Here is a 56,775-nt window from a genome sequence, read left to right as displayed (position 1 = left end):
TTTCCGGTCTCGCGCACTGAGCGGTACAGCTACTGAACAGAAGACCGGCACGCCCCAAACGGTTCAACACGACCCGCTGAAGCCATTTCGTGTCGGTTTGGGAGGACTGATCATGAATATACGGTCATCGGTGGATGACGTTTTGTCTCGCACGAGTGCGATCATCGAAGCGCACAAGCGCTCGGAAGGGCCATTGCTTCCGATCCTGCATGCGATCCAGGAAGCGTTCGGCTTCATTCCGGAAGATGCAAAGCCCCTCATTGCGCATGCCCTCAATCTTTCTCGCGCCGAGGTGCATGGCGTCGTTTCTTTCTATCACGATTTCCGTTCGGAACCTTCCGGTCGGCACGTGCTCAAGCTCTGTCGCGGAGAGGCGTGTCAGTCGATGGGAGCGGACCGTCTCGCAGACGAATTGAAAAGGGCGCTCGATGTGGAGTGGGGCGGTACGACGGCCGACGGTGCCGTAACCGTGGAACCGGTTTTCTGTCTGGGCTTATGCGCCTGTGCGCCGTCGGCAATGCTCGACGGCGAGGTATACGCTCGGTTGGACAGCGAAGGCTGCGAGGCGCTGGTCGCGGAGGTGCGTCGATGACCATAACCGTATTCGTCCCCTGCGATGCTGCCGCCCTTGCCGTGGGTGCGGACAAGGTCGCCGCGGCGATCTCCCGCGAAATCGAGATGCGTGGTGTCGACGCCCGTGTCGTCCGCAACGGTTCGCGCGGCCTTCTCTGGCTTGAGCCCATGGTGGAAGTGAGGACCGAACACGGACGCATCGCCTATGGTCCCGTCCGTCCCGGCGACGTGCCGGGACTGTTTGCTGCCGGTTTCCTGGAGGGCGGTGCCCACCCGCTTTGCCAGGGGCGGACCAGAGACATCCCCTTCCTGCGCAACCAGACGCGTCTCACGTTCGCTCGTTGCGGTGTCACCGATCCCTTGTCGCTCGAGGACTTCCGCGGCTATAGCGGCCTCAAGGGGCTCGAAAAGGCGCTGACGATGTCTCCTGGCGAGATCGTCGCCGCTGTCACCGAGAGTGGCTTGCGCGGCCGCGGTGGTGCGGGGTTCCCGACCGGCATCAAGTGGAAGACGGTTCTGGATGCCCCGGGCACGACGAAATACATCGTCTGCAATGCCGACGAAGGTGATTCCGGGACGTTTTCGGACCGCATGGTGATGGAAGGCGATCCGTTCATGCTGATCGAAGGCATGATTATTGCCGGAATGGCGACGGGTGCGACCAAGGGATACGTCTATACCCGGTCGGAGTATCCTCACGCCATCGCGACGATGCGGCAGGCGATCACGATCGCTCGAGAGGCAAATCTGCTCGGTCTCTCCATCCTCGGTTCCGGCCGCGCTTTCGACATGGAAGTCCGTGAAGGCGCGGGCGCCTATGTCTGCGGCGAGGAGACGTCCCTGCTGAACAGTCTCGAAGGCAAGCGCGGGATCGTCAGGGCGAAGCCGCCGCTGCCGGCTCTACAGGGGCTCTTCGGCTGTCCGACGGTGGTGAACAACGTGATTTCGCTCGCGTCCGTTCCCGTCATTCTCGATCGTGGCCCGACCTTCTATCGGGATTTCGGGGTCGGCCGTTCCCATGGCACGATTCCGATCCAGCTTGCCGGCAACGTCAAGCACAGTGGTCTTTACGAGACGGCTTTTGGTCTCTCACTGGGGGAGATCGTCAACGATATCGGCGGTGGCACCCTGAGCGGACGTCCGGTCAAGGCTGTGCAGGTCGGCGGCCCGCTGGGGGCCTATTTCCCGCCCTCGCTCTTCGATACGATCTTCGACTACGAGGCGTTCGCCGCCCGCGACGGCCTCATCGGTCATGCTGGGATCGTCGTTTTCGACGACACCGCCGACATGCTGAAGCAGGCGCGTTTTGCGATGGAATTCTGCGCGATCGAGAGCTGCGGCAAGTGCACGCCTTGCCGGATCGGTTCGATCCGCGGCGTCGAAACCGTTGACAGGATCGCGCATGGTATAGAACCGGAGCAGAACAAGGCGCTGCTGGCCGATCTCTGCAACACAATGAAGTTCGGCTCGCTCTGCGCGCTCGGCGGCTTCACACCCTACCCGGTAATGAGTGCGCTCAAGCACTTCCCGGAGGATTTCGTGCCGGCGCCCGTCAAGGAGGCAGCGGAATGACAAGGATGATCGTCGCTCTCTGCCGGACCTTTTCTTTTGTTTTCAACCAGGAGGCTCGCCATGCCCCTCGTTCCTGAAATCGATTACGGCACTCCGGCTTCCAGGTCGGAGAACACCGTCACGCTGACCGTCGATGGGAAGCGCGTCACTGTTCCCGCAGGCACCTCAATCATGCGGGCTTCGATGGAAGCCGGTATCGAGGTGCCGAAACTCTGCGCGACGGACATGATGGACGCTTTCGGCTCCTGCCGTCTCTGTCTCGTGGAGATCGACGGACGCGCCGGCACGCCGGCTTCCTGCACGACGCCGGCGGTCGAGGGCATGGTGGTCCACACCCAGACCGACCGGTTGAAGCAGATCCGCAAGGGGGTGATGGAGCTCTACATCTCCGACCACCCGCTCGACTGTCTCACCTGCGCGGCCAATGGCGACTGCGAGTTGCAAGACATGGCGGGTGCCGTCGGTCTGCGGGATGTCCGCTATGGTTATGAGGGCGATAATCACGTCAGGGCACGCAACGACGGCGACATCAACGCGAAATGGATGCCGAAGGACGAGTCCAACCCTTACTTCACCTATGATCCGGCGAAGTGCATCGTCTGCTCGCGCTGTGTGCGGGCCTGCGAGGAAGTGCAGGGCACGTTCGCGCTGACGATCGAGGGGCGCGGATTCGACAGCCGGGTCTCGTCCGGCATGCACGAGGATTTCCTCTCCTCGGAATGCGTCTCCTGCGGCGCCTGCGTGCAGGCCTGTCCGACGGCGACTCTCATCGAGAAGTCCGTCATCGAGATCGGCCAGCCGGAGCACTCCGTTGTTACCACCTGTGCCTATTGCGGCGTCGGCTGTTCCTTCAAGGCGGAGATGCGTGGCGAGGAGCTTGTCCGCATGGTGCCGTGGAAGGACGGCAAGGCGAACCGTGGCCATTCCTGCGTCAAAGGGCGTTTCGCCTGGGGATATGCGACGCATCAGGATCGTATTCTGAATCCGATGATCCGTGAAAAGATCACAGACCCCTGGCGCGAAGTGACCTGGGAGGAAGCACTCGCACATGTCGCCTCCGAGTTCCGCCGCATACAATACCAATACGGTCGTGATTCGATCGGCGGCATCACCTCGTCCCGTTGCACCAACGAGGAGACCTTCCTCGTGCAGAAGCTGGTGCGTGCCGGGTTCGGCAACAACAATGTCGATACGTGCGCCCGCGTCTGCCACTCGCCAACCGGCTACGGTCTCGGCCAGGCCTTCGGCACGTCGGCCGGCACGCAGGACTTCGATTCGATCGACCACTCCGATGTCATCATGGTGATCGGCGCCAACCCGTCGGCGGCGCATCCGGTCTTCGCCTCGCGCATGAAGAAGCGGATCCGCCAGGGCGCGAAGCTGATCGTGCTAGATCCCCGCGAGACCGAGACCGTGAATTCGGTCCATGCCAAGGCGGACTTCCACCTGCCGCTCAAGCCCGGCACCAATGTCGCGGTCGTCACAGCGCTCGCCCATGTGATCGTAACCGAAGGCCTGTTCAATGAGGCCTTCATCCGCGAGCGCTGCGACTGGTCCGAGTTCGAGGACTGGGCCGCCTTCGTTTCCGAGCCGCGGCATTCGCCGGAGGAGACCGAAAAATTCACTGGCGTATCGGCAGATCTCGTGCGCGGTGCGGCCCGGCTCTATGCCCGGGGCGGCAATGGCGCGATCTATTACGGCCTCGGCGTCACCGAGCACAGCCAGGGTTCGACGACCGTCATGGCGATCGCCAACCTTGCCATGGCGACCGGCAATATCGGTCGCCCGGGCGTCGGCGTGAATCCGCTGCGCGGGCAGAACAACGTGCAGGGTTCCTGCGACATGGGCTCCTTCCCGCACGAACTGCCGGGCTATCGGCATATATCGGACGATGCCACGCGTGACACCTTCGAGAAGCTCTGGGGCGTCAAGCTCGACAGCGAGCCGGGCCTGCGCATCCCGAACATGCTCGATGCCGCCGTCGACGGCTCGTTCAAGGGCATCTATATCCAGGGCGAGGACATCCTGCAGTCCGATCCCGACACCAGGCATGTCTCGGCCGGCCTTGCCGCCATGGAATGCGTTGTGGTGCACGACCTGTTCCTCAACGAGACGGCCAACTACGCCCATGTCTTCCTGCCGGGCTCAACTTTCCTGGAAAAGGACGGCACGTTCACCAATGCCGAGCGACGCATCAACCGCGTGCGCAAGGTCATGTCGCCGAAGAACGGTTATGCCGACTGGGAAGTGACGCAGATGCTCGCCCAGGCCATGGGCTTGCCGTGGAATTACAGCCATCCGTCGGAGATCATGGACGAGATCGCCGCAACGACGCCGAGTTTCGCCAGCGTGACCTACGATCTCCTGGAGAAGATGGGTTCGGTGCAGTGGCCGTGCAACGAGAAGTTCCCCGAAGGGTCGCCGATCATGCACGTCAACGGCTTCGTTCGTGGCAAGGGCAAGTTCATTCGTACGGAATATGTTGCGACGGACGAACGCACCGGCCCGCGTTTCCCTCTGCTTCTGACCACCGGCCGTATCCTGTCACAGTACAATGTCGGCGCGCAGACCCGCCGCACGGAGAACGTCGTTTGGCACGAAGAGGACCGACTTGAAATCCACCCGCACGATGCCGAACAGCGTGGCATCAAGGACGGCGACTGGGTGCGGCTCGCCAGCCGTGCAGGTGAAACGACGCTTCGGGCGCTGATCACCGAACGCGTCTCGCCGGGCGTCGTCTATACCACCTTCCACCATCCCGAAACGCAAGCGAATGTCATCACCACCGATTACTCGGACTGGGCGACCAACTGCCCGGAATACAAGGTGACCGCAGTACAGGTTTCACCTTCCAATGGTCCATCGGACTGGCAGCGTGACTACGAAGACCTGTCGCGGAAGTCGCGCCGTATCGCCGGGAAGCTGGAGGCTGCGGAATGAACCCAAAACGCCTCGCCGCTGTGCCTGTACCGGAGTTTGTCCTCCGGGCAGGCAGTGTGCGGAGCGGCGAGCGCGTGGTTTCCGACGAGGTTCCGATTGCTTTCAGCTATGGCGGCACCACCCATGCCGTCATGATGGCGACGCCGGCGGACCTTAAGGATTTTGCCGTCGGGTTCAGCCTCACCGAGGGTATCATCGCCGATCCGGCGGAGATCGTCGGTATAGATATCGTTGACGAGGGGCGCGGTATTGACGTGCAGGTGACGCTCGCCGAACCGGTCGCCGACGCCCTTCACGCACGTCGCCGACACATGGCGGGACCCGTCGGCTGCGGTCTGTGTGGAATCGAATCGATCGAACAGGCGCTGAGGCCAGTGCGGTTCGTCGGTGATGGCGAGCTGCGCCTGCGCTCGGAGGAGATCGTGGAGGCGGTCCGGGCGCTGGGTGCGGCGCAACACCTCAACCGGCAGACGCACGCCGTCCATGGCGCCGGCTTCTACGTGCCGGGAAAAGGGGTGGTCGCAATCCGTGAAGACGTCGGGCGTCACAACGCCCTCGACAAGCTCTGCGGAGCCGTCGCCGGGGCTGGCCTTCGCGGCGGGGACGGTGCAGTCGTTGTCACCAGCCGCCTCTCGGTCGAGATGGTCCAGAAGGCGGCGGTCCTCGGAAGTCGGTTCCTGCTTGCTGTCTCAGCCCCGACACTTCTTGCGATCGAGACGGCCGAGCAGGCTGGCGTGACGCTCGTCGCCGTCGTTCGCGGCGAAGATTTCGAAGTTTTCACCTACGCTGACCGCATATCGTTTCCAGGAGCCGTTGCCGATGTCGCATGAGCATACCGCTGAAAAGCTGGTTCGGATGGCAAACCAGATCGCGTCTTTCTTCGCCTCCCAGCCGGAGGCGACGCGGATCGATGGTGTTGCCACGCACATCAACAAGTTCTGGGAGCCGCGCATGCGTCGGCAACTGTTCGAGATCATCGACGCAGGCGGAGCCGGCCTCGATCCGCTGGTTCTCGATGCCGCGAAACTGATCAAGCGACCCCAACCGGCATAGTGTTGTCGATCGTTCACAAACCTGTCCCGTGGCTTTTGTGACTTCACCTTCTCTGCTATTCATGACGGTAATCTGATCGACGGGATGGGAGAGGCGCGTGCGGGCAGAGACGGTACGGAAGTCGGCCGCCGCCGAACGTGCGCCCGAATTCGGGCCATGGCTTGCGCAAGCGTCGATTCTCGTGGTCGACGATGAGCCGGGAATGCGTAATTTTCTCGTTCGTACCCTCGGGCCGCGCTGCAAGCGGATCGAGGAGGCGGCCGATACGGACGAAGCGTCCCGCAAGCTCGACCGGAACCACTTCGACGTCGTCATCCTCGACAACATCATGCCGGGCAGGAACGGCGTCGATTGGCTGGTCGAGCAAAGGTCGATCGGCTTTTATGCCGACGCGATCCTCATGACGGCCTATGCAGATCTCGAGACGGCGATCCAGGCGCTACGTGCCGGTGCGGTCGACTTTGTGCTGAAGCCCTTCCGCTCCAACCAGATCCTCAACGCCGTCGCCCGTTGTCTCGACCGCATGCGGCTGCAGCGCGAGAATTTCGTTCTGCGCTACGAACTGCGTGCGACCTCCGATCATATTCTCCTTCGCGACAAGCTAATCGGTGAATCCCCGGCCATCCGCCGTGTTCGTGAGACGATTGCAAAGGTGGCGCCTCTGCCGACCACCGTGCTGCTCAGCGGTGAATCGGGAACCGGCAAGGAGGTCGCAGCGCGATCGATCCACGCGTTGTCGGATCGCGCGGAGAAGCCCTTCGTGCCTGTCAATTGTGCCGCGATCCCGCCTGACATGATCGAGTCCGAGCTCTTCGGTCATCTCAAGGGAGCTTTCACGGGAGCGGAGATGAACCGCGAGGGGCTGTTCATGCATGCCCAGGGCGGGACGCTCTTCCTCGACGAGATCGGCGAGATGCCGCTCGCGACCCAGAGCAAATTGCTGCGGGCGATCGAAGACAGACGCATACGTCCGGTCGGGGCCGAGCGTGAAGTTCCGGTCGATCTCCGTCTCATATTCGCGACGAATGCTGACCTCGAAGCGCAGGTCAAACAGGGTAACTTCCGCGCCGATCTGTTCTACCGGATCAATGTGATGCAGCTCTTTCTCCCACCTCTCCGCGAGAGGGATGGTGATGTGCTCGAGCTCGCTCGACTGTTCATGGACAAGCTGTCCCAGCAACTCGGCATGCCACCGGTGGCCATTGAAGCCGACGTGACGGCCGCGCTCCTGCGCTATCGCTGGCCCGGAAATGTTCGCGAATTGCGGAATCTCATCGAGCGGTCGTTGATCCTAGGTGCCTTCCCCGAAGACTTCCGAGGTCATCGTTCCCCCGCCGCGTTCGGTGCTTCGACACTCGAAGATGTCGAACGGCGACACATCCTAGCGGTTCTCCAGGAGGTTGGTGGCAATCGCGACGAGGCAGCACGGCGGTTGGGAATCTCGCGCAAGACGATCGATCGCAAATGCGCGGCTTGGAATGTCTAAGCCCACGGCATCTGTCACGCCTAGTGTGGGCGGCTCATCGATCCGCTTTCGTTTGCTTGCCATCGCACTGCTGCCGACGCTCGTCATACTGCCCGTGCTGCTTGCGATCACCATGGCGCGATGGGAAGCCAAGTTCGACGCGCTCCTGACCTCCAAGGTGAACGGTGATCTCACGATCGCGCACCAATATCTGTCCCGGATTCTCGAAAACACCGGCGAACACCTGAAGGCGCTCACGGACTCGGCCGGTTTCCGCGACATCGTCGTCCGGGACGGGACCAGCACACTGCCGGCGTTTCTCGAAGAAAACCGCAAGCGGCTCGGGCTGGATTTCCTGATGGTCATTGGCAGCGGAGGCCCGTTTTCTGCCTCTCCACCCTTGGGAGCCGCTGCACCGATCCGCAGCGACTGGCCGGTCGTGCAGGCTGCGCTCTCCGGCCGTGCGAGTACCGCCATCGACATCTTCACCAACGAAGAACTGGCCGCGATCTCGTCTAACCTAGCGTCTCAAGCGCGGCTGGAGCTTGTGCCGACGCCGAACGCGCTTCCGACCGACCGAACCATCGAGAACCGCGGCATGGTCGTCCATTCCGCGAGCCCCGCCTTCGTGCCGGGTCGCGGAACCGTCGCGCTGGTCGGTGGAATCCTGCTCAACCAGAATCTCGTCTTCATCGACACGATCAATGATCTCGTCTACCGCGAAGCCAGCCTTCCGGCCGGCAGCCGCGGAACCGCGACGCTTTTTCTCGATGACGTGCGAATCAGCACGAATGTCCGGCTCTTCGAGAACAAGCGGGCACTCGGCACGCGGGTGTCGAAAGCGGTCCGCGAGGCGGTACTCGACCAGGGTCGGGTCTGGCTCGATAGCGCCTTCGTCGTCAACGACTGGTATGTCTCCGCCTACGAGCCGATCAGCGACAGCTACGGCAAGCGGGTCGGCATGCTCTATGTCGGCTTCCTGGAAGCGCCGTTTGCACGCGCCAAAATGGAGACCCTGATCGGTATCGGTCTTGCATTCCTTGCCGTGACCGGTGCGAGTGTTCCGATCTTTCTGCGCTGGGCACGAGGAATCTTCAAGCCGCTCGAGCGCATGACCGCAACCATCGGCAGGGTGGAGGAGGGCGATCTTGGTGCACGCACCGGCCTTGCGCGCGCCGATGACGAAATCGGCCGCGTTGCGCACCATCTCGATACGCTGCTGGATCAGGTCCAGCAGCGTGATCGCGAACTCCGGGCCTGGAACGACGAACTCAATGCCCGGGTGGCGGCTAGGACACATGAACTCGAAGTCGCCAACAGGCAGCTCGAGGCGACCACGAAGCAACTGATCATGTCCGAGAAGCTGGCGGCCATCGGTGAAATCACGGCCGGTGTCGCCCACGAGATCAACAATCCGATAGCGGTCATGCAGGGCAATCTCGATGTGGTTCGCAGCGTTCTCGCCGCCGAGAGCAAGGGCGTCGCGACCGAGTTTCGTCTGATCGACGAGCAGATTCACCGGATCAGTCAGATCGTGACGAGACTCCTGCAATTCGCGAAGCCTGAGGAATATGCCGGCTATGTCGAGCGGCACGCGGTGGCCGACGTCGTTTCCGACTGCCTGCCGCTCGTGCAGCACTTGCTGAACAAGGGCGCGATCGCGGTCTCGCGGAAGGATGCTGCCACGCGCCGCATATTGATGAACCGCACGGAGCTGCAGCAAGTGTTGGTGAACCTCATCGTCAACGCCATCCACGCCATGCCGGACGGTGGGACGCTGACACTGAAGAGTCGAGACGAGGATCGCGAGCGGCGGCGAGGTGTCGCGATCGAGGTGACGGACACCGGCGTCGGGATGGCACCCGACGTGCTGCACCGCATTTTCGATCCCTTCTTTACCACCAAGCGACAGGACGGAACGGGTCTCGGCCTGTCGATCAGTCAAACGCTGGTTACGCGACAGGGCGGCAGCTTGACCGCCGAGAGCCATCTGGGAGAGGGAACCACTTTCACGATCTGGCTTCCCGAAGCGGATTGACGCAGTCTTTCCCGGACAAAATGTCGCACCCTACCCGGACAAAATGTCCGAATTTCTGAGCGGGCGCGATCTAACGCACTGAAAAATCTAGGACCGTTTTCTGGCACGCGGGTTGCTCCGTAACTCCCGCATCTGGCGCATCGTCCGACATTCGGTCGCCGGATGCGGGAGAGCGAGTCGTTTGCGCGACATCGCTGGGGAGGCAGAGCGCAGCGTTTTCGTAGACGGAGACGAGTGCCGGTCTGCCTGCAAGCAGATGGACCCGCCGGCTTCGACCGGCGGAAGGGAGGAGAACAGGAATGACTGCCACAACGGAAACACTAACCGACGGTTACGGTGCGGGCTTGCTCGATCGCGAACGCATCATCGCAAAACCGGGCTTCAATCGCTGGCTCGTGCCGCCGGCGGCGCTCGCCATTCATCTCTGCATCGGCATGGCTTACGGCTTCTCGGTTTTCTGGCTACCGCTGACCAAGTCGATCGGAATCAACCAGTCGGTTGCCTGTGCCGATCTCACGCTTTTCTCGGCCCTCTTCACCACGACATGCGACTGGCGGGTGAGTGACCTCGGCTGGATCTATACGCTCTTCTTCGTCCTGCTCGGTTCGTCCGCCGCGATCTGGGGCGGCTGGCTGGAGCGGGTCGGCCCCCGCCGCGCCGGCTTCGTCTCGGCCTGCTGCTGGTGCGGAGGCATTCTGATTGCCGCACTCGGCGTCATCTTCCATCAACTCTGGTTGATGTGGATCGGTGCAGGCGTGATCGGCGGTATCGGCCTGGGTCTCGGCTATATCTCACCCGTCTCGACGCTGATTAAGTGGTTTCCCGACCGTCGTGGGATGGCGACAGGGATGGCCATCATGGGCTTCGGCGGCGGCGCGATGATCGGTGCACCGCTTGCCGACATGCTGATGAACGTCTTCAGGAGCGAGACCTCCGTCGGCGTCTGGCAGACGTTCGTCGTCATGGCTGGCGTCTACTTCGTGTTCATGATGGGTGGTGCCTTCGGCTACCGCATTCCGCCCGCCGGGTGGCGCCCGGACGGCTGGCAGCCGAAGGTCACCGGAAACGCCATGATTACACACGGCCACGTCCATTTGCGCGATGCGCACAAGACGCCGCAATTCTGGCTGATCTGGGCCGTGCTCTGCCTCAACGTATCGGCGGGGATCGGCGTGATCGGCATGGCCTCGCCGATGCTGCAGGAGATTTTCGCCGGCTCGCTGATCGGCGTTCCGGACGTGAAATTCGCCGACCTTAACAAGGAACAGCTTGCGGCTGTTGCGGCGATCGCCGCCGGCTTCACCGGCCTGCTCTCGCTTTTCAATATCGGCGGACGGTTCTTCTGGGCGTCACTTTCCGACAGACTCGGGCGCAAGAACACCTACTATGTCTTCTTCCTGCTCGGCATTTTGCTCTATGCCTCCGCTCCCTGGGCGGCCGGCATCGGCAGCAAGGTGTTCTTCGTCGCTGCCCTGTGCGTCATCCTGTCCATGTATGGTGGTGGGTTTTCGACCGTTCCCGCCTATCTCGCGGACATTTTCGGCACGCAGTTCGTCGGCGCGATCCACGGTCGTCTCCTGACAGCCTGGGCGACGGCCGGCATAATCGGGCCGGTGGTTGTGAACTACATACGTGAAGCGCAGATCGCCGCCGGCATTCCTCGCGCGCAGGTCTATGACTTCACCATGTACATCCTCGCCGGGCTGCTGGCGCTCGGGCTCATTGCCAACACGCTGGTCAGACCACTCTCGGAAAAATGGTTCATGTCGGACGACGAGGTCGCCGCGTTGCAGGCGAAGAGCCAGTCGAGCAACGTCGGCCCGACTGGCTCCTTCGGGATCGGCAAGGGCGGATTCGACGGTAAGACGCTGGCCGCCTGGGCCGTCGTCGGGTTCCCGATCCTCTGGGGTGTCTGGATCACGCTGCAGAAGACATTCGTGCTCTTCAGCTGAGTCGGCTGGGAAGATCATCCAATTCGAGGGGGCGGACCAAGAATCCGCCCTCTGTCATTCACTTCAATTGAGCCAGAGGCGTATGAGTGCTGCTTCCGGCGTTTCCAGTCCACCGTTCTCGACGCCGGTCGCCCAGAGACCCGCCCCCGCGGCGTAGGCTCCGGGCGTCAGCCCGCCCGCTTCGCACTGGCTGACCGCGCGGATTCGCTTGCCCGCGGCAACGGCCTCGGCAAGAACCTTCAGTATCCACCGGTCCGACGGTGCCGTGCCTGCGCCGAAAACGCGGAGGACAGCGCCGTCCAGCGTCGCGAGGATCGCTTCCAGCGCCTCAGCCGGCAGACCCGGCGAAAGCGTCAGGATGGCGAGACGACGGGCGTCGAAGCTGCGTCTTGACGGTGTCGGTTGTGGCAGCTGCGGCTGCGAGCGAAAGGAGAGGGCCTCGTGGCTATGGTGTTTCACAAGACCCTCTGCCGGCAGCAGCGAACCGGCAAAAGCCAGATGCACGCCTTCACCCGTCTTCATGGTCGCCTCGATCGCCAGCGCGAGGTTACCTTCGGCATCGCCGCCCATCCCGAGTGGCGTCATAGAGCCGCAAAGGACGATCCTTCGGCCCTCTCCGGCAAGCGCCTGCGAAAGCGCGGCACCGGTGAAGGCCATGGTGTCGGTACCATGGGTCACAATAGCCGGTATGTCGGGGTGGGCGCGGATGGCCGAAAGCATCGCATTCCATCCGTCCGGCCCCATGTCGGCGCTGTCGATCAGTGGATCGAAGACATGGCTGGGGAGGAAAACACCTGCCGGCAGGCGTTCTGCCACTGCTGCTTCGACGAGGCCTTTGACTGGAGTGAGGCCATCGGGCCCTGGCGCCATGCCGATCGTGCCGCCGGTGTGGATGAGAAGCAGTTGCATGACGTTGAAACCTCAGACGATTCTGTCCGCCTGTCGTACGTCAGGCCCCGTCCGCGATCAACTCACCTGACGAAGGACGATGCGCACGCAATGAAGCCCGGTGCTACCCGATAGCGCCGGGCTCCTTAAATCAAGATATCGCGGGCTGCGATCAGGCGGCGAGGTCGTCGGCTTCGGTGCCCTTGAACATCTTCGAAAGGTTCAGGAAACAGATCATGCCGTTCTCGGTGGCGATGATGCCTTCCGAGAAGGACTTGTCGAACGAAGCCGAAATCTCCGGCACCGGCTGCACCTGGGAGCTCGGGATCGTCAGGATGTCGGAGACGCGATCGACGAGCATGCCTATGACCATGTTGTGAACTTCGGCGACCACAATGGCGCTGCGCTCGTTGGCGACCGTGCTCTTCATGCCGAGCTTGTAGGCAAGATCAATGATCGGGATGACGGAGCCGCGCAAGTTCATGACACCGATCACGTCGGCCGGCGCATGCGGAATGGGGGTCGAAGGTGCCCAGCCGCGGATTTCGCGAATGGTCGTCGTCTTCACGCAGAACTCCTGATCGTGAAGACGGAAGGCGATGATCTCGAGAGTATCGCCGCCGAAGGTCGTAGAGTTGATCGTCGTTGCCATCAGTGTGTTCCCAGTCCTTTTGTCTTTCGCAGAGCACCGGCGCCGAAACGTCCTTGCTCACGCCATGAAAACGCGTACCGGCGATGCGACGGACCGGGCTGCGGCAGTGACATCTCGTCTCGCTCTGTGCACCGTAGCGTAAGAGTGTTGCTCAAATCTAAATCCGAGACGGCACAGGGGAACTGCAGCCGGCAGCGGCCAAAGGCCCGCCGCCTTCACACGCCTTTCGACAGTACGGCGTCGATGTTTTCGATTGCCCAATCCACCTGGTCCCTGGTGATGACCAGCGGTGGCGCGAGGCGAATCGTATTCACGTGGGTATCCTTGGCGAGAATGCCGCGATCCTTCATGGCGTAGCAGTACTTGCGGGCGCCGCCTGCCTCGGGCAAGAGCTCAACCGCCATCATCAGGCCGCGTCCGCGGACTTCCCGGATCATGTTGGAACGGATCGACCGGAGACCGTCCATGAAGTATGCGCCCATCCTCTCGGCGTTTTCGATCATGCCTTCCTCCACCAGTACCTTCAGCGCTTCTCGGGCGATCGCGCAGGCGAGTGGATTGCCGCCGAAAGTCGAGCCGTGCTGGCCAGGCTGAAGGACTCCGAGCACTTCGGAGTTCGAAAGCACCGCGGAGACCGGATAGAAGCCGCCGGAGAGGGCCTTGCCGATCAGGGTCACGTCCGCCTCGATGCCTTCGTGCTCTTCCGCCAGCAACTTGCCGGTTCGACCGAGCCCGGTTTGGATCTCGTCGAGGATCAGCGTGACGTTGTGCTGGGTGCAGAGTTCACGCACCCGCCGGAAATAGCCGGCCGGAGGAATGATGACGCCGGCCTCGCCCTGGATCGGTTCGATGAGGGCACCGACCGTGTTCGCGTTGATCGCGGCCTCGAACGCGGCGGCATCACCGAAAGGAACGATGGTGAAGCCCGGGGTGTAAGGACCGAAACCTTCGCGGGCGTCCGGGTCGGTCGAGAAGCTGATGATACTCAGCGTGCGGCCGTGGAAGTTTTCCGAACAGACGATAATCTCGGCCTTGTTCTTCTCGACACCCTTTACCTCGTACCCCCATTTGCGGACCGCCTTGATCGCCGTCTCGACGGCTTCCGCGCCGGAGTTCATCGGCAGGATCTTGTGCGAGCCGGTAAGCGCGGCAAGCTCCTCGTAGAAGAGAGCGAGCTGGTCGTTGCGGAACGCGCGCGACGTCAGCGTCAGCTTGGAGGCCTGTTCCGTCATGGCCGCCAGGATGCGCGGGTGGCAGTGCCCCTGGTTGACGGCCGAATAAGCCGACAGGCAATCGAGATAACGGTTTCCGTCGCTGTCCCAGACGTGCACGCCCTGGCCTCGCGTCAGGACAACGTCGAGAGGCTTATAGTTATGGGCGCCGAGGCGGTGTTCGGTGGCGATGAGTTCGGCTGTCTGCGACATGACGGCGTTCCTTGTGGCTCAGGCGGAGCGGGTGGGGCGATCGAGGACGCGGCGGCCGAAAAGGCTCGCCGCAAGATCGACGAGGACGCGGGCACTCTTGCCGCGATCGTCCAGAAAGGGATTCAGTTCGACGAGGTCGAGCGAGGAGACGAGCCCGCTGTCGTGCAACATCTCCATGATGAGATGCGCCTCGCGGAATGTCGCACCGCCCGGTACCGTGGTACCGACACCTGGAGCGACATCCGGGTCGAGGAAATCGACGTCGAGGCTTACATGCAGGAGGCCGTCGCTGCCCTCGACCTCGGCGAGAATCCTGCGCATGATTGCGCCGACACCCTCTTCGTCCACGGCCCGCATGTCGAACACGTTGACCTCGTGTCTGGCGATCGCGACGCGCTCCTCCTCGTCCACAGAGCGGATACCGACCTGATAGACCCTCTTGGGATCGACGAACGGCCGCTCGGACGGAAGGATGGGAGCGAACTCCGCCTGACCACAGAAGAAGGCGACCGGCATGCCATGCATGTTACCGGAAGGGGAGGTTTCCGGCGTGTTGAAGTCGGCATGGGCATCCAGCCAGAGGACGAAAAGCGGGCGGCCGACCCGTCCGGCATAGCGTGCCATGCCGGAAACGCTGCCCATCGACAGGCTGTGATCGCCGCCGAGCGCTACCGGCAAGCTGCCGGCGGTGGCAGCATCGAACGTGGCCTTCTCGAGGGCGCGGGTGAACGCGGCGACAGCAGGAAGATTGCGAGCCCTTGGGCTTGTGGCGAGATCGTCCGCCGGTTCCGGCCGGAGATCGCCCGCATCGCTGACGCGATAGCCGAGTTCCTGCAGGACATGCCCGATCCCGGCAATCCTGAGGGCCGCCGGTCCCATCGCGCAACCGCCGCGGCCGGAGCCTTCCTCGACCGGCACTCCGATCAGTGTCACTGCCTTTTGCTGCGCCTGCATTCGCTGCTCCCTGTCTTCTCCGGGGATTATCTCTGTGCACCGCGTCGGCAAAAAGATGGAAAAGTGTCGAAAAGAAAGTTAGATATCGCAAAGTGATAAGCCATTCTGACGGAATGTGACCCTTGGACGATCTCGATCACGCCATACTCGGCGCATTGCGCCACAATGCCAGGATCTCCGTGTCATCGCTTGCGGCGATGACCGGCGCGTCGCGCGCCACCATCTCCGCACGGATCGACCGGCTGGTTACAGATGGTACCATCGCAGGCTTCACCATCAAAACCGGAAGTGAGCTGCGCGCGGCCGGTGTCCGCGCGATCGTGATGATCGAGGTCGTCGGCAAGTTCGCGGACAAAGTTGCCCATCAGCTACGGGGCTTGCCCGAGGTGCGCGCACTCCACAGCACCAACGGCCGATGGGACTTTGTCGCCGAACTCGAGGATCGCGACCTCGCGTCCTTCGACGAGACGCTGCGGCGCATCCGTCTCATCGAAGGCATCAATACCACCGAGAGCAACATTCTCCTGAAGACCAGCAAAGTGAGCTACTGAGCCGCTTTGCCGCAACGGCGAGGCGGGACGACGTCCGTGGCTCAGTATTCCTTTTCGTAGAAAATGCCGGCGCCGCCGGAGCCGTCACCGCCTGCTTCGCCCTTCAGTTTGACACCGCGGCCGACATCGAGATTGATGATCGCCCGACCCGTGCCGTTGGCACCTTGCTCGAGTTCGATATAGGTGCGTTCGTTCAGGTATTTGCCGGCCCGGAATTGGGCCTGACCGCGCTCATCGGTCGTGATGTCGAGATTGTCGATGCCGATTGCGCCGCGCAGGCTGTTGAAGAGTGACGTCTGCCCACCGGCGAGCTGGCCCACCGCATCCGCAAGCTGCGCGATCTGGAGCGCCGAAAGCCGGGTCATCGACTGACCGAAAATGAGCTGTGCCAGGATCTCGTCTTGCGGCAGGGCCGGCGAGGATGAGAAGGCGACCTGCGGATTGTTGGCGAGGCCCGAGAGCGTCACCGTGATCGTCGTGCTGCCGGACGTCGTGGTGGCTTCCATATCGAGAATGGGGATCAAGCCGCCGCCGAAGGTGATCGTGCCTCGCGTGATGTCCAGCCGCTTGGTCAGGATAGCCAGGCGGCCACGTCGCAGCGTGAAGGCGCCACTGACCTCGGGATTGGCGGCCGTTCCCCTCAGAACGAGCGAGCCGCCGAGTTCGGCATCGATGCCGCGCCCGCGCACGAACACGCGTGAGGGCGAGGAAACGGCAAGATCAAGCTGGACGCTGGAACTGCTGCCACGCGCCTGCGCCGGTCGCAGTGCGGCGGTCTGGGCGCGCACGGCTGGCGGCGGATTCCTGTGCTTGATGTCGAGTTCGGCGAGGCTGGCGGGTAGCCGTTCGGGCACCGTGATCGCCGTATCGGAGAGCGCAAGCGATCCGGAGAGCACGGGTCCCGAGAGGAGCGGGCCGCGCAAAGCGAGCGTGCCGTCGACCGTCGAGTGGAAGAGCGTTCCATCGACATAGACGGCCTGGACGAGCTTGACCTCGATATTGCCCGGTAATCCGGGAGAACGAATGTCGATGGTGCCCGCGCCTGACACGGTGCCTCCGCCCGCCAGACGCCCGGTGAGATTAGAAATCGTCGCCCGGTTCCCGGCAAGTGCGACCGTGGCGGCGAGGCCATCTACGGTGAGATTTCTCCGCACGTCGATGAGCCGCGCGCCATTCGTCGTCAGTCTGCCACCGATAACGGGACTGCGGAGATTGCCGGATACGGTGAGCTGGACATTTGCAGTTCCCTCCAGCACGAGGCCCTGTTGTGACAGCAGGCCGGACAGCGTCGCAAAGGGCAGGTCGCCGACGAAGCGCATGTCTACTGCCTGCCTGCCGGATACCATAAGCGATCCTCCGCCGGTCAGGACCGCGCCTCCGGCGCCGCTCGTGCGCGTGTCGATCGTCAGCCTGTTGCCTTCGAAGCGCCCCCGCGCGCTGATGTTCAGGTCGCCGAGTGCGGCCGAGCGTGTCTGGGCGACGGCCGCGTTCCGCCAGTCGAGCGCGTAGCCCACAACGGGCGATGTCGCCTGCCCGGTGACGGTCACCGTTCCTGAAATGCTGCCTCCAGCGCCGAGACTTGGTGACAGGCTGTTGGCCAACGCGGCGGGGATGTTGTTCAATGCCGCGTTCAGAGCAAGTGCGCTGCCAGCCTTTCCATTGAGTGTGACAGTGCCGTTGCCTGCGGAGACGACGACGGAACGCAGATTCGCATTGCCATCCACGACGTCTACCGAGGCAGGAGCGGAGAGCCGCAGCGGGAGCCCGCGCGGCGCGGCCGAAAGCCGGTTGATGCCGATGGTCAACCCGCTCGGCGTTTCCGCGATGTCACCTTCGAAGAGAGTGGGTGCGTTGTCGTAGCGAGCTTCGAGCTTGACCCCGGTCGATGAGCCGCGGCGGGTGAAGGAGAGAACGGGGGCGTCCAGCGTTTGGCCGCCGAGTTTGACCGACCGCGCACGAACAGACCCACTGGCGGCAAACGTCTGGATGTCGGCTATCGCGACGTTCACATCGGGTCTGGTCACCACGACGCCGTCACGACTTGCAGCCGAACCGCTCGCCACGACGTTCAGGCTCGTTCGCCCTTTGTCGTCTCCAATCGTCACCTTGCCGTTGAGATCGCCGGTGACCTGCTGACCGGCCAGCGCGGCAAGGAGGCCAAGGTCCGGAAAATCGAAGGTCAGTTCGCCGCTCGGTGTGAATTCCGGCGAGAACGACATCGAGCCAGACGCACGGTTCGGACCCACGACGACCGAAAGCGCCGGGATGTTCGTCCCTCCATTTGCGGGGACAAGATCGGCACTGCCGCTGATGATCTGCCCGTCCAATTGTCCGGAAATCCTGAGTTGGCCTGTCGGGGCTGTCGGACTTGCGATCCCTTCCAGCTCGACAGTCAGGTCTTCCAGCGTCCGTCCGGCTGCTGTCGCCTTGGCGGTGCTTAGCGTCACTTGCGCTTTCGGATTGCCGGCGGGGCCGGCAGCGGAAACGGCGAACTCAGCCGCACCTTCCGTATTGGCGATGAAATGGCCGATGTCGGCGATCTTGCCCTGCAGGTCGGCCGCAATCTGATTGTCGGATGTGAGCGCGCCCTTGCCCGAGAGTTCCAGGACATCGGAGGTCACCTTCAGGTTTTCGAGGCTTACGGTGCGTGGTGGCGCGAATTGAAGATCGCCGGCCAGGCCGATCGTTCCGCTGAACTTTGACGCAACGCTCGCAGGCAGAACATCCGGCAGGAGGAAGAGGGCGAGGCGGGATGACAAAGTGCCGCTCTCCAGCGAGTAGCGCCCGTCGAGCTTGCCGCCGATCGAGGCGCTTTCGATGGTCGACCCGTCCAAGCCGATGCTTCCAGCCGTGATTGCAAGCGGCGCATGGACGGTCAGCGGCGGACGAATGATGCGGTCGAGAGGCGCGATCGAAAATGTTCCCGCCGTGACCGATAGCGTCGTGTCGATAAGGCCTTCCCGCTTCGAGAGGTCGAAGGCCGCACTTTTCGCCGAGAGCGCGACGTCGTTCAGGCGTCCCTCCGTCGTGGCGAGGGACTGCAACTGTGCCTTGACGTCGAGCGCGGCCGCCGATGCCGGTCCGTTGACGGACAAGGTCGCGCTTTCGACTTCCGTTTCGATGGCGCGCTTGTCGTCGGTCCAGCGAAAGGTGACGGGTCCGGACACGCCGGAGAGGCTGGCCCGTAGGTCGTTCTGGCCCGCGGGATCGAAGGTTCCCGAGGTGGTGAGCTGGAAGCGAGCAGTCGTGACCTTTCCGCTTTCGATCTCGATTGCGCCGGAGGGCGCGATCGCCGCGGAGACATCGATCTTGGTTTCGCCCGCAAAGAGTTCGCGAAGGGCAGGTGGAAGGATCCGATCGAATTGGCCGTCGCCCTTGAGCGTCACGTGCCGGCGGTTCTCCGCCACGATGCGGTGCGTGGCTGTGACCGACACCGTAGGCTGACCGTCGACATCGGCTGAAACTTTGCCGCGCCAGTCGGACAGCGGGCCGTCGCCGTCCACGGCGATCCTGAGCGCCGGTTCTCCCGGCAGGCGCAGCAAGCCGGCCACAAGCCCGCCGGTCGGCTCCGTAACGGTCGCCTTCAGGCGCAGCCGATCATCCGCCGGAGCGTAGAGCAGGTCCGCAACGAGTGCCGAACCCGGATCATTCTCGCGTCGTGCCTCGACGGTCGCCGCGATCTGATCAGCATCAGCGAGCCCGGATCCGGCAAGGGAGAAGGTCATCGGCTTGCCCGTCAGGTCGCTGCCAAGCGCAATTTCGGCTACTTCGACCGAGGCTATGTCGATGGCCACCGGCAACCGGAATGGGCCGTCTGACGGTGTCGGAGGTTGCGTCACGATCGGTTGTCTGTCGATTTCGATCGCCGTTGCTGCGATGCGATCGGCGCGGAAACGTCCGGCAAGCAGTGTCGACGGCGTCCAGTCGACGGCGAGGTCCCGGATCGTGGCGTAGGTTCCCTTCGTGTCGGCAATCGTGACCGTACCAATGTGGAGCCGTCCGGACAGCAACGGTCCCGGATCGGAAATCGCAATCCGGCGATCCGGCGTCGAGGCGAGTTCCGCGATCCAGCCCGACAACAGCCTCCCGCCGAAAGAGGTGAACCCGCCGAGCACGATTGCGACGATCAACAGTGCCAGGGTTGTTCCCACGACGTAGGCCGCGAGGCGAAGGATCCATTTCGTCAGGCGGGTCAGGAATTGCATCGCGGTTCTTCGTCTTCCCTTTCGGTGTGGCGGTAGGCGGCGTCAGAAGCTCTGTCCGATCCCGGCGTAAATTCCGTAACGGCTGCCGCCGTCGTAGCGATCGAGCGGCATGGCGACGTCGAGCCGGATCGGCCCGAAGGGCGTATTATAACGCAGGCCGATGCCCGCTCCGAGGCGGACATCGGAGAAATCGGGATAGATCTCCGACGATACGGTTCCGAAATCGAGGAACGGCACGACACCGATCGCATCGGTCACGTTGAGGCGCGCCTCAACGGAACCTGTGACGTAGGATCGCCCGCCGGTTGCGTCGCCGCTGCCGTTGTAAGGCGATATCTCCTGGTAGGCGTAGCCGCGGACCGAGCCGCCGCCCCCGGCATAGAAGCGGCGCGTCGCAGGCATGCTCGCAAGTCCATCGCCGCCGATCAGTGTTCCGGCCGCGAGCTTGCCGGCAAGGACGAGGCGGTCGTCTTCGCCGAAGCCGCGATAACCGGAAATCGAACCCTCAAAGGACGAGAAGATCGTACCCTCGAGAATCTCGTAGCTCGGTGCCGCGGAGAGCGTGGCGCGATATCCCTCTGTCGGATTAAGGGTGTTATCACGAGTATCACGGACGTAGTCGATCGGCACGGCAAACGTGACATAGCGATTGTTGCCGAACGCGTCGTCGATGTCGTCGAAGCTCAGCGTCGCCGCGGCGGAGAGCGTATCCTTATCTGTGAGTTCGTAGGAGTAGCCGAGGCGTGCGACAACCGACGCAGCGTCATAGGACTCCGTCGTGATCGTCGAACCCTTGATGCTGGTATCCAGCGTCCCCGAAGGAACGAAAGCGCCGGGTTTCACGAAAGAGATGCCGGCGGTGTAGTCGAGATTCTCGATCCCGTTCCAGTTTCCGAGACCGCCGACGGAACCCTCGATCCTCAAGGATTCCGCCTGCCCGAACAGGTTGCGATGACCCCAGTAGCCCTGCAGTCCGGCACCATCGATCGTCGAGATCGATGCGCCGAAACCGAAATAGCGGTGCTTGCCTTCGGAGATGGTGATGCCGATCGGCAGCGACCCATCCGGGGCAAGCGCTTCCGACTCCCTGATCGTCACGCTTGAAAAGACGCCGAGTTTGCGCAGCCGCTCCGAAGCCTTCCGTATGTCCTCGGGGGTGTAGGGCTTTCCTTGGTTGAGCCGGGAATACCGGCGGATGAAATCGGGGTCGACGGCCTTCTCTCCCGAAATTGAGACGGGTCCGATCGGGGCGATGGGGCCGCTTTCCGCACCGAGGACCACGTCGACCGTCTGCGACTTGTGATCTGCGACGACCTGCTGTTCCGTCAGATGCGCAAGCGGGCGCCCCTCCGTCTTGAGGTCATCGACGATCTGCCGGGCCGCCTTGATGATCACGAGCGAACCTGCATCCCCGCCGGGGCGTAGGCCGTAGCGGCCGGGATCAAGACGGGCCGCATCCCCTTCGAAACGGATGTCGCCGAGTGTGAAGACCGGACCGGGCTCGATGCGGAGGGTGACCGGCACCGGACCGGACCGGTCGAACTTCGGGTTGGGAGGAAGATCGTCGATGTTGCGGCCGTTGATCGTGACGGTGACCACGCCTCCGTAATGGGCGCGCTCATAAAGCGCCGCAATCAGCCTATCGCGATCGTCGCGTGCCTTGATGACCAGCCCAAGATCGCCAGAGACCGGGTTCTCAGCCTGATTGACGAGGAGCGAGCTTCGTTCGATGGCCCGCGCGAGCTCGCGGTCGGAGCCATCGGCATCCAGACTAACGCTGTAGTTAAGTGGATCGACGACGTCTACGTCAGCCTTGTCGTCCCCGAACAGTGTGATGCCGAAGATCTTGAAGGCGTGGGCGTCACCGGCAAAGCCGAGGCAAAACAAAGCCGTCGCTGCGACCGTCAAGGCGCTCCCGGCCTCCCGAAACGCAGAACTCAAATTCGGCAATGTCGATCCGATCGGTATACGCAACGTTGGTATTTCGGGTCATCCTATCCGACAGGCGTTTCCGTTTCGCTAAACGGCAACTTCAGATGCAGACTGCGGAAGGGATACCGCTTTAGGACGTCCCAGAAAAGAAAAAAGTCCCGGTTTGTCACCGGGACTTGTCGGATTTGGCAAGAGGCGATCAGTAGCCGCGCGGGCAGTAGTCGACGTAGCGGCGACCGTAGCGATCGCGGTAGTAGCACTTGCCGGGCTCACTGGCGGCGCCAATGACGGCGCCGGATACACCGCCGATTGCGGCGCCGACGGCAGCGCCGCGGACGTCACCCGTAATCGCACCGCCGATGATTGCGCCCGAGGCGGCGCCGATGGTGGCACCCTTCTCGGTCTGTGTGCAACCAGCGACCGAAAGGCCGATCAGTACAAGCACAAGAGCCTTTTTCATGACTTTTCTCCAATGGTTTTACGCATTCCGGATGACCGGTCACTGCATCACTCGCGTATCCGCCGGCAGATCTCAATCCGTCCTTGCGATCGCCGCACAAGAATATCCTTCAAAATCGGAAAGTCCATTGAAATCAAATGTCCGTGATCACGTGCCGCGACGGCAGTGTTCGCAGCGACACAGTAGAGTCCTGCAGTTGCTGCAATGCGGCAAATAAAAATGCCGTTCCCCCTCGAAGTACCAGTTGATCCGCTCTGGAAAAAGACAAATGATGACTCGGGTGTCCTGGAGAGACACGAGGAGGAACAATATGGCTAAAGTAACGCTGTCGGTGAACGGCCGTACAGTCAGCGGCGATTGCGACGATCGCACGCTTCTCGTTCAATTCATCAGGGAAAAGCTGGGGCTGACCGGCACCCATGTCGGATGCGACACGACGCAATGTGGCGCATGTGTGGTGCATATGGACGGCAAGTCCATCAAGAGCTGCTCCATCCTCGCCGTCCAGGCGTCGGGGTCCAGCATCACGACGATCGAGGGGCTCTCCACCAACGGCGAACTGCATCCGGTGCAGGCGGCGTTCAAGGAGCACCATGGGCTTCAATGCGGTTTCTGTACGCCGGGCATGGTGATGACTGCGGTCGACATGATCAACCGCCATGGCGGCGCGCTTGATGAGGCGACCGTTCGCCACGAGCTCGACGGCAACATCTGTCGCTGCACCGGATACCACAACATCGTCAAAGCCGTTCTTGCCGCCAATGCCGAGATGCATGCCGGCCGCCAGGCTGCAGAGTAGAAACGTCGATTTGCCGGCCGCTTGCCGCTGATCGTCGTCTGCAGCTGTCGGGCCGCCGAAATGCCATCGGGAGGATATGATGGGCGTTGAAGGAATTGGGGCGCGTGTCGCGCGCAAGGAAGACAAGCGATTTCTCACAGGCAAGGGTCGTTACACGGACGATATGATCGTCCCGGGCATGAAGTATGCCTATTTCGTGCGCTCGCCCTACGCACATGCCCGTGTCACGGGCGTGGACGCGAGCGCGGCCAAGGCAATGCCGGGGGTGATCGACGTTCTCGACGGCAAGCAACTGCTGGCCGACGGGATCGGTAACCTGATTTGTGGCTGGATGATCCATTCCAAGGACGGCTCGCCCATGAAGATGGGGGCTTGGCGTCCGCTCGCCCACGACGCGGTGCGCTATGTTGGCGACGCGGTCGCGGTGGTCATTGCCGACTCGGTAGCGGAGGCGCGCGATGCCGCCGAGGCAGTGGTCGTCGACTACGAGGAACTACCGGTTGTCACGGACGCCGTCAGTGCGCTCGGCGAAGGGGCGCCGCAGATTCACCCGGAAGCACCCGGCAACCTGATCTTCGACTGGGAGATCGGAGACAGCTCGGCGGCCGACAAGGCGATTGCGGAGGCGGCCCACGTCACCGAGATCGATATCCGCAACAACCGCCTGTCACCCAATGCGATGGAGCCGCGCGCGGCACTCGGCATCTATGATGCGGCCGAGGATCATTACACCTGCTATACGACGAGCCAGAACCCGCACGTGGCCCGCCTGGTGATGAGCGCCTTCTACAACGTCGCGCCGGAGAACAAGCTGCGGGTCATCGCGCCGGATGTCGGCGGTGGCTTCGGATCGAAGATCTACATCTACCCGGAGGAAATCGTCTGTCTCTGGGCGTCCAAGAAGACGGGCGTTCCGGTCAAGTGGACGGCGGACCGGTCGGAAGCCTTCATGACCGATGCCCACGGCCGTGACCATGTGTCGAAGGTCAAGATGGCCTTCGACAAGGACAACCGTATCACCGGTCTGAAGGTGGACACGATCGCCAATCTCGGCGCCTATATGTCGCTCTTTTCGTCCTCCGTGCCGACCTACCTCTATGCGACGCTGCTTTCCGGCCAGTACGACATTCCTGCGATCCACTGCAACGTTCGGACCGTCTATACCAACACCGTGCCGGTCGACGCCTACCGCGGAGCCGGACGCCCTGAAGCGACCTACCTGCTTGAGCGGACGGTGGAAACCGCGGCGAGGGAACTCGGGCTTTCCCCGGCGGAACTTCGCCGGAAGAACTTCATCCGCAGCTTCCCTCATCAGACGCCGGTGATCATGACCTATGACGCCGGCGACTATGAGGCCTCACTCGAGGCGGCGATGGCCGCCGCCGACTGGAACGGCTTTCCGGCCCGCCGGGCCGAGGCCGAGCGCCGGGGCATGAAGCGCGGGATCGGCATGAGCTGCTACATCGAGGCCTGCGGTATCGCTCCGTCGCAGGCCGTCGGGTCGCTCGGCGCCGGCGTCGGTCTCTGGGAGTCGGCGGAAGTCAGGGTGAACGCGGTCGGCACGATCGAGGTGCTGACGGGTTCGCATAGCCATGGCCAGGGTCATGAAACGACCTTCGCCCAGCTCGTTGCGGATCGTCTCGGCGTGTCGATCGACAGCATATCGATTGTCCACGGCGACACCGACAAGGTGCAGATGGGCATGGGTACCTACGGATCCCGCTCGGGCGCGGTCGGCATGTCGGCGATCGTTAAGGCGCTCGACAAGGTCGAAGCGAAGGCCAAGAAGATCGCCGCACATCTGATGGAGGCGGACGAGAGTGACATCGTCGTGGAGAATGGCGAGTTGAAGGTGGCCGGTACCGACAAGGCGCTGCCGTGGTTCCAGGTGGCGTTAGCCGCTTATACCGCGCACAATCTGCCGGCCGGTATGGAACCGGGCCTGAAGGAAAGCGCCTTCTACGACCCGTCGAACTTCACCTTCCCGGCGGGCTGCTACATCTGTGAGGTGGAGGTCGATCCGGAGACCGGCAAGACGACCATTATCCAGTTCGTCGCAGCCGACGATTTCGGGAACATTATCAATCCCATGATCGTCGAGGGGCAGGTACATGGCGGCATTGCGCAGGGTATTGGCCAGGCGATGCTGGAAAATGTCGAATACGATCCTGCAACGGGTCAACTGCTGACGGCAAGCTTCATGGACTATGCCATGCCGCGAGCGGACGACCTCCCGTCCTTCGATGTCTCGCATCAGTGCACGCCCTGTCCGGGCAACCCGCTCGGCATCAAGGGGTGCGGGGAGGCCGGGGCGATCGGGTCGCCGCCGGCGCTCATCAACGCCATCACCGATGCGATCGGAAACAATCGCCTGAACATGCCGGCCACGCCGCAAGCCGTCTGGCGGGCCATGCAGGCTCAGATCTAAAAGGGGGACGGAGATCATGTACGCAACGAATTATCATCGTGCCTCCTCGGTCGAAGAAGCGGGCAGGCTTATCGCCGCAACGGAGGACGGCAAGTATGTGGCAGGTGGCCAGACCCTGGTCGCGACCATGAAGCAGAGGCTTGCACAACCGAGCGACCTCATCGACCTTCGCCACATTCCCTCGCTGAAAGGCATCCGCGTCGATGGCCGCGATGTGGCGATCGGGGCGGGCGTCACGCATGCGGAGGTCGCCTCGTCGGACCTCCTTCGATCAGTCTGTCCGGCGATCTGCAATCTCGCCGCGATGATCGGTGACCCGCATGTGCGACACCTCGGCACCATTGGCGGTTCGATCGCCAACAACGACCCGGCGGCGGACTATCCGGCCGCCATGCTGGGCCTCGGCGCGACCATCGTGACGGACCGTCGCGAAATCGCCGCAGACGACTTCTTCCGGGGGCTTTTCGAAACCGCCCTCGAAAACGGCGAGGTCATCACCGCAGTGCGTTTCCGCGCGCCGGAAAAGGCGGCTTACGTGAAATTTGCCAACCCGGCGTCTCGCTTTGCGATGACTGGCGTCTTCGTCTCCAGGGGAGACGGTGGCGTTCGCGTCGCGGTGACGGGCGCTGGCTCGAACGGCGTCTTCCGTCACGAGGGAATGGAGGCTGCCTTGTCGGCCAACTGGGCTCCGGAGGCTGTCTCCAAAGTGGCGGTCGATACGGATGATCTCATGTCGGACATGCACTGTAGCGCAGAGTACCGGGCGAACCTCATTCGCGTGATGGCCAGGCGCGCGGTCGCCGCGTGTTGAGGCGGCTATAGATCGATGAAGGGGCGGCTGCGGCCGCCCTTTCCCTTTTCTGCTTGACGTAGATCAAGTCTGGGGGCGCCGCGATCGGGTAGCAGTGTGTTCCGAAGAGACGGAAAGGCCGGCGCCTTTTGTCGCAGTTTAGAACGAATTTACAATGCCGGGGTTGACCGCATGCCCCGACGATCCCAAAAGGGATGAGGACATACTGGAGCTTGGCGATGGACTTCGAAGCGTTTTTCAAGAGCGAATTGGCGGGCCTGCATGAAGAAGGCCGGTACCGCATCTTTGCCGATCTTGAAAGACAAAGGGGCAATTTCCCGCGAGCCACCCGCTACACCGAGCAGGGTGAGCAGGATGTGACCGTCTGGTGTTCGAACGATTACCTTGGCATGGGTCAGAACCCGCAGGTGATCGAAGCGATGAAAGAGGCCATCGACCACTGTGGCGCCGGTGCGGGAGGCACCCGGAACATTTCCGGCACCAACCATTACCATGTTCTCCTCGAGCGCGAGCTTGCCGACCTGCACGGCAAGGAATCTGCGCTGATCTTCACCTCCGGCTATATATCGAACTGGGCGACGCTCGGCACCCTCGGCCAGAAAATCCCGGGCCTCATCATTTTCTCCGACGCGCTCAACCACGCCTCCATGATCGAAGGCATTCGTTATGCAAAATGCGAGCGCGTCATCTGGAAGCACAACGATGTGAAGGACCTCGAGGCGAAGCTCGCGGCGGCTGACCCGAACGCCCCCAAGCTCATCGCCTTCGAATCCGTCTATTCGATGGACGGCGATATCGCGCCCATCAAGGAGATCTGCGACATTGCCGACAAGTACGGCGCGATGACCTATCTGGACGAGGTTCATGCCGTCGGCATGTACGGCGCGCGTGGCGGTGGCATCGCTGAGCGGGAAGGCCTCATGCACCGTCTGACGGTCATCGAAGGTACGCTTGGCAAGGCTTTTGGCGTCATGGGTGGTTACATTGCTGCGTCTGCCGCACTTTGCGACTTCGTCCGCTCCTTCGCCTCCGGTTTCATTTTCACCACGGCACTGCCGCCGGCACTCGCGGCCGGCGCGGTCGCATCGATCCGCCATCTGAAGACCAGCCAGATCGAGCGCTTCGCCCATCAGGAGCGTGTCCGGCGCCTGCGTTCCATGCTCGATGCCCGCGGCATCCCGCACATGGCCAATCCGAGCCATATCGTGCCGGTCATGGTGGGCGACGCGGCCAAGTGCAAGTGGATCTCCGACCTGCTGCTCGACAACTTCGGCATCTATGTGCAGCCGATCAACTACCCCACGGTGCCCAAGAAGACCGAACGGCTGCGCATCACCCCGACGCCGCTGCATTCCGACGACGATCTCGAAAAGCTCGTCGGTGCGCTGCATCAGCTCTGGTCGCGCTGCGCCCTCGCCCGCGCCGTCGCCTGATCAGCAAGCCGCCTGTTTCGATTTGGATGCGGATCATGTCACATGATCCGCATTTTTCGTTTGGAGACTACAGGTCATGGGCATTGCCGAGCGTGTCAACCGGGCGGTCGATGAAGCGGTAAGCGAAGAGCAAGTCGTTGGCGCCGTCGTCCTCGTCTATCAGGATGGGGAGCCTCTTCTCTGCAAGACGGCGGGATATGCCGACCGCGAAGCGCAACTCCCAGTCCGTCTCGACACCATCTTCCGCTATGCCTCGGTGACCAAGCCGATCGTCGCGGCGACGGCCCTGGCGATGATCGAGGCGGGGCTGTTTCGCACGGACGATGCCGTTTCGGATTTTCTTCCATGGTTTCGTCCGAGGACGCCCGACGGGCGCGAGCCGCGCATCACGGTCCACCATCTGCTGACCCACACCTCGGGGCTCGTCTACGATCCCGCGCTGGAAGCGCTTCCGCCGGAACGGGCGGTGAGCCTCGGCCTCTCCAATACGGACCTGACGCTTAAGGAGAACTTCAGCCGCTGCAACGCCGTGCCGCTTGCCTTCGAGCCCGGCGGCCGCTGGGCCTATTCCCATGCCACCGACATTCTCGGTGCCCTTATAGCGACCATATACGGCGATTTCCTCGAAGCAGCGGTCATCCGCTACGTCACCGGTCCGCTGCGGATGGGCGACGCTCGTTTTCGGGTGACCGATCTGAAGCGTCTGTCTGTCGCCTATGCCGACGGGACCGAGCGACCCACCAGAATGCCTGACCCCTGGATACCCGCGGAAGGGGCGGAGTGGCGAGCGCCTTTCTCCCCTAGCCGGATATTCAATCCGAAGGCGTTCCAGTCCGGGGGTGCCGGGATGGCCGGCACGGCGGGCGACATTCTGAAGCTGCTCGAGGTGTTTCGCCAGGGAGGCAGTCCGATCGTGTCCCCGGAGACTGCGGCGGCGGCTCTTTCAAACCAGATTGGCGATGTCCCGGGCGATCCGGGAATGCGTTTCGGATACCTGGGCGGGATCATTACCGACCCGGTGCTGGCGGGCACCTGCCTGCCGGCGGGCGCGGTCCGATGGGGTGGTGTCTACGGCGGTACCTGGTTCATCGATCCGGCGCGCAAGCTCACGGTCGTCAACCTGACGAACACCGCGCTCGAAGGCTGCATGGGACTCTACCCGGAACGGATCAGGAGGGCAGTATACGCGGAGGATTGAAATCCTTCACCGAAGGCCTCACGCCGCAGCCATCCTGCTGACTACGTCGCGGGCGCATCGCCTCGCTTCCGCGTCGGCCTGGACGACATCGGCGATCTCCCCGGCAGGACCGAGGTCCGCCAACTGGTCCATGACCGCTTCGACGACGTCTGCCATGTCGAGGAAGCCGATGCGCTCGGCGACGAAGGCCGCGAAGGCGGCCTCTTCAGCGCCGTTGAGCACGGCGCCCTGAAGACCGCCGCGTTCAAGCGCCGTTCGGGCGAGGCGGAGCGCCGGGAAGCGTGCCTCGTCCGGAGCTTCGAAGTCGAGCCGTGCCAGCCTGGCAAAATCGAGCCGCTCGACATCCAGCGCAGATCGGTTCGGATACGAAAGGGCATAACCGATGGCCGTGCGCATGTCCGGCGTGCCGAGCTGCGCAATGACCGAGCCGTCGACGTAGCCCACCATGGAGTGGATGACGGACTGCGGATGAATGACGACCTCGATCTGGTCTGGGCGAACACTGAACAGGTGTTTGGCCTCGATCATCTCGAAAGCCTTGTTGAACATCGAAGCGCTACCGACCGAGATCTTCAGGCCCATCGCCCAGTTCGGATGAGAGCGTGCCGCTTGCAGCGTGACACCTGCCATCTGTTCGCGCGTGTAAGCCCGGAACGGGCCACCGGATGCCGTCAGGATGATCCTTTCCAACGCATGTCGCTGGCTCTTGTCGAGACACTGGAAGATGGCGCTGTGTTCGCTGTCGACGGGGATCAGTTGCCCGCCGCCGGTGCCGACGGCGTCGAGGAAGAGTTCGCCGGCCGAGACCAGGCACTCCTTGTTGGCAAGCGCTATATTGGCACCACGGCGGGCCGCACGGAGAGTTGGCGCGAGACCGGCCGTCCCGACGATTGCCGCCATCACCCAGTCGGCATCGAGTTCCGCCGCCTCTTCGAGACCGCTCACGCCGGCAGCGACTGCGATGCCACTGCCGGACAGCACGTCCTTCAAGTCCGCGTAGCGGTTCTCATCCGCCGTCACAGCCAGACGTGCGCCGAATTTCCGGGCCTGTTCCGCCAGAAGCTCGATATTGCCATTGCCGGTGAGCGCCATGATCTCGAATGCGCTGCGACCACCCAGCTGGCGAACGACGTCGAGCGTGTTTGTGCCGATCGAGCCGGTCGAACCGAGAACGGTCAGACGGCGCGGCACCTCGGTTCCCATGATCATTCCATATTCCGGAGATTGCTTCCCTTGCAAATGCGTCTACAAGGGAATGTGCGCGCCAGCAAGCTTTAGCTCTTCAGCGGCGGTATGCCCGGCGCCCAAGAGCGGTGAGGAAGACGTGAGCGCGCTGTCGCGATTTTTCGACAATAACGGCAGATCCCTCCTCGCTATCCTTGCTCTGTTGACATTGGCCGGCGGCGCTCTCGCCCACTGGTCGGACCTTTCCTCCCTTGCAGGGCAAATCTGGTTTGCCGGCGGCGCCGTGGTGCTTGGTGCCCTCCTGGTGGAGATCGTGCACTCTCTCCTGCAGCGGCAGTTCGGCCTGGATATCGTCGCTGCTCTCTCTATGTCTGCGGCACTCGCCTTCGACGAGCCGCTCGCTGCCAACATCGTGGCGCTCATGTATGCCGGTGGGCAGCAACTCGAGAATTTTGCGGAAGGCCGGGCGCGCCGCGAGATGACGGCGCTGCTCGGACGCGTCGCCCGCACGGCCATGTGCTACTGCGGCAACGGGCTCGAAGAGGTCCCGATAGAACGTCTCGCGCCCGGGGACCGCATTCTCGTCAGGCGCGGTGAGGTGATCCCCGTCGACGGCGTTCTTGTCGCTCCTGCCGCAGACATCGACATGTCGGCACTGACGGGCGAGTCCATGCCCGTTCGATTTTTCGAAGGCGATCAGGTGCCGAGCGGTTGTGTCGGCTGCGGGACGGCCTTCGACCTGATCACGGTCCTGCCTGCGGCGGAGAGCACCTATGCGGGCATCGTTCGGCTGGTGAAGAGCGCACAAGAGAGCAAGGCGCCGATGGTAAGACTGGCGGACCGCTATGCGCTATTGTTTCTGATCGCGACCGTCGTCATCGCCGGTGCGGCCTGGTGGCTTACCGGCGATCGGCTCCGGGCGCTATCCGTCCTCGTCGTCGCGACGCCCTGTCCGTTGATCCTCGCCGTCCCCGTAGCCATCATCTCGGGCATGTCACGTGCCGCTTCTATCGGCGTTTTGATCAAGAGCGGCGGGGCGCTGGAAACGCTGGCACGGGCAAAAACGGCAATTCTCGACAAAACGGGAACCATGACCACCGGCCGGGCCGGCGTTGTCGACGTCCGCACGATGAGCGGTGTCGACGCAAACGAAATGTTTCGGTTCGCCGCTTCGCTCGACCAGGCATCCAATCACGCCAGCGCGGAGAACCTCGTCGCGGCCGCCAAAAAGCGGGGACTCGCGCTCAGCAATCCGGCGAATGTGACAGAGACGCCCGGGAGCGGTGTCGAAGGTACGGTCGAGGGGCATCGCGTGGTCGTGGGCGGTAGCAATTTCGTCAAGGAGCACTGCAGATCCGGGGATCCTTACGACCTTGGTGACAGCGTTCCTCCCGGGTCGGCGGTCGTCGCCGTTGGCATAGATGGCGTGGTCGCTGGCATCATCCTTCTTTCGGACCAGGTGCGGAGCGATGCCTCGGAAACGATCGCGGCGTTTCGCGAGGCCGGCGTCTCTCGTTTCGTTCTCGCCTCCGGCGATCGTGCAGATGTCGTTCGGGCGGTCGGCACCAAGCTCGGAATTGACAGCGCCCATGGGGATCTGGCACCGGCCGACAAGGTGGAAATTGTGCTGCGGGAGCGGGAACATGCTCCCGTCATGATGATCGGTGACGGGGTAAACGACGCACCAGCCCTCGCCGCCGCGGATGTGGGTGTCGCCATGGGCGCCCGGGGAGCCGCAGCGTCCTCGGAGGCCGCTGACGTCGTGCTTCTGGTCGATGATCTCGCTCCACTAGCGATCGCCGTCTCGCTTGCCCGCCGGGCCCGCATGATCGCGCTGCAAAGTGTCGCGGTCGGGATCGGGCTTTCGTTTACGGCGATGGGGTTCGCCGCCCTCGGTTACCTGCCACCTGTCGAAGGGGCGATCCTGCAGGAGGTTATCGACGTCGCCGTTATTTTGAACGCCCTCCGTGCCCTTGTGCCACCGCGAAAGACCTGATCGCCAGCAGCCTTGCTGCGGTCGAGGGCCGGAACAAAGGGCAGCGGATAAAGGTTCTTCTGCGGCAAATCCAACCGCAACGGAGAACCGCAATGGCAGAGAAGAATTTGGAAGATCTCTTCCACGAAACGCTGAAGGACATCTACTACGCGGAACGGAAGATCCTGAAGGCGCTGCCGAGGATGGCGCGCGGCGCCAGCAGCCAGAAGCTGAAGTCGGCATTCGAGAAACACAAGGACGAAACCGAGGAACACGTCGAACGCCTGCAGCAGGTTTTCGAGATCATCGGCAAGCGTCCGCGGGCCAAGACCTGCCCCGCGATCGACGGCATTATCGAAGAGGGCGAGGAGGTCATGGAGGCCTTCAAGGGGGCTCCGGCGCTCGACGCGGGATTGCTGGCGGCCGCGCAGGCGGTCGAGCACTACGAGATCAGCCGGTACGGCACGCTGCGTTCGTGGGCCGAGCAACTCGGTTACAAGGATGCAGTGAAGCTGCTCGACCAAACGCTCACCGAGGAAGCGAAGACCGACGAGTCGCTGACCAAACTTGCCGAGACCGCCGTGAACACGGCCGCACAGAAAGCGGCATGACCTCGAAGGCCGGGCAATCTCCTTGCCCGGCCTTCCCTCATCTCGTCATCTTTCGATCTTCTCCATCCTCCCAAAGAAATGCGACCAGTCTCGCCTCATCCGCATAGAGGCCGGGCTTTGGAACACTTCGGTCGAGTCGCCCGAGAAGGTTTCTTCTTTCCTCATCATCATCCAATTCAGCCAGCGAAAGGATTGCGGGATGCACGTAGCTCGTCCGGCAGACGGAGGATGTGTTGTGGAGGGCCTTTGCCGCTGATTGGCACATATCCTTGACGCGCGGCTGTTGTCCTTCGCGCAGCGGCGACAGGCCGGCGCGGAACGCGGCCAGGCTCCCACCCCAGGTCCGGAAGGTCTTCGCTGAAATAGCTGTTCCCGCAACCTCGCTCAGATAGGCGTTCAACTGGCTTGACTCGACGCGATGTAAGCCGGCCTCGTCCCGCCATGAAAATAGTTCGCGTCCCGGCAGGTCGGCGATCTCCTCCAGAATCCTTTGCAGCCGCGGGCTCTTCAGTCGCTTGGTGATGCGCTTGCCGCCTTTGGCGCGAAAGCGGATCTCCGCCCGTTCTCCTTCCAGTGAGAGATGTTGCTTGAGGAGCGTTGTCGCGCCGTAGGTGCGATTTTCTTTCGCGTAGGAACGGCTGCCAATCCGCAGATGGGTCTCGTCCAGGAGAACGACCAGGGCGGCCAGCAGAAAACGTGCCTCGTCCGAAGGGGTGCGAAGATCGCGGTCGACTCGGCGCCTTATGATGGGAAGGCTTTCGGCGAAGTGGAGAAGATCGCCGAATTTCTGCTGGCTTCGTAGTGCCTGCCATTCGGCATGATAGAGATATTGCTTGCGACCGCGGGCATCGTATCCGGTCGCCTGGAGATGGCCGTTCGCCTTGGCGCAGATCCAGACGTCATGGTAGGCGGGAGGTAGGGCGAGGGTCTTTATGCGTTGCCGCTCGACAGGGTCGTCCAGGAGCGATCCGTCCGGCAGTTGATAGCTGAAACCTCGGCCCCGTCGAACACGCCGGATGCCCGGCTCCTTGTCGCTCACATAGACGAGCCCCGCCTTCTCCAGGCAGTCAGGCCGGTCCGCAGGCGAATTCTCAGTAAGGGGAATCTTGCGCACAGCGCGAATGCCGGTCGTTCACTGCTCCCTGTCGACGAATTTGTTGAAACGGCTCTCCTGCCCGCTTTCGGTCTTGTCCTGATAAAGGAAGGCAAGCTTGGCGGAGTCGAATATCTCGAAGAACTTATCCCAACTGATCTCCTGCAGATTTTCCTCCGGCGCGCGGAAATCTATGCGCAGCACCCCGCCGCGAGAGGCACCTTTCACTTTCGCCGGCCGGCCGCCGCGCGCCTCGGTCCATTTGCGTATCTTCTCGTGGTCGGTTGTCTGTCTTGCCGTGGTCATGACGCCCTCCGTGCGGCTCTGGGTTTTCCCGGCAAACAGCACAGGATGCCGGAATGTTCCGGTCGTCAGACGTGAGTATGTCCCTTCTTGCGTGCCGGTTCCGGAACAATGGCCGTGGCGAGCCGGTTTCCGCCATTGCAGGGGGCGGGCAACACGGAGGAGCGAACATGTCCCAACACATAGAGAATGCAGACGGACAGGGAACCCTGGTGATCGGGCACGGAAGATCACCGGTGACTTACCAGATCTCCGCGGTGCGAAGCGGAGAGCAATACACAGCGACGACGACCTTGCAGGCGCCGCGCGACTGGCTGTTGAAGCAAGGTTTCCGACAGGAAGCGCTGCTGGAGCGTGACGGTGCGGAGGTGATCAAGTTGTACCGTCCGGAAAGGCTCGATGTCGGCGATGACGTCAGCGTCTCTCTTTCGTCGGAGCCGCTGACCTGCAAGACGCGCGAGGAACTCGTAGACCGGTTTCCGGAACTCGACCTTGTGCGGATGCACCGTCTCTAGGATCTTTCGCGTCCGTCAGATCTGCTTCGGCAGAATGACGTCGCGCCGGATCTGGCCCGCGACGACGCCATGTGGACCAGCGGCGGGATAGCGACCGCTTTCATCCCGCACGAGACTGTAGAGCTTGTCGCTACGAAAGGCGCTGACGTCCTCGGCGGGTTTCGCGTGCACTTCGGGGAGGTCACTTTCGCCCTCCATTGCCACGATGCGGGCGTCGCCTGCCGAGCGCCCGCGGACCACGACTTCCCCGTGCGACGGCGCATTCTGCCAGTTGAGGCCATCCAACTCCTCGAGCGGAACAAGGCGATAGATTTGAAGCTCGTCGTCCAATTTTCTTCTCCTTCCGAGGTGTCCACGAGCCGGGCAGCGCGCCGCCGTCGAGTGACGTTCCAGGCGGAACCTTTGTCGAGTTGAAGGGTTCCGACTAATGGCAGAAAACGAGGAGACGAGAAGATGAAGAATGCCACGCCGAAACCGGGACGTCCCGGCGAAGTGTCGCAGTGGCCTCGCTGGGAGGGACCTGAGGAGAGCCGACCTGCCGGCTACCTGCCGGCGGAGAGAAATGCCGGTACGAGGTCCGGCGATTCCCGGGAGAAGACGCGAGACGATGCGCTCATTGCCGACCAGGTCGCCGCGCAACTCGAACAGAATCCCTTTCTGGATCCCCGGTCGGTAAGCGTTTCGGTAGAGCATCGACGCGTCGTACTGGCGGGCGTCGTCGATACGCCCGAGGCCAGCCTTCGGGCTGAACGGGACGCTCTTTCGATCGAGGGGGTCTACGCCTGCGAAAACCGACTCGAGGTAGGAGCGAGCGAGAGCGGGAGGTTGCGTGATGGCTGATCTGGTCTGGTTCATTGCGGTCGCCATCGGTCCGATCATGCTCGGGGCGGCGATTGCATACGCGATGTTGCGTCAGAGACGGCTCTCGGCACGGGAAAAGCATGAGCAGAACGACGCCGTGCGTCGTCTGTACCAAAACGGCCGAAGATAGGCCGGCACGCGGCGAGGGAGCGGTATCGTGCAGGCGAGTGAACACCTGAAGCACGCGATCCAGATTGCGGCGGACGCCCATGACGGGCAGATGGACAAGACCGGCCGGCCCTATTTCGAGCACTGCCAACGGGTCGCCGCCGCCCTGACCGATGAAGAGGCGAAGACCGTGGCCTACCTGCACGATGTCCCAGAGAAAGGACACGGCTGGACTGTTGACAGATTGAAGGAGGAAGGCTTCTCCCAGCACATCGTCACCGCAGTCGACACGCTGACGAAGAGGGCTCAAGAGGACGAAGATGCCTTCCTGCGGCGCGTTTTCGGTCACCCGTTGGCTCGCAAAGTGAAGCTGGCCGATCTGGAGGACAATCTCTGGCAAGTGAACCTGTCACGCGGAAACGCGAAGAAGTACGAGCATGCGCTCGAAAAGCTGACGGAATGGGCGAACGGCACATTGCGACAGAAATGGTGATCCCGACGCGATTCGAACGCGTGACCCTCAGATTAGGAATCTGATGCTCTATCCTGCTGAGCTACGGGACCACTGGGCTGCATCCATACAAAACGAGTGCGGTGAAGCCAAGCTTTTTTCGGGGAAGGAGGTTTTCGTCCAGATGCCATTCACTCGGTGAGGCGTTGTTCGGCGAGGCGTACCCAGTAGGAGACGCCGTAGGCGATCACCTCGTCGTTGAAGTCGTAGGCCGGGTGGTGGAGGCCGGCAGTATTGCCGTTGCCGATCAGGATGTAGGCGCCGGGCCGTGCCTGCAGCATGAAGGCGAAATCCTCTCCGGCCATCGAGGGGTCGACTTCCGTGTCGACATTCTGCGGGCCGGCGACATCGATCGCGGCGCGCGCCGCGTGCATGGTTTCCTCCGGATGGTTGACGGTCACAGGACAGGCGCGTTCGTATTCAACAGTGACATCGGCGCCGTGAGCAGCCGCCACGCCTTTCGCCACCTCACGGATGCGATTCTCGGCAAGGTCGCGGACCGCTTCGTCGAGCGAGCGCACGGTGCCGCCGAGCATCGCCTCTTCGGGAATGATGTTGTGGGTCGTCCCGGCATGGAAGCGGGTCACCGATACCACGACGGAACGCAGGGGATTGGCGTTGCGTGACGCAATAAGCTGGAGGTTGCCGACGATCTGTGCGCCGATCGCTATCGGATCGATTGTGTGGTGCGGTTCGGCCGCGTGACCTCCTCGGCCCTTCACCGTAATGGTGAACTTGTCCGGTGCCGCCATGATGCCACCCTTGCGGATGGCAAAGGTGCCGACGGGCATGCCGGGCATGTTGTGCATGCCGTAGACTTCCTCAATGCCGAAGCGTTCCATCAGGCCGTCCTGAACCATGGCGAACGCTCCCGCACCGCCCTCTTCGGCGGGCTGGAAGATAACAACGACCGCACCGCGGAAATTGCGAGTCTCGGCAAGATGCTTGGCAGCTCCGAGCAGCATGGCGGTATGGCCGTCATGACCGCAGGCATGCATCTTTCCGGGAGTCTTCGAGGCCCAGGCTTTATTGCCGGTCTCCTGGATCGGCAGGGCGTCCATATCGGCGCGCAACCCGATCGCGCGTCCCGCTCCCTGGCCACGGATCACGCCGACGACGCCGGTTCGTCCGATCCCCGTCACGATTTCGTCGACACCGAATTCCCGCAATTTCTCAACGACGAAGGCAGCAGTCTCATCGACGTCGTAAAGAATCTCGGGATTCGTATGGAGCTGGCGGCGCCATTCAGTGACTTCGCGTTGGAGTTCGGCGGCGCGGTTCAAGATCGGCATCTGATGTCCTTGTCCGGCGTTACTGGTAACCTTCGATTCGCTCGGGGAATGTGCCCCTCCTGATTGACCTATTCAATGGGCTTTGCCATTGGTTGGCGAGATAGGTTAAATACCGCAGGTTCTGAAGCTTCCAGATATTCGAGGAATGCCATCGTGCAGACGAAGCAGACGTTCTTTTTGTCCGCATTGCGCCGGGGTCGCCGTCTGGCGTTCCTTATGGGGCTGGTCCTGACCGCACTGCCGTCTCTCACCGAAGCCAATCCGAGGATCGTCGTCGAGGTCAATTCCGGGCGCGTGATCGAACACGAGGACGCCTTTCGCAAATGGTATCCCGCTTCGCTGGCGAAGCTGATGACCGCCTACACGACGTTCCGCGCTGTGAGGTCGGGTCAGATTTCGCTGGAGAGCATCGTTACGATGAGCAAGAAGGCCGCCGACCAGCCGGCGAGCAAGATGTATTTCAAGCCGGGCGCGCAACTGACGCTAGACAGCGCACTGAAGCTACTCCTGGTGAAATCTGCAAACGACATCGCCGTGGCGATCGCCGAGACCGTCGGCGGATCGCTCGACAATTTCGTCTCCCAGATGAACTCCAATGCCGCCCAGCTCGGGATGAGCTCCTCACATTTCGTCAATCCCAACGGGCTTCCCGGGGCGGGACAGTATACGACGGCGCGGGATCTCGCCGTGCTCGCCGTTGCGATTCGTCGTGAGTTTCCCGAGTACGCCGGTTATTTTTCGCTGGAAGGAGTCAACACCGGCAAGCGCACCTATCCCAACTACAATCTGCTGATCGGCCGCTTTGACGGTGCAGATGGCATGAAGACGGGCTTCATCTGCGCATCGGGCTTCAACCAGGTTTCCTCCGCGACGCGGAACGGCCGGACGGTGGTCTCGGTGGTGCTCGGCGCAGACAGCCTCGGAGCGCGTGCCGATGTTTCTGCCGACCTGCTCCAGAAGGCGCTGACCACCCGCTCGGGTGCGGGCGTCACGCTGGAGACGCTTGCACCTTACGGCGACGGGCGTGATCAGGTGACCGACATCAGTAGCGACATCTGCTCTCAGACCGCGCGCAAGGAGCGCAGCGAAGGACGCGATGAAGAAGGTCGCATGAAACTCTTCTCGCCCTATATAAGGGAGATGGACCGGCCGCCTCGGGCGGTGTTCGCAGGTCTCCTGCCGGGCGGAGAAGTGTCGGCCCAGCCGGCGTCTGCGAGCAACACCGTCGCGAACGTACCGATCCCCATCCCGAGGCCCAATTTCTGATCCGAAGGGGTCCCAGCATGCCATCCATGAACGAACGCATTCCCGTTTCCATCCTGACGGGGTTTCTCGGTGCGGGCAAATCGACCTTGCTCAACCGTATCCTCAAGGACCCGGCGATGCGGGATGCCGCCGTCATCATCAACGAATTCGGTGAGGTCGGCATCGATCACATGCTGGTCGAGTCCTCGAACGACGCCATCATTGAACTTGCCGACGGCTGCCTCTGCTGCACCGTGCGCGGCGAGCTCGTCGACACTTTGGCAGCCCTGGTCGACGGCATGCAGACCGGCAGGATCAAGCAGGTGTCGCGTGTCGTGATCGAGACCACGGGTCTCGCAGACCCCGCTCCCGTCATGCAATCGGTGATGGGGCATCCCGTGATCGCCAGCTACTTCGATCTTGAAGGAGTGGTCACGGTTGTGGACGCAGTGAACGGTCTTTCGACGCTCGACGACTTTCCCGAGGCCGTCCGGCAGGTGGCGGTGGCTGACCGACTGGTCCTCTCGAAGGCGTCGCTCGCGGACCCGGAGAGCCTGCCTCAATTGGAGGCCCGTCTTGCGACGCTCAATCCCCGCGCGCCGACTGTCGACGCGGACCGCGACGACGTCGGAACTGCAGCGATCTTTGCGAATGGCCTCTATGACCCTGCGACGAAGATTCCGGATGTCGACCGCTGGCTCAGGGACGAGGCAACCGAACCCGATCATGCGCATGAGCATCATCATGAACACGGGCATGATCATCATCACCACGACGTGAACCGGCACGGTGAGGCGATCCGATCCTACTCGATCATCCATGACGGGCCCATCGACCCGGCGTCGCTTGAGATGTTTGTCGATCTGCTGCGGTCGACCCACGGCGAGAAGCTCCTGCGAATGAAGGCGATCGTGCGGTTGACCGATCGCCCGGAACAGCCACTGGTGCTGCACGGGGTTCAGGCCATCTTTCATCCGCCTTTCCGGTTGCCTGCGTGGCCAGATCCAGATGATCGACGCACGCGCCTGGTCGTGATCGCCAAGGACCTGCCGGAGACGTATGTGCGGGAGCTCTTCGACGCCTTCACGGGCAGGCCGCAAATCGACAGGCCGGATCGTGCCGCGCTCGAGGACAATCCGCTCGCCATCCCCGGCATGCGCCTGTAAGGGGCTTCAAGCTTTTCGGATATGAAAGCGGTGGCCGGTTTCGTGTTTCTCGCTCGCGAGCAGGACGTGCCCGTTTTCGCTGCAGAAGTGAGGGATGTCGATCGCTGCGAGCGGATCGGTGGTTTCGATCCACAGTTCCGCACCGCTTTCCATGGTAGAAAGCCGCCGCCGTGCCTTCAGGACCGGCAACGGACATTTGAGTCCCCTGAGGTCGTAGATCGCTTCGGGGCCGCTCACTTCTGCCAGAACTTCCAGAACGGCTTCTTGGGCTCCTCGGCAGCCTGCGCCACAGGTGCCGGAGCGAGCGGATTTACCTGGGGCACCGGTACACTCGCCGTTTGTGCGACTTCGGCCGCCTTCGCAGGAGGCCGCGCGGAAGCGGCGGTCGTCGCGGGTGCGGCAACCGGTTTTGCCGCGGCGTCCTTTTCCGCGACGAGCTTTTCGAATTCCTCGATCTTCAGGAGTTTCCCGGCCTTGAGCGCGGAGCCTGTCGGCGCGTAGGCGAGGTCATGACCCTTGCGCATCTCGGCAACGAGAGCCTTGCGTTCCGCCTCGGTCGGGTCATACCAGATCTTACCGTCGTATTTCCTGGACGCCTTGGCGAAGTCGCGCTCGTACTGCGTGTTGTAAGACGCAAGCGCCATCTGCAGGGCAGGGGGCGTCGTCATCGGCGGACAGGCGGCCGCGGCGCTCAGAGTCTTGCCTTCCTCGATCTGCTGATTGAAGACGTATTTGCGGTCGCAGACGCCGACCTCGGGCGGACGCTTGGTGACTTCGAAGTTGTCGTAGCCGACCTTCAGCATCTTCCAGAAGTCGTAGTGTGGGCTATGCTGATGGCGCGCCATGTTGTCGGCGGTCATGCGGAATGGAAAGGCCTGCAACTGTACCGTCTGCTGGCCGCCCTTGAATGCGTCGCGAGCAAAGGCGTAGATTTCCAGGATCTGCGCATCCGTCATCGAATAGCAGCCCGAAGACGAGCACGCGCCGTGGATCATGAGATTGGTGCCGTTGCGGCCGTTCGCCTGGTCGTAGCGGTTCGGGTATCCGGTATTAATGGCCAGGAAATACTTGGAATTCGGGTTCAGGTGGTAGGGGGAAAGGGGGTAGAAGCCCTCCGGAGCCTGGCGGTCGCCTTCCTTGATCTTCGGGCCAAGTCGCCCCGACCAGGCACATATCTGATATTCGGCAATCTTGTCGAAACGGTTGTTCGTCTTCGCCTTCCAGATTTCCAGGACACCCTCTTCCTTGAAGATGCGCATGGCGATCGGCGAATTCCGCTCCATGCCCTTTGCCTTCATTTCGTCGAGAACGCGCGAAGGCAGCTGGTATTCGACCTTGTTCTTGACGGTGGAAGGGTCGACGACGCTGTCGAGCGTATCGTTGCAGCCCGCAAGACCCATGGCGAGGGCAATCATCAGAAGAGCGGTTGGGTTCAAACGCATTCGGGATTCTCATCTCGAAAAAGGGGTAACGTCGACGACTGGCACGTCGCTCGCCTAATATACGATCGCAACCTTCACAAATTGTAAACCATGGTCGCGCCGCCCGCCGACATAACGGGTCGGCGCCTAGCATTCAAAGACAGCAGGATTATGGCTTCGAACGATGCATCAAAGCGAGCGGCCGATATCAAGGAATTTCTGCCGACGCTCCTGCCGCAGCCGATCGCCCGACAGGCGTCCGAGATCGCCGAGTGCGGAGGCGATGACGTCGCCGGTCCGGCTGATGACCGCATCCGGATCGCGGTGTGCTCCGCCAATCGGTTCCGGGATGATGCCGTCGATCACGTTCATTGCCTTCAGATCCTCGGCGGTAATCTTCATGTTCGTCGCGGCTTCCTTGGCCCGGGTCGAGTCGCGCCAGAGGATGGAGGCGGCACCCTCCGGAGAGATAACCGAGTAGATCGCATGCTCGAGCATGTAAACGCGATTGCCTGTGGCGATCGCGATGGCGCCGCCCGATCCGCCCTCACCGACCACCACCGAAACGATCGGGACGCGCAGGTTGAGGCAGGTCTCGGTGGAACGCGCAATTGCTTCCGCCTGGCCGCGCTCTTCGGCTCCGATGCCGGGATAAGCTCCGGCGGTATCGATCAGCGTAACCACCGGCAGGCCGAAGCGGTTGGCCATTTCCATGATGCGGATCGCCTTCCGGTAACCTTCCGGACGGGCGCTGCCGAAGTTGTGCATCAGGCGCGACTTGGTATCGTTGCCCTTTTCCTGACCGATCACCGCGACAGGCTCACCGCGAAACCGTGCGAAGCCAGCCTGGATCGCCGCGTCTTCTGCGAACTTGCGGTCGCCGGCGAGCGGCGTGAACTCTGTGAAGAGCTTTGCGGCGTAGTCTACGAAGTGGGGACGCTGCGGATGACGGGCCACCTGCGTCTTCTGCCAGGCATTGAGCTTGGAGTAGATTTCCTCCATCGCCTCACGCACGCGAACCTCGAGACGAGCGATTTCCTCCGACGTGTCGATGCTCTCATCTTCTTCCGCGAGTTTCTTCAGCTCGTGGATCTTGCCTTCCAGGTCGGAGATAGGCTTTTCGAAATCGAGATAGTTGTGCATTGAAACGCTTTCCGATCGTTATGCGCGTGCTTCAAGGGCGCGTGGCACCGGCGTTGCCGGTCCTAATCGTGGTTTTTCGCCACTTTGGCAAGAGGGTGATGCGTCTGAACGAGCTGCTGCAGGCGTTCATCGAGCACATGCGTGTAGATTTGGGTCGTCGAGATGTCGGAATGGCCGAGTAGTTCCTGAACCACCCGGAGGTCCGCGCCGTTGGCGAGGAGATGGCTGGCGAAGGCGTGGCGCAGCACGTGGGGCGAGATGGCGGCCGCGTTAAGGCCGGCGCGGGCTGCGAGACCCTTCAAGTCACGCGCGAATACCTGACGCGGCAGGTATCCTTCCTTGCTCGCGGCCGGAAACAGCCAGAGGGCCCTCTCCTTTGTTTCCTTGGTCGTGCGCGCCAGCTCCTCGCCATAGGCCTGAACCGCGGCGATCGCGCTACGCGACAAGGGCACGAGCCGTTCCTTCGCTCCCTTGCCGCGGATCACTAGGAAACGACCTTCTTGCGCAAGAACCTTGGCCGGGAGGGCGACAAGTTCACTGACACGCATTCCCGTCGCATACAGAAGTTCGAGAAGAGCCAACATTCGCAGTTTCGAGAGTTTGTCGTCTCCCCCTGCTTCGCTCTCCTGCTGCGCGAGCGACAGCAGTCTTTCGACGTCTTGGACCGAAAGTGTCTTTGGAAGCCCGCGCGCCTTTTTTGGTGCATCAAGGATCGACGTCGGATCGTCGGCGCGGATGCCCTCGGCGTAGAGGAACTTGTAGAACTGGCGCATTGCCGAGAGGCGGCGCGCCTGAGAGGTCTCCATGAAGCCGCGTCTCGCCAGGTCGACGAGATAGGCGGCGAGGTCGGCGGATCTTGCCTCCACCACGCTGACCTTGCGTGGCGCGAGAAACGACCAGAGATCCTGAAGGTCGTGTTCGTAGGAGGCAAGGGTATTTCCTGCGGCGCCCCGTTCGGCGCTCATCATCTCCAGAAACGCCTCGATGCGTGCTTTGCTGAGATCGGACACGGGAAGTTTCCTGCTTGCCTCGGCTCGGCCTATTCTTGCGTCGGGTTGACCCGCTCGGAGGGAATCCGGACGGTGATCTGCCGCTCCTTCGGCTCCACGAAGAGGACGAGCGCATACATTGTTCCGTAGATCATGGCGGCGATCGTCGCGCAGAAGAAGAGGAAACGAAACAGGGTCGGCATCGGATCATCCTTCGTCCGCGGGCGCCTCTTCTATATGAAGAGGGCTTGGAGCCGTTGCAAGCCCGCGGCGGGTACCTCTTTCAGTCACTGTGGCTTGACGCTCGGCCCGCATTTGTCAATACCGTTCTCAAAAGAGACGTGAACAGGCCGATGACCGATTTGACCCCACCCCTTGCCCCGTCGCTGAGTGCGCGTGCCCGCGCAGCGCTCGGGCGCAGAAATCTGGTCTTCGTCGGATTGATGGGTGCCGGAAAGTCGGCGATCGGCCGCATGACGGCCTCGCAGCTCGGTCTTCCCTTCGTCGATACCGATGCCGAAATCGAGCGGGTGTCACGGATGACGATCAGCGAACTCTTTGCCGCCTATGGCGAGAGCGAGTTCCGCGAGCTAGAGACGCGGGTCATCAAGCGGCTTCTGAGAACCGGTCCGCGCGTGATATCGACCGGAGGAGGCGCCTTCATCAACGAAAAGACGCGCAGGCAGATCGAGCGCGGTGGGATCTCGTTGTGGCTGAAGGCTGATCTGGATGTGCTCTGGGAGCGTGTCAACAAGCGCGATCATCGTCCTCTGCTGAAGACGGAAAACCCGAAGCAGACGCTCGAAAATCTGATGAACCAGCGCTATCCGGTCTACGGACTGGCGGACGTGACGGTTCAGTCGCGGGACGAGCGCAAGGAAGTCATCGTCGACGAGGTGCTCGAGGCGATCGTGGAATACTGTACCAAAGGCCGCAAATATGACTGAAGTTGAGAGTTCGGAACGTCTCGTCCATGTGCCGCTCGGTGACCGGGCTTATGATATCCTGATCGGGAGGGGCCTGATTGCGCGCGCGGGTGGCGAGATATCCACCCGCATCAAGGGACGTAAGGCTGCAATCATCACCGATGAGCATGTCGGTCCCCTCTATCTCGACGCGTTGATGGACAGCCTGCAGACCGATGGGATCGAGGCTGTGTCGCTGAGCCTGCCGGCGGGCGAGAAGACCAAGAGCTTCGAGCATCTGATGAGGGTGTGTGATGTCCTCCTCGAGGCCCGGATCGAGCGCAACGACGCCGTCATCGCACTTGGCGGCGGCGTGATTGGTGATCTGACCGGCTTTGCGGCCGGGATCGTCCGCCGGGGTGTCCGTTTCGTGCAGATTCCGACCTCGCTTCTGGCGCAGGTGGACTCCTCGGTCGGTGGCAAAACGGGCATCAATACCCGCCAGGGCAAGAACCTCGTCGGCGTGTTCTACCAACCGGATCTCGTGCTTGCGGACACGGCGGTGCTCAGCAGCCTGAGCAAGCGTGAATTCCGGGCCGGTTACGCCGAAGTGGTCAAGTACGGCCTGATCGACAAACCGGACTTCTTCGAATGGCTCGAACGAAACTGGGAGGGTGTCTTCGCCGGCGGTGAGGCGCGTGCCGAGGCGATTGCGACGAGCTGCCGGGCGAAGGCGGAAGTGGTTGCTGCCGATGAGCGCGAACTCGGCCGCCGCGCGCTGCTCAATCTCGGCCATACCTTCGGCCACGCACTCGAGGCGGCGACCGGATACGACAGCAAGCGTCTCGTCCACGGCGAGGGGGTTGCGATCGGTATGGTGCTGGCGCACCAGTTTTCCGCGCGCCTCAATCTCGCGAGCCCGGATGACGCCGAGCGGGTGGCGGCTCATCTCAAAGCCGTCGGCCTTCCGATGGCGATGGGGGATATTGAAGGCGAGCTTCCGCCGACCGATATATTGATGGAGGCGATCGCCCAGGACAAGAAGGTCAAGGGCGGCAAGCTCACATTCATCCTGACACACGGCATCGGCCAGTCGTTTGTTGCCGACGATGTCGCGGCGTCGGAGGTCTTCAGCTTCCTTCAGGAGAAACATCCGGGATAATTATTCCTGCCCGGCGTGCGCCCCATTGCACTGCTCCAGTGCGTTCGTCCCGCTCTCAACCAGGGCGGCGAAATGACGCTGATCCGCGGACGAGTGTCGCGGATCGAAGTCGCTGCGTCTGCGTTCTACCAGCGTGTCTCTTCGCCGGGAGCGGCAGCCTCGATAGCAAGGGCGTGGAGGCCAGCGTCGAACTCCGCCGTCAAGAGGTCGGTGATGGCCCTGTGGCGGGTGACACGGCTCATCCCGGAGAACGCGTCGGCCACGATACGGATGCGCATATGCGTCTCGCCGGATCCCGTCATGCCGGGCTGATGTCCGGCATGCTGCATGCTTTCGTCGAGCACCAGCAGGCGCTCGGGGTGAAAGGCGTCGACGAGCTTGGCTTCGATTGTTGAGCGGACCGACATTAAGGCTATCTCCGACTTTGCTGCGAGAGCGAAAAGCCCCCACAAAGCCAAGAACATTCTGATTTGTCAATTCTTGCCGCAAGGCAAGCGGGACCCCATAATTCGATGATGAACCTCGACTCAAAATACTTCGATCGCATCCGCACCCGTCGCAAGAAGGAGCAGGATGCCGGTCCTGCCACGCCGACGTGCCAGTGGGACGGCTGCGACAAGGCTGGAGTCCATCGCGCGCCGGTCGGTCGCAATGCCGAGGGGCAGTTCTTCCTGTTCTGCTTCGAGCACGTGAAGGAATACAACAAGGGATACAACTACTTTTCCGGCCTGTCGGACGGCGAGATCGCCCGCTATCAGAAGGAGGCGATTACCGGTCATCGTCCGACCTGGACGGTCGGCGTCAACAAGGCGGCGCGGAATAGTCCACTGCATTCGACGTTGCGTTCCGGTACGGCCGGAACGCATTCGCGGATCAAGGACCCCTTTGGTTTTGTCGGACAGTCCCGCGGCGCGGGTGCACGCTTCCAGCCGCAGGCCCGAAAACTCAAGAGCCTGGAAGCCAAGGCGCTCGACACGCTCGGCCTTCCGGGGAACTCGTCTGCGAGCGAGATCAAGAGCCGCTACAAGGAGCTTGTGAAAAAGCATCACCCGGATGCAAATGGCGGCGATAGGGGTTCGGAAGACCGTTTTCGCGCTGTTATCCAGGCGTATCAACTGCTAAAGCAGTCTGGCTTCTGTTAGTCGAAAACGCTACGAAATACGCATTCTATATGCAGCCGGTCGTCGCCGCCCGGCATGGAGAGACGATGAGCAAAATTGACCTTGACGTGTCCAATCTTCCCGACACGACCATTTCGGTCCGGGAGGTATTCGGAATTGACAGTGACATCCGTGTCCCGGCCTACAGCACCGGCGACGCCTATGTGCCGGATCTCGATCCCGACTACCTCTTCGACCGCGAAACCACGCTCGCGATTCTCGCCGGTTTTGCCCATAACCGGCGCGTCATGGTGTCGGGCTTCCACGGGACGGGCAAGTCGACGCATATCGAGCAGGTTGCGGCGCGTCTCAACTGGCCCTGCGTTCGCGTGAACCTCGACAGCCACGTCAGCCGTATCGACCTGGTCGGCAAGGACGCGATCGTTCTGAAGGACGGCAAGCAGATTACCGAGTTCAAGGACGGTATCCTTCCCTGGGCCTACCAGCACAACGTCGCTCTGGTGTTCGACGAATACGATGCCGGTCGTCCGGACGTGATGTTCGTGATCCAGCGCGTTCTGGAATCCTCCGGCCGCCTGACGCTCCTCGACCAGAGCCGGGTCATCCGCCCGCATCCCGCCTTCCGCCTGTTTGCTACGGCCAATACCGTCGGCCTCGGTGACACGACGGGCCTCTACCACGGCACGCAGCAGATCAACCAGGCACAGATGGACCGCTGGTCGATCGTGACCACGCTCAACTACCTGCCGCACGAGAAGGAAGTCGACATCGTGCTCGCCAAGGTGAAGAGCTTCGCCTCGACAGAGGCGGGCCGCGAGACCGTATCGCGCATGGTGCGGCTTGCCGATCTTACCCGATCGGCGTTCATGAACGGTGATCTCTCGACGGTCATGAGCCCGCGCACGGTGATCACCTGGGCAGAGAATGCGGAAATCTTCGGCGATGTCGCGTTCGCCTTCCGCGTCACGTTCCTCAACAAGTGCGACGAACTCGAGCGCAACCTGGTCGCGGAACAGTACCAGCGCGCCTTCGGGGTCGAATTGAAGGAGAGTGCCGCGAACATCGTTCTCGGTGCGTAAGGAAGCATTCTGACGATGGCAGGGCCGGGCGACAATATCAGGGCAAAGTCAGGTTCGGCGGCGGATACGGAACCGCTGCGACGGGCGATCACCGGGTGTGTCCGCTCGGTGGCCGGCAACGGTGAAGTCGAGGTGGTCTTCGCCAACGAACGCCCGGGCCTCGCGGGCGAACGCGTGCGTTTGCCCGAACTCTCCAAGCGCCCCACAGCGCACGAGCTCGCCGTGACGCGCGGGCTCGGCGACTCCATGGCCCTCAGGCTCGCCTGCCATGACCAGAAGGTCCATTCGGCCATGGCGCCCCAGGGAGTCGATGCCCGTGCGGTCTTCGACGCCGTGGAGCAGGCTCGCGTTGAATCGATCGGCGCCTTGCGGATGCGCGGCATGGCCGCGAACCTCCAGACGATGAACGCCGAGAAGTATGCCAAGGCGAACTTCTCCGGGATCAGTCGGCAGGAAGATGCCCCGCTCTCCGAAGCCATGGCGATGCTGGTGCGGGAAAAGCTGACGGGTGAGAAGCCGCCGGAAAGTGCGGGCAAGGTTCTCGATCTCTGGCGGCCCTTCATCGAGGAGAAGGCCTCGAGCGAGTTCGAAGGGCTGAGCGACGCCATCAATGACCAGCAGGCATTTGCAAGGGTCATGCGCCATATCCTGAGCGCGATGGAAATGGCCGAGGACTTCGGCGACGAGTCCGAGGAAAGCGAACAGGAAGACACGACCGACGAGGATCAGCCGCGCAGCAACGAGGAAAATCAGGAAAGCGCCGAAGAAGAAGCCGGCCAGGACTCTGCACCCGCGGAGGAGAGCGAAGCCTCCCAGGAGCAGATGGACGAAGGCGAGATGGATGGCGCCGAGATCTCGGAAGACGAGATGATGGACGAGGGCGAGGATGATTCCGAAACGCCCGGCGAGATGCGTCGTCCGGCGAGCCCCTTCGACGATTTCAACGAGAAAGTCGACTACCGGATCTATACGACGGAGTTCGACGAGATCGTCACCGCCGAGGAGCTTTGCGACGAGGCGGAACTCGACCGGCTACGGGCTTTCCTCGACAAGCAGCTCGCGCATCTGCAGGGTGCCGTCGGTCGTCTTGCGAACCGCCTGCAGCGCCGCCTCATGGCGCAGCAGAACCGTTCCTGGGACTTCGATCTCGAAGAAGGCTATCTCGACACCGCTCGCCTGCCGCGCATGGTGATCGACCCCATGCAGCCGCTTTCCTTCAAGATGGAGCGTGATACGCAGTTCCGCGACACGGTGGTGACGCTGGTCATCGACAATTCCGGTTCGATGCGCGGGCGTCCCATCACCGTGGCCGCGACCTGCGCCGATATCCTGGCGCGCACGCTCGAACGCTGCGGCGTCAAGGTCGAGATTCTCGGTTTCACGACCAAGGCCTGGAAAGGCGGGCAGTCTCGTGAGAAATGGCTCGCGAACGGCAAGCCGCCGACGCCGGGCCGCCTCAACGATCTTCGACACATCGTCTACAAGTCGGCCGATGCCCCCTGGCGCCGTTCGCGTCGCAATTTGGGCCTGATGATGCGCGAAGGCCTGCTCAAGGAGAATATCGACGGCGAGGCACTGATGTGGGCGCATAGTCGTTTGCTCGGCCGCCGTGAGCAGCGAAAGATTCTCATGATGATTTCCGACGGCGCGCCGGTGGACGACTCCACGCTGTCGGTCAATCCGGGCAACTATCTGGAGCGGCATCTGCGTGCCGTCATCGACCAGATCGAAAGCCGTTCGCCCGTCGAGCTGTTGGCGATCGGCATCGGGCACGACGTGACCCGTTATTATAGTCGTGCGGTAACCATCGTTGACGCCGATGAACTGGCCGGCGCGATGACCGAGCAGCTCGCCGCGCTTTTCGAAGACAAATCCCGGGCGCCGCGGGGCGATCGCTTGCGCCGTGCGGGCTAAACCTTCAATTTTCGTGCAGATCGGTGCCGCCCTTTTCGTCGGGGCGGCTCTCATGGTGCATGACGGGGTCGCCGAGGAGCCCGAGCGCATCGCGGTCGCGAGCGCGCCGATCCACTTCTTCGACCGTGCGTCGCAAGCCACTCGTTTCGGCTCACTCGAATTTCTTGGTGGACTGGAGTTGTCCTCGGCTGAGATGGCATTCGGGGCGTGGTCCTCGATCCGCTTCCTGCCTGACGGGCGGCATTTCATCGGCGTTCTCGATACCGGTCACTGGCTGAGGGGCGAAATCCGGCGCGACGGCGAAGGGCGTCTGTCGGGTGTGGACGACGTGTGGCTCACGTCAATGCGGGACGTCGACGGCAGCTACAACCAGAACAAATGGTCGGTTGACGCGGAGAGCCTCGCGACCCGTGGAGACGAGGTGGTCGTGAGCTATGAGCAGCGCCACCGCGTCACCGTCTTCTCGCCGCTTTCCAAGTTCGAGACGGCACTGCCCGGCGAATCCTTGGCCCTGCCGTTCGCGACCGACGAGCTGCGCAACAATGGTGGATTGGAGACGTTGGCGTTGTCGCCGGTTGCAGGCCCTCTCGGAGGCGCTCTGGTGGCTGTGGCCGAGAAGAGCCGCAACCGGGATGAGTACCGCCTCGCCGGTATCCTCGACGGACCGTTGCGTGGCGCATTCCGCGTCAGAACGAGTGACGACTTCGACGTCACGGATGGGACTTTTCTTCCCGGTGGCGACCTGCTCCTGCTCCAGCGCCGCTTCAATCTCGCTGACGGCGTCGGAACGCGTATCGTGAGGATATCCGGCGACACATTGAGACCCGGTGCCATCGTCGAAGGCGACACGATCCTTGAAGCGGATCTCGGTTACCAGATCGACAACATGGAGGGGCTTGACGCTGTTCAGGCTGAGGATGGTTCCGTGCATCTCTTTATGGTGTCGGATGACAACCATTCGATCCTGCAGCGGACGCTGCTTCTGGAATTCCGTCTCGTCGAATGAAAAATAGCCGCACGGCATGAGCCGGCGGCCATCTCCTGATCGGGTTATCTCGTCAGACGCTCTTCAGGGGCGTTATCGGGCGGATCGTATTCATCAACGCTCCGTAGGGCAGCAACATGATGAGCCCCACCAGCATCTTGACGGCGAAATCGCCGATTGCCCACGAGATCCAGCGCGGGGCCTCCAGGGCGAAGACTCCGAGGATCGGTGCCGAGCCGATAGCGAAATCGTCATTCGGACCAATGAGGCTGAAAATCGCGGCAAAGGACAGGGAGAAGAAGATCACCGTATCCGTCACCGAGCCGAAGATCGAGCCAAAGAGTGGAGCCTTCCACCAGGTCATCCGGCGCAGCTTGTTGAAGACGGCGATATCCAGCAGCTGCCCGACCAAGTAAGCCGATCCGGACGCGATCGCGATGCGGGGCTGTGACGTGGCGAAGGAAAGTCCTACACCGACGAGAAAGCCGACGAAGACGACCTTGCGGGCAACCGCCGGGCCGAACTGGCGGTTCGTCAGATCGGTGACCAGAAACGCGACCGGGTAGGTAAATGCACCGTAGGTCAGAATGTCGCCGAGTTGGATACCTGCGAGCTCGCCGGAAAGGGGATACTGGACGAGGATGTTCGATGCGACCACGACGGCCGTCATCAACAGGCTGTAGATGAAGATATAGCGTGTCATCTGCATTTTTTTATCCTGGGTGATGCCACCAGTTAGAGGGACGGTTCTTTCAAAAGGAAAAGGCCTGGGCGGCGCAAGCCGCACAAGCCTTACGATCCTTCAGCCTCGAAGACGCTTACGCGGCTTCGGCGGTCTTCTTGACGATCTGGCGGCGCAGCAGGCGGGCGCGCATGCTCAGTTCCTTCTCGTCAGCCTTCAGAAGGAAGGCGTCGAGGCCACCGCGATGCTCGACCGAACGCAGGGCGGCGGCCGAAACGCGCAGGCGGAAACGCTGGCCGAGAGCGTCCGAGATCAGGGTGACGTCACACAGGTTCGGAAGGAACTTGCGCTTGGTCTTGTTGTTCGCGTGGCTCACGTTGTGGCCCGACTGGACGCCCTTGCCGGTCAATTCGCAACTGCGGGACATGATACACCTATTGTTCTTGGCCATCGGATCGGTGCCGGAAAACCGGTGCGCAATCCAACTAGGCATGATTGGAAAGTTGCGGTTCTATAGTCAGACTGGCCGCGCACGTCAAGCCTGACGGCGGAGATTCCCTCGATTGTACGCTCAGCATGCTATTTTCTTGCCATGTTCTGGTTCAAAGGTAGCCTGCGCGAAGGGACTTCTACCCTCGCAGCTCAGTTTAGGGGCCGGACCAAGCTACATGAAACGTTATCTCAGCGTCCTGACGGTTGCGTTCGCAGCGATGGCTTTCGCCGTACCCGCGGGAGCCGAGGGCGACATCCGATATGAGACCGAATACAACGTGTCGCTCGGCATCCTGCCGATCGCGCGTGCCTCGTTCGTGACGAAGGTTCTCAGCAGCGGTTATACCATTTCCGGCGATGTCAGATCGGCCGGAATCGTCGACGTCATTGCGAAAATCTCAGCACAGACCAGTGTTTCCGGAGTGCTGATGAAGGACCGGATGCAGGCTTCGCGCTATTCGCTCGTCTACAAGTCCAACAACAAGGTTCAGACGTATGACGTGCGTTACCGGAACGGAGACGTCGTCAAGGCCGAGATCAGGCCGACGCCGAAAAGGAAGCCGCGCAACTGGATCGACGTCACCGATCGCGATCTCAAGTCGGTGCTCGATCCGATCAGCGGCATGATCGTGCCTGACGGCCAGGATGTTTGCCGCAGGACACTACCGATCTTCGACGGCGAGAGCCGGATGGACCTCGTCCTGTCTCCAAAAGGAAGCTCGCGCTTTTCCGTCGGTGACGTCGAGGGGGAGGCGATCGTCTGCGCCATTCGCTATGTGCCGAAATCCGGATTCCGCAAAGGGCGCAAGGATATCGAGTACCTGCGTCAGGCGACCGATATGGAGATCTGGTTTGCCAAGACGGCGCTGCTCAAGGTATATGCTCCGGTCTACGCCCGCGTGCCGACCCGCATGGGGCCGCTCTATATCAGGGCCGTGAAGTTCGACGGCTGACATCATCGCGGGATCGCCAACGCCCGCAAAGGGGGAAGATGAGATCGAGGATGATGCGGATCCGGTTCATGGCCGCTCTCGTGTGTTCGCCCGTGCCATCCGTTGCTTCCATCGCGCCCGTTGCCGGTTGATCGGCGGGCAGAAGGATGGAAATCGCGTCTGCCGCTTGGCTGGGGTCGTCGGTTGCGCTCGGCCTGTTCTACACCGTCATTCTCGGTCGCCCGCCGAGCGTTCTCCGAACAGTCTTGAAGACACTGCCGGTAACGCTGCTCGCAGGATTTGCCTGGTCCGTCGAGGCACCCACGCTGCTGCTGGCGGCATTGCTCCTGAGCGCAACAGGCGACGCCTTTCTCGCGCACGATGGAGAAGGCGCATTCAGGAATGGTCTCGCGTCCTTCCTTGCAGCCCACTTCACATATGGGGCTCTCTTCGTTTCGATGGCGGCTCCGTCGGTCTCATCGGCCGAGGTCTGGAGAGTTGCCGCCGGAGCGGCGTCGGCGGCCGCGATGGCCATCATTCTGCCACTCCTGCGCAGGCACGCGGGGCAGCATCGCGTGGCGGTGTCCGTCTACGGCCTGGTTATCCTCGGGATGGCACTCCTCGCCTTGTTCGTTCAGGCGCCGACCGTCTTTCTCGGGGCGGCCGTCTTCATGAGTTCGGACGCCGTGCTCGCCCTGCGACGGTTCGTGCTCAAGCCGGACCATGCCATGAGCCGGGTTGCCTCCTACTATGTCTGGATCAGCTACTATGGTGCCCAGTGCATCCTGACCTTGGCGCTCGCAAGGTCCGCAGCGAGCCTCTAGTCCTGTCCCGGTGACCAGCCGGCCGGCGCCATTTCGAAGGCGGAGAAATCGAAGCCCGGAGCGACCGTGCAACCAACCAGGGTGTACTCCCCAAGGCTTTCGGCCGCCTGCCAGCAATTGGCGGGAATCACGGCCTGCGGCCGCTCACCCGTCAGCACGGCGGGACCGAGGCGGATCGTCTCGACGGTGACGCCATCGGCGGCATGATGAAGCGCCAGCGGAGCACCGGCGTAGTAGTGCCAAACCTCCGCGGCATCCCTGACGCGGTGCCAATGGGATCGTTGGCCGGCCGTCAGCAGATAGTAGATCGCGGTGGAATGGCCCCGGCCTACGTCAGCCGCGTCGCGAAAGGTTTCGGAATACCAGCCACCTTCCGGATGCCGCTGCATTCCGAGCGCCGCGACGATGTCTTCGGCACGCATCAGAAGTGGTCCTTGCGTCGGCGGATTTCCGCAAATACCTCCTCGTTGGTGCGGCCTTCCATCAGAAGGTTGCGACGGATAGCCGGGTCGGACGCCCGAAGGAACGGATTCGTCTCCTTCTCCAGTCCGATTGTCGTCGGAATCGTAAATTTGCCTTCCGCGCGCAGTGCCTCGATCTCGCCGGCACGTACTTTCAGCCGCTCGTTGTCAGGATCGATCGTCAGGGCAAAGCGGGCATTCGCCAGTGTGTATTCGTGGCCGAAGTAAACAGCCGTTTCGTCAGGCAGAGCCGCAAGCTTTTGCAGGGAGTGCCACATGTCGGCCGCCGGGCGTTCAAAGAGCCGGCCACAGCCGAGTGCAAAGAGGGTGTCTGCGGCGAACAGCAGCTTGCTGTCGGGAAAATGATAGCAGACGTGACCGGCCGTATGGCCGGGGGTCTCGATCACCTGAACGACATGGCCTCCGAGATCGAATGAATCTCCATCGCCCACCGCACGGTCGATGCCCGGGATTGCCACGGCTTCGTCGCGCGGACCGACGATGTCGCATTGATAGCGATCCTTGAGCGCGAGATTAGCCTCGACATGATCACCGTGGTGATGCGTCGTGAGAATGTGGGTGATATTCCAGCCTCGCCGATCGGCCATGGCGACGATCGGAGCGTATTCAGGGGCGTCGATCGATGCCGTGAGATTGCTCTCGTGACAGTGGAGAAGGACACCGAAGTTGTCGCTGCGGCAAAGAAAGATTTCGAGTTCCAAGGCCTTCATGGGATCCGTCCCTCTCTGCTTCGTCGCGCGGAATGTAGCGTCTTTGACCTTGAAGTCCAATCAGCCGCTGATATCAATTGCTCATGCACGTCGATATCGTCGATCTCCGTCAATTTTATCATTCGCGTCTCGGGCGAATGGCCGAGCACTCGATCGCAATGGCACTCGCGTCGCTCTGGAGCCGGCTGCCACAGGAGCGCCTCGTGGGCCTCGGCTACTGCGTTCCGTTTCTGGATCGCTTCCGGGCCGATACGGAACGGACCTTTGCCTTCATGCCGGCGGGACAAGGGGCGGTAAACTGGCCTGTCGGCGAACCGTCCGCCACCGCACTGGTCTTTGAAGAGGAGTTGCCGCTTCCGGACTCCTCCATCGATCGTGTGCTGATGGTGCACTCTCTCGAATTCGCCGAGGACCCGCGCGAGACCCTCAAGGAGATCTGGCGCGTGCTGGCCCCGGGCGGGAGGCTGGTGATCGTGGTGCCGAACCGTCGCGGGGTCTGGGCGCGGATGGAACATACCCCCTTCGGCTCCGGGCGGCCCTATTCACGTGGTCAGCTCACGACCTTGCTGAGAGAGACGAACTTCACCCCCGGAGCAAGTGCGGAGGCTCTGTTCTTCCCGCCGTCCAAGATCAGAGCCGTCCTGCGTCTGCGGCGGAATTTCGAGCGCGTAGGCCGTTTCATCTGGCCGGCCTTTTCCGGCGTCATCATCGTCGAAGCGCAGAAGCGGCTGTACCAGGGCCTTCCGGTGAAGGCGCGTGTTTCCCGCCGTGTCTTTGCTCCAGCCCTGGCGCCTCGCGGCGTGCCGACCGCCCGGCAACCCGCTGACGGATGACCCCTTCCGGCAGGCGCGGAACCCTCGACAAATGGCGGTTTCCGTTCTAATGGCTCTGAACCCGAAGACCGCGCCTCCGCCCGGTCGTTCTCACCTCACCAGCAGTTCGACGAGCAGCGACATGACCAAGCCTACGCCGCGCCCCGGAATCCTCGACATCGCCGCCTATGTGCCGGGCAAGGAACATGCTCCGGGCGTCGAGCGCGTGTTCAAGCTTTCGTCCAACGAGACGCCTCTCGGACCCAGCCCGAAGGCGATCGAAGCCTTCAAGCAGAGCGCCGGCCATCTCGAGCTTTATCCGGACGGACAGGCGACGGCCCTGCGCGAGGCGATTGCCGAGGTCCATGGCCTGAACATGGCGAACATTCTCTGCGGCAATGGTTCGGATGAGTTGCTCGGGCTTCTCTGCCATGTCTATCTCGGACCCGGCGACGAAGGCATCATCACAGAGCACGGTTTTCTCGTCTACAAGATCCAGATCATGGGCGCCGGCGCGACCCCGGTAGTCGTCAAGGAGCGGGATTGCACCGTCGACGTGGACGCCATCCTGGCTGCCGTCACCGAGAAGACGAAGATCGTCTTCATCGCCAATCCCGGCAATCCGACCGGAACCTACGTGCCGGTCAGCGAGATCCGCCGCCTTCAGGCCGGGCTGCCGGCTCATGTCATCCTCGTCCTCGACGCGGCTTATGCAGAGTACGTCCGCCGCAATGACTACGAGGCCGGCATTGAGCTGGTCTCGGGGAACCGCAACGTCGTCATGACCCGTACCTTTTCGAAGGTCTACGGTCTGGCCGCCTTGCGTATTGGATGGCTCTATGCCCCGGCGGAGATCGTCGACGCGATGAACCGCGTGCGCGGGCCCTTCAATCTGAATGCCCCGGCGATTGCCGCAGGCGCTGCTGCGA

At 62.3% G+C, this 56,775-nt stretch carries 54 protein-coding genes and 1 tRNA gene (1 of these 55 only partly in view); 32 read left to right on the top strand and 23 right to left on the bottom strand.

Features of this window, described 5'->3' with window-relative positions:
- The first annotated feature begins 112 nt into the window (after positions 1-112).
- From EUU22_RS20700 to EUU22_RS20665, 8 genes are all read left to right on the top strand, one after another.
- The gene (locus EUU22_RS20700) at positions 113-592 is read left to right on the top strand and encodes a formate dehydrogenase subunit gamma (RefSeq protein WP_129333876.1); all 480 of its coding nucleotides are present in this window, start codon (positions 113-115) and stop codon (positions 590-592) included.
- Positions 589-2,145 carry a formate dehydrogenase beta subunit gene (locus EUU22_RS20695; protein ID WP_129333875.1) on the top strand — a complete coding sequence of 519 codons (1,557 nt, stop codon included), beginning with the start codon at positions 589-591 and terminating at the stop codon, positions 2,143-2,145. Before EUU22_RS20700 ends, EUU22_RS20695 begins: the two co-directional genes overlap by 4 nt.
- Positions 2,146-2,205: 60 nt before the next feature.
- Positions 2,206-5,085 (top strand): formate dehydrogenase subunit alpha, encoded by a 2,880-nt coding sequence (gene fdhF, locus EUU22_RS20690; protein ID WP_129333874.1) that lies wholly within the window; start codon positions 2,206-2,208, stop codon positions 5,083-5,085.
- The gene (gene fdhD, locus EUU22_RS20685; RefSeq protein WP_129333873.1) at positions 5,082-5,915 is read left to right on the top strand and encodes a formate dehydrogenase accessory sulfurtransferase FdhD; all 834 of its coding nucleotides are present in this window, start codon (positions 5,082-5,084) and stop codon (positions 5,913-5,915) included. Before fdhF ends, fdhD begins: the two co-directional genes overlap by 4 nt.
- Positions 5,905-6,138, top strand: coding sequence for a formate dehydrogenase subunit delta (locus EUU22_RS20680; protein ID WP_129333872.1), 234 nt, complete (start codon positions 5,905-5,907; stop codon positions 6,136-6,138). Before fdhD ends, EUU22_RS20680 begins: the two co-directional genes overlap by 11 nt.
- Before the next feature lie 97 nt (positions 6,139-6,235).
- A complete protein-coding gene (locus tag EUU22_RS20675) occupies positions 6,236-7,624 on the top strand; it encodes a sigma-54-dependent transcriptional regulator (RefSeq protein WP_129333871.1) in 1,389 nt (462 codons plus the stop codon).
- Complete coding sequence (locus tag EUU22_RS20670; RefSeq protein WP_129333870.1) at positions 7,617-9,641, top strand: sensor histidine kinase; 2,025 nt, start codon at positions 7,617-7,619, stop codon at positions 9,639-9,641. Before EUU22_RS20675 ends, EUU22_RS20670 begins: the two co-directional genes overlap by 8 nt.
- A 299-nt stretch (positions 9,642-9,940) precedes the next feature.
- Positions 9,941-11,593, top strand: coding sequence for an OFA family MFS transporter (locus tag EUU22_RS20665; RefSeq protein ID WP_129333869.1), 1,653 nt, complete (start codon positions 9,941-9,943; stop codon positions 11,591-11,593).
- Between the two features lie 63 nt (positions 11,594-11,656).
- Here EUU22_RS20665 and EUU22_RS20660 read toward each other — a convergent pair whose 3' ends face one another.
- The 4 genes from EUU22_RS20660 to rocF form a co-directional block, all read right to left on the bottom strand.
- The gene (locus EUU22_RS20660; protein ID WP_129333868.1) at positions 11,657-12,502 is read right to left on the bottom strand and encodes an asparaginase domain-containing protein; all 846 of its coding nucleotides are present in this window, start codon (positions 12,500-12,502) and stop codon (positions 11,657-11,659) included.
- A 151-nt stretch (positions 12,503-12,653) separates the two neighbouring features.
- A complete protein-coding gene (locus tag EUU22_RS20655) occupies positions 12,654-13,133 on the bottom strand; it encodes a chemotaxis protein CheW (protein WP_112686511.1) in 480 nt (159 codons plus the stop codon).
- 215 nt (positions 13,134-13,348) lie between these two features.
- The gene (gene rocD, locus EUU22_RS20650) at positions 13,349-14,557 is read right to left on the bottom strand and encodes an ornithine--oxo-acid transaminase (RefSeq protein ID WP_129333867.1); all 1,209 of its coding nucleotides are present in this window, start codon (positions 14,555-14,557) and stop codon (positions 13,349-13,351) included.
- An 18-nt stretch (positions 14,558-14,575) separates the two neighbouring features.
- Entirely contained in the window at positions 14,576-15,511 is a 936-nt protein-coding gene (gene rocF, locus EUU22_RS20645) for an arginase (protein ID WP_129333866.1), read from the bottom strand.
- A 122-nt stretch (positions 15,512-15,633) separates the two neighbouring features.
- Between rocF and EUU22_RS20640 the strand changes: the two genes are divergently transcribed.
- The gene (locus tag EUU22_RS20640) at positions 15,634-16,062 is read left to right on the top strand and encodes an Lrp/AsnC family transcriptional regulator (RefSeq protein WP_129333865.1); all 429 of its coding nucleotides are present in this window, start codon (positions 15,634-15,636) and stop codon (positions 16,060-16,062) included.
- A 41-nt stretch (positions 16,063-16,103) separates the two neighbouring features.
- On the opposite strand, the gene EUU22_RS20635 is transcribed toward EUU22_RS20640, so the two are convergent.
- The 3 genes from EUU22_RS20635 to EUU22_RS20625 all read right to left on the bottom strand — a co-directional run bounded on the left by EUU22_RS20635 (position 16,104) and on the right by EUU22_RS20625 (position 22,659).
- Positions 16,104-20,267, bottom strand: a complete 4,164-nt coding sequence (locus tag EUU22_RS20635) for a translocation/assembly module TamB domain-containing protein (protein ID WP_129333864.1) — start codon at positions 20,265-20,267, stop codon at positions 16,104-16,106.
- 42 nt (positions 20,268-20,309) lie between these two features.
- Positions 20,310-22,235, bottom strand: a complete 1,926-nt coding sequence (locus EUU22_RS20630) for an autotransporter assembly complex protein TamA (RefSeq protein ID WP_439329179.1) — start codon at positions 22,233-22,235, stop codon at positions 20,310-20,312.
- A 163-nt stretch (positions 22,236-22,398) separates the two neighbouring features.
- Positions 22,399-22,659 carry a YMGG-like glycine zipper-containing protein gene (locus EUU22_RS20625; RefSeq protein WP_112686521.1) on the bottom strand — a complete coding sequence of 87 codons (261 nt, stop codon included), beginning with the start codon at positions 22,657-22,659 and terminating at the stop codon, positions 22,399-22,401.
- Between the two features lie 310 nt (positions 22,660-22,969).
- Here EUU22_RS20625 and EUU22_RS20620 point away from each other — a divergent pair, with 310 nt between their 5' ends.
- From EUU22_RS20620 to EUU22_RS20600, 5 genes are all read left to right on the top strand, one after another.
- The gene (locus tag EUU22_RS20620; protein ID WP_129333862.1) at positions 22,970-23,458 is read left to right on the top strand and encodes a (2Fe-2S)-binding protein; all 489 of its coding nucleotides are present in this window, start codon (positions 22,970-22,972) and stop codon (positions 23,456-23,458) included.
- A 79-nt stretch (positions 23,459-23,537) separates the two neighbouring features.
- Entirely contained in the window at positions 23,538-25,886 is a 2,349-nt protein-coding gene (locus EUU22_RS20615) for a xanthine dehydrogenase family protein molybdopterin-binding subunit (RefSeq protein WP_129333861.1), read from the top strand.
- A 16-nt stretch (positions 25,887-25,902) separates the two neighbouring features.
- Complete coding sequence (locus tag EUU22_RS20610) at positions 25,903-26,697, top strand: FAD binding domain-containing protein (RefSeq protein ID WP_129333860.1); 795 nt, start codon at positions 25,903-25,905, stop codon at positions 26,695-26,697.
- A 218-nt stretch (positions 26,698-26,915) separates the two neighbouring features.
- Positions 26,916-28,130 carry a 5-aminolevulinate synthase gene (hemA, locus tag EUU22_RS20605; protein WP_129333859.1) on the top strand — a complete coding sequence of 405 codons (1,215 nt, stop codon included), beginning with the start codon at positions 26,916-26,918 and terminating at the stop codon, positions 28,128-28,130.
- Between the two features lie 76 nt (positions 28,131-28,206).
- Positions 28,207-29,328 (top strand): serine hydrolase domain-containing protein, encoded by a 1,122-nt coding sequence (locus EUU22_RS20600; protein WP_129333858.1) that lies wholly within the window; start codon positions 28,207-28,209, stop codon positions 29,326-29,328.
- A gap of 18 nt (positions 29,329-29,346) precedes the next feature.
- Here the strand turns inward: EUU22_RS20600 and dxr are convergent, their stop codons facing one another.
- Positions 29,347-30,537: a 1-deoxy-D-xylulose-5-phosphate reductoisomerase gene (gene dxr / locus EUU22_RS20595; protein ID WP_129333857.1), complete on the bottom strand. Its 1,191-nt coding sequence runs from the start codon at positions 30,535-30,537 to the stop codon at positions 29,347-29,349.
- A 115-nt stretch (positions 30,538-30,652) separates the two neighbouring features.
- Between dxr and EUU22_RS20590 the strand changes: the two genes are divergently transcribed.
- Together EUU22_RS20590 and EUU22_RS20585 are read left to right on the top strand one after the other, a co-directional pair.
- The gene (locus tag EUU22_RS20590) at positions 30,653-32,509 is read left to right on the top strand and encodes a heavy metal translocating P-type ATPase (RefSeq protein ID WP_245485197.1); all 1,857 of its coding nucleotides are present in this window, start codon (positions 30,653-30,655) and stop codon (positions 32,507-32,509) included.
- A 92-nt stretch (positions 32,510-32,601) separates the two neighbouring features.
- Positions 32,602-33,099, top strand: a complete 498-nt coding sequence (locus EUU22_RS20585) for a YciE/YciF ferroxidase family protein (protein WP_129333855.1) — start codon at positions 32,602-32,604, stop codon at positions 33,097-33,099.
- A gap of 37 nt (positions 33,100-33,136) precedes the next feature.
- On the opposite strand, the gene EUU22_RS20580 is transcribed toward EUU22_RS20585, so the two are convergent.
- The gene (locus tag EUU22_RS20580; protein WP_439329173.1) at positions 33,137-34,213 is read right to left on the bottom strand and encodes a DNA topoisomerase IB; all 1,077 of its coding nucleotides are present in this window, start codon (positions 34,211-34,213) and stop codon (positions 33,137-33,139) included.
- A gap of 18 nt (positions 34,214-34,231) precedes the next feature.
- On the bottom strand, positions 34,232-34,498 hold the full coding sequence (locus tag EUU22_RS20575) for a hypothetical protein (RefSeq protein ID WP_129334131.1): 267 nt from the start codon (positions 34,496-34,498) through the stop codon (positions 34,232-34,234).
- Positions 34,499-34,665: 167 nt separating this feature from the next.
- On the opposite strand from EUU22_RS20575, the gene EUU22_RS20570 reads away from it, so the two are divergent.
- Positions 34,666-35,010, top strand: coding sequence for a hypothetical protein (locus tag EUU22_RS20570; protein WP_129333854.1), 345 nt, complete (start codon positions 34,666-34,668; stop codon positions 35,008-35,010).
- 15 nt (positions 35,011-35,025) lie between these two features.
- Here EUU22_RS20570 and EUU22_RS20565 read toward each other — a convergent pair whose 3' ends face one another.
- Positions 35,026-35,340 (bottom strand): hypothetical protein, encoded by a 315-nt coding sequence (locus EUU22_RS20565; RefSeq protein WP_129333853.1) that lies wholly within the window; start codon positions 35,338-35,340, stop codon positions 35,026-35,028.
- A 216-nt stretch (positions 35,341-35,556) separates the two neighbouring features.
- Here EUU22_RS20565 and EUU22_RS20560 point away from each other — a divergent pair, with 216 nt between their 5' ends.
- The 3 genes from EUU22_RS20560 to EUU22_RS20555 are packed head-to-tail and all read left to right on the top strand — an operon-like array spanning position 35,557 to position 36,472.
- Positions 35,557-35,850, top strand: coding sequence for a BON domain-containing protein (locus EUU22_RS20560; protein ID WP_245485230.1), 294 nt, complete (start codon positions 35,557-35,559; stop codon positions 35,848-35,850).
- Positions 35,843-36,001 (top strand): hypothetical protein, encoded by a 159-nt coding sequence (locus EUU22_RS25370; protein ID WP_165351249.1) that lies wholly within the window; start codon positions 35,843-35,845, stop codon positions 35,999-36,001. Before EUU22_RS20560 ends, EUU22_RS25370 begins: the two co-directional genes overlap by 8 nt.
- 27 nt (positions 36,002-36,028) lie before the next feature.
- Complete coding sequence (locus EUU22_RS20555; protein ID WP_129333851.1) at positions 36,029-36,472, top strand: HD domain-containing protein; 444 nt, start codon at positions 36,029-36,031, stop codon at positions 36,470-36,472.
- Here EUU22_RS20555 and EUU22_RS20550 read toward each other — a convergent pair.
- Positions 36,467-36,543: transfer RNA gene (locus EUU22_RS20550), tRNA-Arg, on the bottom strand. The genes EUU22_RS20555 and EUU22_RS20550 overlap by 6 nt on opposite strands.
- Before the next feature lie 78 nt (positions 36,544-36,621).
- On the bottom strand, positions 36,622-37,782 hold the full coding sequence (locus EUU22_RS20545) for a M20 aminoacylase family protein (protein ID WP_129333850.1): 1,161 nt from the start codon (positions 37,780-37,782) through the stop codon (positions 36,622-36,624).
- 216 nt (positions 37,783-37,998) lie between these two features.
- Here EUU22_RS20545 and EUU22_RS20540 point away from each other — a divergent pair, with 216 nt between their 5' ends.
- Positions 37,999-39,048: a D-alanyl-D-alanine carboxypeptidase family protein gene (locus EUU22_RS20540; RefSeq protein ID WP_129334130.1), complete on the top strand. Its 1,050-nt coding sequence runs from the start codon at positions 37,999-38,001 to the stop codon at positions 39,046-39,048.
- A gap of 17 nt (positions 39,049-39,065) precedes the next feature.
- A complete protein-coding gene (locus tag EUU22_RS20535) occupies positions 39,066-40,193 on the top strand; it encodes a CobW family GTP-binding protein (RefSeq protein WP_129333849.1) in 1,128 nt (375 codons plus the stop codon).
- Between the two features lie 6 nt (positions 40,194-40,199).
- On the opposite strand, the gene EUU22_RS20530 is transcribed toward EUU22_RS20535, so the two are convergent.
- The 5 genes from EUU22_RS20530 to EUU22_RS20510 form a co-directional block, all read right to left on the bottom strand.
- Positions 40,200-40,430 (bottom strand): sulfurtransferase TusA family protein, encoded by a 231-nt coding sequence (locus EUU22_RS20530; RefSeq protein WP_129333848.1) that lies wholly within the window; start codon positions 40,428-40,430, stop codon positions 40,200-40,202.
- Complete coding sequence (locus EUU22_RS20525) at positions 40,427-41,635, bottom strand: L,D-transpeptidase family protein (protein WP_129333847.1); 1,209 nt, start codon at positions 41,633-41,635, stop codon at positions 40,427-40,429. Before EUU22_RS20525 ends, EUU22_RS20530 begins: the two co-directional genes overlap by 4 nt.
- 168 nt (positions 41,636-41,803) lie before the next feature.
- Positions 41,804-42,757, bottom strand: coding sequence for an acetyl-CoA carboxylase carboxyltransferase subunit alpha (locus tag EUU22_RS20520; protein ID WP_129333846.1), 954 nt, complete (start codon positions 42,755-42,757; stop codon positions 41,804-41,806).
- A gap of 62 nt (positions 42,758-42,819) precedes the next feature.
- Complete coding sequence (xerD, locus tag EUU22_RS20515; protein ID WP_129333845.1) at positions 42,820-43,767, bottom strand: site-specific tyrosine recombinase XerD; 948 nt, start codon at positions 43,765-43,767, stop codon at positions 42,820-42,822.
- 29 nt (positions 43,768-43,796) lie between these two features.
- Positions 43,797-43,949: a hypothetical protein gene (locus tag EUU22_RS20510; protein WP_129333844.1), complete on the bottom strand. Its 153-nt coding sequence runs from the start codon at positions 43,947-43,949 to the stop codon at positions 43,797-43,799.
- A 150-nt stretch (positions 43,950-44,099) separates the two neighbouring features.
- Between EUU22_RS20510 and EUU22_RS20505 the strand changes: the two genes are divergently transcribed.
- Positions 44,100-44,693: a shikimate kinase gene (locus tag EUU22_RS20505; protein WP_129333843.1), complete on the top strand. Its 594-nt coding sequence runs from the start codon at positions 44,100-44,102 to the stop codon at positions 44,691-44,693.
- Positions 44,686-45,813, top strand: a complete 1,128-nt coding sequence (aroB, locus tag EUU22_RS20500) for a 3-dehydroquinate synthase (protein WP_129333842.1) — start codon at positions 44,686-44,688, stop codon at positions 45,811-45,813. The genes EUU22_RS20505 and aroB overlap by 8 nt, the downstream gene beginning before the upstream one ends.
- Before the next feature lie 125 nt (positions 45,814-45,938).
- On the opposite strand, the gene EUU22_RS20495 is transcribed toward aroB, so the two are convergent.
- Entirely contained in the window at positions 45,939-46,220 is a 282-nt protein-coding gene (locus EUU22_RS20495) for a BolA family protein (protein WP_129333841.1), read from the bottom strand.
- 108 nt (positions 46,221-46,328) lie between these two features.
- On the opposite strand from EUU22_RS20495, the gene EUU22_RS20490 reads away from it, so the two are divergent.
- From EUU22_RS20490 to EUU22_RS20475, 4 genes are all read left to right on the top strand, one after another.
- Positions 46,329-46,955, top strand: a complete 627-nt coding sequence (locus EUU22_RS20490) for a J domain-containing protein (protein WP_129333840.1) — start codon at positions 46,329-46,331, stop codon at positions 46,953-46,955.
- A gap of 65 nt (positions 46,956-47,020) precedes the next feature.
- Positions 47,021-48,013, top strand: coding sequence for a cobaltochelatase subunit CobS (gene cobS / locus EUU22_RS20485; RefSeq protein WP_129333839.1), 993 nt, complete (start codon positions 47,021-47,023; stop codon positions 48,011-48,013).
- Positions 48,014-48,028: 15 nt separating this feature from the next.
- Positions 48,029-49,927, top strand: a complete 1,899-nt coding sequence (cobT, locus tag EUU22_RS20480) for a cobaltochelatase subunit CobT (RefSeq protein ID WP_129333838.1) — start codon at positions 48,029-48,031, stop codon at positions 49,925-49,927.
- Between the two features lie 52 nt (positions 49,928-49,979).
- Positions 49,980-50,933, top strand: a complete 954-nt coding sequence (locus EUU22_RS20475) for an esterase-like activity of phytase family protein (protein WP_165351248.1) — start codon at positions 49,980-49,982, stop codon at positions 50,931-50,933.
- Positions 50,934-50,985: 52 nt separating this feature from the next.
- Here the strand turns inward: EUU22_RS20475 and EUU22_RS20470 are convergent, their stop codons facing one another.
- On the bottom strand, positions 50,986-51,621 hold the full coding sequence (locus tag EUU22_RS20470; RefSeq protein ID WP_129333836.1) for a queuosine precursor transporter: 636 nt from the start codon (positions 51,619-51,621) through the stop codon (positions 50,986-50,988).
- Between the two features lie 109 nt (positions 51,622-51,730).
- Positions 51,731-52,021: a 50S ribosomal protein L28 gene (rpmB, locus tag EUU22_RS20465; protein ID WP_129334129.1), complete on the bottom strand. Its 291-nt coding sequence runs from the start codon at positions 52,019-52,021 to the stop codon at positions 51,731-51,733.
- A gap of 241 nt (positions 52,022-52,262) precedes the next feature.
- On the opposite strand from rpmB, the gene EUU22_RS20460 reads away from it, so the two are divergent.
- Positions 52,263-53,039: a DUF3108 domain-containing protein gene (locus tag EUU22_RS20460; protein WP_129333835.1), complete on the top strand. Its 777-nt coding sequence runs from the start codon at positions 52,263-52,265 to the stop codon at positions 53,037-53,039.
- A gap of 146 nt (positions 53,040-53,185) precedes the next feature.
- Entirely contained in the window at positions 53,186-53,842 is a 657-nt protein-coding gene (locus EUU22_RS20455) for a lysoplasmalogenase family protein (RefSeq protein WP_129333834.1), read from the top strand.
- Here the strand turns inward: EUU22_RS20455 and EUU22_RS20450 are convergent.
- Together EUU22_RS20450 and gloB are read right to left on the bottom strand one after the other, a co-directional pair.
- Positions 53,839-54,264, bottom strand: coding sequence for a cupin domain-containing protein (locus EUU22_RS20450; protein ID WP_129333833.1), 426 nt, complete (start codon positions 54,262-54,264; stop codon positions 53,839-53,841). The genes EUU22_RS20455 and EUU22_RS20450 overlap by 4 nt on opposite strands.
- Positions 54,264-55,034, bottom strand: a complete 771-nt coding sequence (gene gloB / locus EUU22_RS20445; protein WP_129333832.1) for a hydroxyacylglutathione hydrolase — start codon at positions 55,032-55,034, stop codon at positions 54,264-54,266. The genes EUU22_RS20450 and gloB overlap by 1 nt, the downstream gene beginning before the upstream one ends.
- Positions 55,035-55,117: 83 nt before the next feature.
- Here gloB and EUU22_RS20440 point away from each other — a divergent pair, with 83 nt between their 5' ends.
- Together EUU22_RS20440 and hisC are read left to right on the top strand one after the other, a co-directional pair.
- Positions 55,118-55,867, top strand: coding sequence for a class I SAM-dependent methyltransferase (locus EUU22_RS20440; RefSeq protein WP_129333831.1), 750 nt, complete (start codon positions 55,118-55,120; stop codon positions 55,865-55,867).
- Positions 55,868-55,988: 121 nt separating this feature from the next.
- Positions 55,989-56,775, top strand: partial view of a histidinol-phosphate transaminase gene (gene hisC, locus EUU22_RS20435; RefSeq protein ID WP_245485194.1) — the 5' portion only. It continues 311 nt past the right edge of the window; 787 of the gene's 1,098 nt are visible here — the first part of the coding sequence; its start codon is at positions 55,989-55,991; its stop codon lies off the right edge, out of view.

Source organism: Ciceribacter ferrooxidans (assembly GCF_004137355.1).
Lineage (GTDB): Bacteria > Pseudomonadota > Alphaproteobacteria > Rhizobiales > Rhizobiaceae > Allorhizobium > Allorhizobium ferrooxidans.
Note: the sequence above shows the minus strand (reverse complement) of the source record. Positions and strands in the feature narration are given on the sequence as shown.

Coding starts and splice junctions, on each gene's coding strand:
- EUU22_RS20510 (WP_129333844.1), bottom strand. CDS start 43,949: ATGCCGACCCTGTTTCGTTTCCTCTTCTTCTGCGCGACGATCGCCGCC.
- rocF (WP_129333866.1), bottom strand. CDS start 15,511: ATGCAGGCGCAGCAAAAGGCAGTGACACTGATCGGAGTGCCGGTCGAG.
- EUU22_RS20700 (WP_129333876.1), top strand. CDS start 113: ATGAATATACGGTCATCGGTGGATGACGTTTTGTCTCGCACGAGTGCG.
- gloB (WP_129333832.1), bottom strand. CDS start 55,034: ATGAAGGCCTTGGAACTCGAAATCTTTCTTTGCCGCAGCGACAACTTC.
- EUU22_RS20670 (WP_129333870.1), top strand. CDS start 7,617: ATGTCTAAGCCCACGGCATCTGTCACGCCTAGTGTGGGCGGCTCATCG.
- EUU22_RS20470 (WP_129333836.1), bottom strand. CDS start 51,621: ATGCAGATGACACGCTATATCTTCATCTACAGCCTGTTGATGACGGCC.
- EUU22_RS20525 (WP_129333847.1), bottom strand. CDS start 41,635: ATGCGTTTGAACCCAACCGCTCTTCTGATGATTGCCCTCGCCATGGGT.
- rpmB (WP_129334129.1), bottom strand. CDS start 52,021: ATGTCCCGCAGTTGCGAATTGACCGGCAAGGGCGTCCAGTCGGGCCAC.
- EUU22_RS20520 (WP_129333846.1), bottom strand. CDS start 42,757: ATGCACAACTATCTCGATTTCGAAAAGCCTATCTCCGACCTGGAAGGC.
- EUU22_RS20625 (WP_112686521.1), bottom strand. CDS start 22,659: ATGAAAAAGGCTCTTGTGCTTGTACTGATCGGCCTTTCGGTCGCTGGT.
- cobS (WP_129333839.1), top strand. CDS start 47,021: ATGAGCAAAATTGACCTTGACGTGTCCAATCTTCCCGACACGACCATT.
- EUU22_RS20680 (WP_129333872.1), top strand. CDS start 5,905: ATGTCGCATGAGCATACCGCTGAAAAGCTGGTTCGGATGGCAAACCAG.
- EUU22_RS25370 (WP_165351249.1), top strand. CDS start 35,843: ATGGCTGATCTGGTCTGGTTCATTGCGGTCGCCATCGGTCCGATCATG.
- fdhF (WP_129333874.1), top strand. CDS start 2,206: ATGCCCCTCGTTCCTGAAATCGATTACGGCACTCCGGCTTCCAGGTCG.
- EUU22_RS20450 (WP_129333833.1), bottom strand. CDS start 54,264: ATGCGTGCCGAAGACATCGTCGCGGCGCTCGGAATGCAGCGGCATCCG.
- EUU22_RS20460 (WP_129333835.1), top strand. CDS start 52,263: ATGAAACGTTATCTCAGCGTCCTGACGGTTGCGTTCGCAGCGATGGCT.
- EUU22_RS20600 (WP_129333858.1), top strand. CDS start 28,207: ATGGGCATTGCCGAGCGTGTCAACCGGGCGGTCGATGAAGCGGTAAGC.
- EUU22_RS20665 (WP_129333869.1), top strand. CDS start 9,941: ATGACTGCCACAACGGAAACACTAACCGACGGTTACGGTGCGGGCTTG.
- EUU22_RS20635 (WP_129333864.1), bottom strand. CDS start 20,267: ATGCAATTCCTGACCCGCCTGACGAAATGGATCCTTCGCCTCGCGGCC.
- EUU22_RS20660 (WP_129333868.1), bottom strand. CDS start 12,502: ATGCAACTGCTTCTCATCCACACCGGCGGCACGATCGGCATGGCGCCA.
- EUU22_RS20655 (WP_112686511.1), bottom strand. CDS start 13,133: ATGGCAACGACGATCAACTCTACGACCTTCGGCGGCGATACTCTCGAG.
- cobT (WP_129333838.1), top strand. CDS start 48,029: ATGGCAGGGCCGGGCGACAATATCAGGGCAAAGTCAGGTTCGGCGGCG.
- EUU22_RS20440 (WP_129333831.1), top strand. CDS start 55,118: ATGCACGTCGATATCGTCGATCTCCGTCAATTTTATCATTCGCGTCTC.
- EUU22_RS20495 (WP_129333841.1), bottom strand. CDS start 46,220: ATGTCGGTCCGCTCAACAATCGAAGCCAAGCTCGTCGACGCCTTTCAC.
- EUU22_RS20570 (WP_129333854.1), top strand. CDS start 34,666: ATGTCCCAACACATAGAGAATGCAGACGGACAGGGAACCCTGGTGATC.
- EUU22_RS20540 (WP_129334130.1), top strand. CDS start 37,999: ATGGGGCTGGTCCTGACCGCACTGCCGTCTCTCACCGAAGCCAATCCG.
- EUU22_RS20575 (WP_129334131.1), bottom strand. CDS start 34,498: ATGACCACGGCAAGACAGACAACCGACCACGAGAAGATACGCAAATGG.
- EUU22_RS20695 (WP_129333875.1), top strand. CDS start 589: ATGACCATAACCGTATTCGTCCCCTGCGATGCTGCCGCCCTTGCCGTG.
- hemA (WP_129333859.1), top strand. CDS start 26,916: ATGGACTTCGAAGCGTTTTTCAAGAGCGAATTGGCGGGCCTGCATGAA.
- rocD (WP_129333867.1), bottom strand. CDS start 14,557: ATGTCGCAGACAGCCGAACTCATCGCCACCGAACACCGCCTCGGCGCC.
- EUU22_RS20545 (WP_129333850.1), bottom strand. CDS start 37,782: ATGCCGATCTTGAACCGCGCCGCCGAACTCCAACGCGAAGTCACTGAA.
- EUU22_RS20475 (WP_165351248.1), top strand. CDS start 49,980: ATGGTGCATGACGGGGTCGCCGAGGAGCCCGAGCGCATCGCGGTCGCG.
- fdhD (WP_129333873.1), top strand. CDS start 5,082: ATGAACCCAAAACGCCTCGCCGCTGTGCCTGTACCGGAGTTTGTCCTC.
- EUU22_RS20620 (WP_129333862.1), top strand. CDS start 22,970: ATGGCTAAAGTAACGCTGTCGGTGAACGGCCGTACAGTCAGCGGCGAT.
- EUU22_RS20535 (WP_129333849.1), top strand. CDS start 39,066: ATGCCATCCATGAACGAACGCATTCCCGTTTCCATCCTGACGGGGTTT.
- EUU22_RS20490 (WP_129333840.1), top strand. CDS start 46,329: ATGAACCTCGACTCAAAATACTTCGATCGCATCCGCACCCGTCGCAAG.
- EUU22_RS20505 (WP_129333843.1), top strand. CDS start 44,100: ATGACCGATTTGACCCCACCCCTTGCCCCGTCGCTGAGTGCGCGTGCC.
- EUU22_RS20585 (WP_129333855.1), top strand. CDS start 32,602: ATGGCAGAGAAGAATTTGGAAGATCTCTTCCACGAAACGCTGAAGGAC.
- EUU22_RS20610 (WP_129333860.1), top strand. CDS start 25,903: ATGTACGCAACGAATTATCATCGTGCCTCCTCGGTCGAAGAAGCGGGC.
- dxr (WP_129333857.1), bottom strand. CDS start 30,537: ATGATCATGGGAACCGAGGTGCCGCGCCGTCTGACCGTTCTCGGTTCG.
- EUU22_RS20615 (WP_129333861.1), top strand. CDS start 23,538: ATGGGCGTTGAAGGAATTGGGGCGCGTGTCGCGCGCAAGGAAGACAAG.
- EUU22_RS20455 (WP_129333834.1), top strand. CDS start 53,186: ATGGAAATCGCGTCTGCCGCTTGGCTGGGGTCGTCGGTTGCGCTCGGC.
- aroB (WP_129333842.1), top strand. CDS start 44,686: ATGACTGAAGTTGAGAGTTCGGAACGTCTCGTCCATGTGCCGCTCGGT.